The sequence below is a fragment of the Hydrogenibacillus sp. N12 genome (assembly GCF_019645935.1).
Taxonomy (GTDB): Bacteria; Bacillota; Bacilli; order Thermicanales; family DSM-22653; genus Hydrogenibacillus; species Hydrogenibacillus schlegelii.
The window spans coordinates 629,071-686,741 of sequence record NZ_CP080953.1 but is presented as its reverse complement, the minus strand read 5'-3'; the positions used below and the strand labels follow the sequence as shown (position 1 = coordinate 686,741).

General features: G+C 65.8%; 50 protein-coding genes and 3 pseudogenes (2 of these 53 only partly in view). 3 read left to right on the top strand and 50 right to left on the bottom strand.

Going from position 1 to position 57,671, the window contains the following annotated elements; translation table 11 throughout:
* From K2M58_RS03240 to istA, 6 genes and pseudogenes are all read right to left on the bottom strand, one after another.
* Positions 1–628: the beginning of an ABC transporter substrate-binding protein gene (locus K2M58_RS03240; protein WP_220678261.1), read on the bottom strand. It extends 734 nt beyond the left edge of the window; the window shows 628 of its 1,362 coding nt (coding positions 1–628); it begins with the start codon at positions 626–628; the stop codon falls past the left edge of the window.
* Between the two features lie 54 nt (positions 629–682).
* Positions 683–1,153: an extracellular solute-binding protein gene (locus tag K2M58_RS03235; protein WP_289628264.1), complete on the bottom strand. Its 471-nt coding sequence runs from the start codon at positions 1,151–1,153 to the stop codon at positions 683–685.
* Positions 1,097–1,619: pseudogene (locus K2M58_RS12930) on the bottom strand (extracellular solute-binding protein); the annotation flags it as partial. The pseudogene K2M58_RS12930 and the gene K2M58_RS03235, both read right to left, overlap by 57 nt.
* Before the next feature lie 233 nt (positions 1,620–1,852).
* Complete coding sequence (locus tag K2M58_RS03225) at positions 1,853–2,737, bottom strand: metallophosphoesterase family protein (RefSeq protein ID WP_220678259.1); 885 nt, start codon at positions 2,735–2,737, stop codon at positions 1,853–1,855.
* Between the two features lie 520 nt (positions 2,738–3,257).
* Positions 3,258–4,043, bottom strand: coding sequence for an IS21-like element helper ATPase IstB (istB, locus tag K2M58_RS03220; protein WP_220676869.1), 786 nt, complete (start codon positions 4,041–4,043; stop codon positions 3,258–3,260).
* Positions 4,040–5,317: an IS21 family transposase gene (gene istA, locus K2M58_RS03215; RefSeq protein WP_252393391.1), complete on the bottom strand. Its 1,278-nt coding sequence runs from the start codon at positions 5,315–5,317 to the stop codon at positions 4,040–4,042. The genes istB and istA overlap by 4 nt, the downstream gene beginning before the upstream one ends.
* Positions 5,318–5,419: 102 nt before the next feature.
* Here istA and K2M58_RS03210 point away from each other — a divergent pair, with 102 nt between their 5' ends.
* Positions 5,420–6,970, top strand: coding sequence for a purple acid phosphatase family protein (locus K2M58_RS03210; protein WP_220678258.1), 1,551 nt, complete (start codon positions 5,420–5,422; stop codon positions 6,968–6,970).
* Positions 6,971–7,042: 72 nt separating this feature from the next.
* Here K2M58_RS03210 and K2M58_RS03205 read toward each other — a convergent pair whose 3' ends face one another.
* From K2M58_RS03205 to K2M58_RS03195, 3 genes are all read right to left on the bottom strand, one after another.
* Positions 7,043–7,981, bottom strand: a complete 939-nt coding sequence (locus K2M58_RS03205; protein WP_220678257.1) for an aldo/keto reductase — start codon at positions 7,979–7,981, stop codon at positions 7,043–7,045.
* Positions 7,982–8,059: 78 nt separating this feature from the next.
* Positions 8,060–8,320, bottom strand: a complete 261-nt coding sequence (locus tag K2M58_RS03200; RefSeq protein WP_252393580.1) for an endo alpha-1,4 polygalactosaminidase — start codon at positions 8,318–8,320, stop codon at positions 8,060–8,062.
* Positions 8,307–8,888 (bottom strand): endo alpha-1,4 polygalactosaminidase, encoded by a 582-nt coding sequence (locus tag K2M58_RS03195; RefSeq protein ID WP_289628263.1) that lies wholly within the window; start codon positions 8,886–8,888, stop codon positions 8,307–8,309. The genes K2M58_RS03200 and K2M58_RS03195 overlap by 14 nt, the downstream gene beginning before the upstream one ends.
* Positions 8,889–9,148: 260 nt before the next feature.
* Between K2M58_RS03195 and K2M58_RS03190 the strand changes: the two genes are divergently transcribed.
* Positions 9,149–11,449, top strand: coding sequence for a choice-of-anchor P family protein (locus K2M58_RS03190; protein ID WP_220678255.1), 2,301 nt, complete (start codon positions 9,149–9,151; stop codon positions 11,447–11,449).
* Between the two features lie 94 nt (positions 11,450–11,543).
* Here the strand turns inward: K2M58_RS03190 and K2M58_RS03185 are convergent, their stop codons facing one another.
* From K2M58_RS03185 to K2M58_RS03100, 18 genes are all read right to left on the bottom strand, one after another.
* Entirely contained in the window at positions 11,544–12,257 is a 714-nt protein-coding gene (locus K2M58_RS03185; protein WP_220678254.1) for an ABC transporter ATP-binding protein, read from the bottom strand.
* A 67-nt stretch (positions 12,258–12,324) separates the two neighbouring features.
* A complete protein-coding gene (locus tag K2M58_RS03180) occupies positions 12,325–13,134 on the bottom strand; it encodes an ABC transporter ATP-binding protein (RefSeq protein WP_252393518.1) in 810 nt (269 codons plus the stop codon).
* A gap of 3 nt (positions 13,135–13,137) precedes the next feature.
* Positions 13,138–14,091, bottom strand: a complete 954-nt coding sequence (locus K2M58_RS03175; protein WP_220678253.1) for a branched-chain amino acid ABC transporter permease — start codon at positions 14,089–14,091, stop codon at positions 13,138–13,140.
* 183 nt (positions 14,092–14,274) lie between these two features.
* A complete protein-coding gene (locus K2M58_RS03170; protein WP_220678252.1) occupies positions 14,275–15,147 on the bottom strand; it encodes a branched-chain amino acid ABC transporter permease in 873 nt (290 codons plus the stop codon).
* A gap of 274 nt (positions 15,148–15,421) precedes the next feature.
* Entirely contained in the window at positions 15,422–16,684 is a 1,263-nt protein-coding gene (locus K2M58_RS03165) for an ABC transporter substrate-binding protein (RefSeq protein ID WP_220678251.1), read from the bottom strand.
* 177 nt (positions 16,685–16,861) lie between these two features.
* Entirely contained in the window at positions 16,862–17,614 is a 753-nt protein-coding gene (locus tag K2M58_RS03160) for an SDR family NAD(P)-dependent oxidoreductase (RefSeq protein WP_220678250.1), read from the bottom strand.
* Positions 17,615–17,771: 157 nt separating this feature from the next.
* Positions 17,772–18,878: a LysR family transcriptional regulator gene (locus K2M58_RS03155; RefSeq protein WP_220678249.1), complete on the bottom strand. Its 1,107-nt coding sequence runs from the start codon at positions 18,876–18,878 to the stop codon at positions 17,772–17,774.
* A gap of 33 nt (positions 18,879–18,911) precedes the next feature.
* On the bottom strand, positions 18,912–20,432 hold the full coding sequence (locus K2M58_RS03150; RefSeq protein ID WP_220678248.1) for a complex I subunit 4 family protein: 1,521 nt from the start codon (positions 20,430–20,432) through the stop codon (positions 18,912–18,914).
* A gap of 184 nt (positions 20,433–20,616) precedes the next feature.
* Positions 20,617–22,665, bottom strand: a complete 2,049-nt coding sequence (tkt, locus tag K2M58_RS03145) for a transketolase (protein ID WP_220678247.1) — start codon at positions 22,663–22,665, stop codon at positions 20,617–20,619.
* 55 nt (positions 22,666–22,720) lie between these two features.
* Positions 22,721–23,728, bottom strand: coding sequence for an NAD(P)/FAD-dependent oxidoreductase (locus tag K2M58_RS03140; protein ID WP_220678246.1), 1,008 nt, complete (start codon positions 23,726–23,728; stop codon positions 22,721–22,723).
* A 190-nt stretch (positions 23,729–23,918) separates the two neighbouring features.
* Positions 23,919–24,854, bottom strand: coding sequence for a CbbX protein (gene cbbX, locus K2M58_RS03135; protein ID WP_220678245.1), 936 nt, complete (start codon positions 24,852–24,854; stop codon positions 23,919–23,921).
* Positions 24,855–25,006: 152 nt separating this feature from the next.
* Positions 25,007–25,435 (bottom strand): ribulose bisphosphate carboxylase small subunit, encoded by a 429-nt coding sequence (locus K2M58_RS03130; protein WP_220678244.1) that lies wholly within the window; start codon positions 25,433–25,435, stop codon positions 25,007–25,009.
* 25 nt (positions 25,436–25,460) lie between these two features.
* Positions 25,461–26,915 (bottom strand): ribulose-bisphosphate carboxylase large subunit, encoded by a 1,455-nt coding sequence (locus K2M58_RS03125; RefSeq protein ID WP_220678243.1) that lies wholly within the window; start codon positions 26,913–26,915, stop codon positions 25,461–25,463.
* A gap of 200 nt (positions 26,916–27,115) precedes the next feature.
* A complete protein-coding gene (gene rpe / locus K2M58_RS03120) occupies positions 27,116–27,835 on the bottom strand; it encodes a ribulose-phosphate 3-epimerase (protein ID WP_220678242.1) in 720 nt (239 codons plus the stop codon).
* The gene (glpX, locus tag K2M58_RS03115) at positions 27,832–28,851 is read right to left on the bottom strand and encodes a class II fructose-bisphosphatase (protein WP_220678241.1); all 1,020 of its coding nucleotides are present in this window, start codon (positions 28,849–28,851) and stop codon (positions 27,832–27,834) included. Before glpX ends, rpe begins: the two co-directional genes overlap by 4 nt.
* Complete coding sequence (gene gap, locus K2M58_RS03110) at positions 28,848–29,903, bottom strand: type I glyceraldehyde-3-phosphate dehydrogenase (RefSeq protein WP_220678240.1); 1,056 nt, start codon at positions 29,901–29,903, stop codon at positions 28,848–28,850. The genes glpX and gap overlap by 4 nt, the downstream gene beginning before the upstream one ends.
* Before the next feature lie 59 nt (positions 29,904–29,962).
* The gene (locus K2M58_RS03105; protein ID WP_220678239.1) at positions 29,963–30,916 is read right to left on the bottom strand and encodes a phosphoribulokinase; all 954 of its coding nucleotides are present in this window, start codon (positions 30,914–30,916) and stop codon (positions 29,963–29,965) included.
* A gap of 164 nt (positions 30,917–31,080) precedes the next feature.
* Positions 31,081–31,791, bottom strand: coding sequence for a class II fructose-bisphosphate aldolase (locus K2M58_RS03100; protein WP_252393517.1), 711 nt, complete (start codon positions 31,789–31,791; stop codon positions 31,081–31,083).
* Between the two features lie 132 nt (positions 31,792–31,923).
* Between K2M58_RS03100 and K2M58_RS03095 the strand changes: the two genes are divergently transcribed.
* The gene (locus tag K2M58_RS03095; RefSeq protein ID WP_220676936.1) at positions 31,924–33,147 is read left to right on the top strand and encodes an IS256 family transposase; all 1,224 of its coding nucleotides are present in this window, start codon (positions 31,924–31,926) and stop codon (positions 33,145–33,147) included.
* On the opposite strand, the gene K2M58_RS12820 is transcribed toward K2M58_RS03095, so the two are convergent.
* The 23 genes and pseudogenes from K2M58_RS12820 to rpsB all read right to left on the bottom strand — a co-directional run.
* Entirely contained in the window at positions 33,060–33,353 is a 294-nt protein-coding gene (locus K2M58_RS12820; RefSeq protein WP_289628262.1) for a class II fructose-bisphosphate aldolase, read from the bottom strand. The two genes, K2M58_RS03095 and K2M58_RS12820, sit on opposite strands and share 88 nt — an antisense overlap.
* 270 nt (positions 33,354–33,623) lie before the next feature.
* On the bottom strand, positions 33,624–35,078 hold the full coding sequence (locus K2M58_RS03085; protein WP_220678238.1) for an NADH-quinone oxidoreductase subunit N: 1,455 nt from the start codon (positions 35,076–35,078) through the stop codon (positions 33,624–33,626).
* 91 nt (positions 35,079–35,169) lie between these two features.
* Positions 35,170–37,044: an NADH-quinone oxidoreductase subunit 5 family protein gene (locus K2M58_RS03080; protein WP_220678237.1), complete on the bottom strand. Its 1,875-nt coding sequence runs from the start codon at positions 37,042–37,044 to the stop codon at positions 35,170–35,172.
* A 152-nt stretch (positions 37,045–37,196) separates the two neighbouring features.
* Positions 37,197–37,538: an NADH-quinone oxidoreductase subunit NuoK gene (nuoK, locus tag K2M58_RS03075; protein WP_220678236.1), complete on the bottom strand. Its 342-nt coding sequence runs from the start codon at positions 37,536–37,538 to the stop codon at positions 37,197–37,199.
* The gene (locus tag K2M58_RS03070) at positions 37,535–38,068 is read right to left on the bottom strand and encodes an NADH-quinone oxidoreductase subunit J (protein WP_220678235.1); all 534 of its coding nucleotides are present in this window, start codon (positions 38,066–38,068) and stop codon (positions 37,535–37,537) included. Before K2M58_RS03070 ends, nuoK begins: the two co-directional genes overlap by 4 nt.
* Positions 38,041–38,490, bottom strand: a complete 450-nt coding sequence (gene nuoI, locus K2M58_RS03065) for an NADH-quinone oxidoreductase subunit NuoI (RefSeq protein WP_220678234.1) — start codon at positions 38,488–38,490, stop codon at positions 38,041–38,043. Before nuoI ends, K2M58_RS03070 begins: the two co-directional genes overlap by 28 nt.
* A gap of 55 nt (positions 38,491–38,545) precedes the next feature.
* Positions 38,546–39,499, bottom strand: coding sequence for an NADH-quinone oxidoreductase subunit NuoH (gene nuoH, locus K2M58_RS03060; RefSeq protein WP_220678767.1), 954 nt, complete (start codon positions 39,497–39,499; stop codon positions 38,546–38,548).
* 49 nt (positions 39,500–39,548) lie between these two features.
* Positions 39,549–40,661, bottom strand: a complete 1,113-nt coding sequence (locus K2M58_RS03055; protein ID WP_220678233.1) for an NADH-quinone oxidoreductase subunit D — start codon at positions 40,659–40,661, stop codon at positions 39,549–39,551.
* Positions 40,658–41,167 carry an NADH-quinone oxidoreductase subunit C gene (locus K2M58_RS03050; protein WP_220678232.1) on the bottom strand — a complete coding sequence of 170 codons (510 nt, stop codon included), beginning with the start codon at positions 41,165–41,167 and terminating at the stop codon, positions 40,658–40,660. Before K2M58_RS03050 ends, K2M58_RS03055 begins: the two co-directional genes overlap by 4 nt.
* Positions 41,130–41,681: a NuoB/complex I 20 kDa subunit family protein gene (locus tag K2M58_RS03045; protein WP_252393579.1), complete on the bottom strand. Its 552-nt coding sequence runs from the start codon at positions 41,679–41,681 to the stop codon at positions 41,130–41,132. Before K2M58_RS03045 ends, K2M58_RS03050 begins: the two co-directional genes overlap by 38 nt.
* Before the next feature lie 23 nt (positions 41,682–41,704).
* Positions 41,705–42,082 carry an NADH-quinone oxidoreductase subunit A gene (locus K2M58_RS03040; protein WP_220678231.1) on the bottom strand — a complete coding sequence of 126 codons (378 nt, stop codon included), beginning with the start codon at positions 42,080–42,082 and terminating at the stop codon, positions 41,705–41,707.
* Positions 42,082–42,570 carry a ribose 5-phosphate isomerase B gene (gene rpiB, locus K2M58_RS03035; RefSeq protein ID WP_220678230.1) on the bottom strand — a complete coding sequence of 163 codons (489 nt, stop codon included), beginning with the start codon at positions 42,568–42,570 and terminating at the stop codon, positions 42,082–42,084. Before rpiB ends, K2M58_RS03040 begins: the two co-directional genes overlap by 1 nt.
* A gap of 229 nt (positions 42,571–42,799) precedes the next feature.
* A complete protein-coding gene (locus tag K2M58_RS03030; RefSeq protein ID WP_220678229.1) occupies positions 42,800–47,143 on the bottom strand; it encodes a PolC-type DNA polymerase III in 4,344 nt (1,447 codons plus the stop codon).
* Positions 47,144–47,222: 79 nt separating this feature from the next.
* A complete protein-coding gene (locus tag K2M58_RS03025; RefSeq protein ID WP_220678228.1) occupies positions 47,223–48,935 on the bottom strand; it encodes a proline--tRNA ligase in 1,713 nt (570 codons plus the stop codon).
* A 186-nt stretch (positions 48,936–49,121) separates the two neighbouring features.
* A pseudogene (gene ispG / locus K2M58_RS03020) lies at positions 49,122–50,171 on the bottom strand (flavodoxin-dependent (E)-4-hydroxy-3-methylbut-2-enyl-diphosphate synthase); the annotation flags it as partial.
* Positions 50,172–50,231: 60 nt separating this feature from the next.
* Positions 50,232–51,686 (bottom strand): RIP metalloprotease RseP, encoded by a 1,455-nt coding sequence (gene rseP / locus K2M58_RS03015; RefSeq protein ID WP_220678226.1) that lies wholly within the window; start codon positions 51,684–51,686, stop codon positions 50,232–50,234.
* 38 nt (positions 51,687–51,724) lie between these two features.
* Positions 51,725–52,993, bottom strand: coding sequence for a 1-deoxy-D-xylulose-5-phosphate reductoisomerase (gene dxr / locus K2M58_RS03010; RefSeq protein ID WP_252393516.1), 1,269 nt, complete (start codon positions 52,991–52,993; stop codon positions 51,725–51,727).
* 118 nt (positions 52,994–53,111) lie between these two features.
* Entirely contained in the window at positions 53,112–53,915 is an 804-nt protein-coding gene (locus K2M58_RS03005) for a phosphatidate cytidylyltransferase (RefSeq protein ID WP_220678225.1), read from the bottom strand.
* Positions 53,916–53,928: 13 nt separating this feature from the next.
* Positions 53,929–54,645 carry an undecaprenyl pyrophosphate synthase gene (locus K2M58_RS03000; RefSeq protein ID WP_252393578.1) on the bottom strand — a complete coding sequence of 239 codons (717 nt, stop codon included), beginning with the start codon at positions 54,643–54,645 and terminating at the stop codon, positions 53,929–53,931.
* A gap of 199 nt (positions 54,646–54,844) precedes the next feature.
* The gene (frr, locus tag K2M58_RS02995) at positions 54,845–55,402 is read right to left on the bottom strand and encodes a ribosome recycling factor (protein ID WP_220678224.1); all 558 of its coding nucleotides are present in this window, start codon (positions 55,400–55,402) and stop codon (positions 54,845–54,847) included.
* Positions 55,403–55,409: 7 nt separating this feature from the next.
* Positions 55,410–56,126: pseudogene (gene pyrH / locus K2M58_RS02990) on the bottom strand (UMP kinase); the annotation flags it as partial.
* A gap of 19 nt (positions 56,127–56,145) precedes the next feature.
* Positions 56,146–56,796, bottom strand: coding sequence for a translation elongation factor Ts (gene tsf / locus K2M58_RS02985; protein WP_220678763.1), 651 nt, complete (start codon positions 56,794–56,796; stop codon positions 56,146–56,148).
* Positions 56,797–56,916: 120 nt separating this feature from the next.
* A protein-coding gene (gene rpsB, locus K2M58_RS02980; RefSeq protein WP_066200094.1) for a 30S ribosomal protein S2 crosses the window boundary here: on the bottom strand, positions 56,917–57,671 show its 3' portion. The gene runs 31 nt beyond the window's last position; the window shows 755 of its 786 coding nt (coding positions 32–786); its start codon lies off the right edge, out of view; it ends in the stop codon at positions 56,917–56,919.

The following is a 57,671-nucleotide window of genomic DNA, read 5'->3' as shown; positions in this document are numbered from 1 at the left end:
TTCGCGCCGCTTCCCGCACTTCCGCCCACGTCTTCGGCGGCTTTTCCGGATCGAGGCCCGCTTTTTGGAACAGGTCCGCGTTGTAGTACAGGATGGCGTTCGAAATCGAATACGGCATGCCTTCCAGCTTTCCGTCGACCCGACCGAGATCCAGGATGTTGGGCAGAAAATCAGCCAGAAACAACTGCCCCTCCGGATCGCGGGACGCCGCTTCTTCGATCGAAAGATGCGGGAAGTTTTCCACCGCGTAGCGCAGGAAGTTGTAGCCGATCTGCGCGACCGCCGGCGGTTGACCCGCGGCCAAAGCGGTCTGAAGGTTTTGCATGAGTCCAAGATACATGTTCGGCTGGAACTTTTCGACGACCTGGATGTCGTCGTGTTCCCGATTGAACCGTTCGACCAGCTCCCGAACCGCCGGACCCCCGAAATTTTCGGAGTTGACATGCCAGTATTCGATGACGACTTTTTCTTTCCCCGAAGGAGCGTTCCCCTTCTGAGGCGTGTCTTTCGCTGCATCTGCCGAAGACATCGTCTGCGAGGGGGTCTCCGCTGTCGGACGGCCGCACGCCGCCCCCAGACCGCCCACGATCAACCACAGCGCCAACAGCAAAACAAGGCGTCGTTTCATGGTTCGGGTCTCCTCGTTTTAAAACTCGTTTGAACATATTTGGCGGTCATCCGACTACGGCTGCAGGCGACGAATTTTTTCGCTGGCCTCTTCCAGGGCGGTGGACGGCGATTTTTTGCCGCTTAGGATGGCCTCTGTGGCCTCGATCCGAATCTGTTCCGCCTCCAGGCTGTGGCCGCCGGAAAAGCTCGGCCAGGGAACGACGTCCGCCAGCTGCTGCCGGGCGAGCTTCAACACCGGTCGCTCCTCCAGGATCGATCGAAGCGCCGGGGAATCCGCCCAATCGTCCCGATGGGGCAAGTATCCCGTCTCTTCCACCCGGATCGCCAGGGCTTCCGGTGAATTCAAAAAGCGGATCCATTCCCAAGCCGCCGCTTGTTCGTTCGGATTTTGCGTCAATACCATCAGCACGTTTCCGCCTGCGGGAACCTTGCGGGGTTTGCCGTCGAAGACGGGAAAGAGCGTCGTTCGATAAGACCATCGCGTCGATCGCCCAGTTGGCGACGTCTTCGACGAAAAGTCCATACTGGCCGGTTTTTTGTTTGATCTCCCGGGAAAGCGTCCGAACTTCAGACCAGGTTCGGGGAGGACGGTCGGGATCCAGGCCGGCGCGCGAAAAAAGATCGGCGTTGTAATAGAGGACGGGCACGCTGATGGAATATGGAAATCCTGCCAGCGTCCCCTGACGACGCCCCAAATTGAGGACGGAAGCCGGAAATGACCGCAAAAATGTTTCGCTGCCCGGATCGCGCTTCAGCACTTCTTCCACCGGAACGAAGGGCACGTTTTCCACTACATAGTCGAGGTAGTTAAAACCGATCTGGGCAACCGCCGGCGGAGTTCCTGCGGCGATCGAGGCTTGAATTCTTTGCATCAATCCTTGATACGATCCCGGTTGAAAGACGGCCTCTACGGTGATGTCGGGATGGCGCCCGTGAAAGGCGCGCACCAGTTTTTCGATCGCCGGGCCGCCAAAATTTTCGCTGTTCACGTGCCAATATTCGATGCGAACCGGCTCGGCCTCCCCGGCTTCCGCCTTTGGCCGATGCCCCGTTTCCGGGTTCGTGGAAGCGCGGGGCGGGATGAGCTCCTAGACCCCGGTTCGGAGGTGCAGGCCGAACCCAAGCCCAGCAGGAGCAACAGCGCAAGGTGGCCCACCCATCTCCGGTAAAGAGGCGCGAATCGCGACACGCCCTCACCCCTTTCCCGCGGCTTTCTCCCCGCTTACCGTTCGCCCTGCCCCAGCCGCTCCGCCGCCGCTTCCGCCGCCGCTTCCGGCACCACGGGAAGGTCCGCCGCCCGATCGGCCTCCGTCCCTTCCGGCGCCGGATAGGGCGTAAAGCCGGGCATCAGGCGGTGGAAGCGGGCGATCGCCGCCCGAAGATCATGATCGTCGATCGGGCGGAAGGTCACCCGAACCCGCCCCGTCTCGACGTCGATCACCCGGTAGCCCGGCGCATCGAGCATGGCTGCCGTCTGCACGAAGGCGATCCCGTCCTTCCGGACGATGGAGTGGACGTGGTTGTGACCGGTGAAGACGACCACCGGCGCCTTGGCCGCCGCCAGAAGCTCGACGAAGGGGATCGACGGATCGAGGTGCATCTTCTCCTCCGTCGAGCGGGCGGTCGTCCCGTACGGCGGGTGATGGACGAAGACGAGGAAGGGCCGCCGATCCCCTTCCTCCCGCTCCGCCAGGCGATCGGCCAGCCAGGCCCGCTGTTCGTCGTCGAGCGTCCCGCTCCAGTCCCGAAGCGACCGGTCCCGGGCGGTGTCGAGGACGACGAGCGTCGCCTCCTCCCGCTCGATCGCCCGGAAGCGGGGCTGTCCCGTCTCCGCCTCGATCTCGTTTTTCGGCAAAAGGAGCGCGTCGTGGTTCCCAAGGACGTAGACGAACCGCTCGCCCGCCGGGTCAAACAGCTCCCGAACCGCGGCAAATTCTTCCGGCCGACCGAGATTCGTCACGTCGCCGATCCCGACGACGTAGTCGGCCGGCTCCGCAAGGACGGCCTCGACGATCTTCCGGTACGCCCGGTCCCGGGCGTCCCGGACGGCTTCGTCGGCGCAGTCCAGCCACGGAAAATGAAAATCGCCAAACAGCACGATGCGCACGACGGACTCCCCCTTCCTTGTCTGCCCACCTGGGCCCGTACCGCAAAAGGCGGCAAGGCGTCGTGGGCGACCGGTTCCGGCACGTCCATCGTACGATGCCGACGTTAACGCTCGGTAAAGAAACGACAAAGATTTGATAAAGAAACGCTAAAGATGTGATGAAGAGACGCTGAAGCTCGTGAAACTCGCCTCTTTATTTACAAAAATTTAATATAATTTTTAGCCCGTCTTTACGTCCTGTTTACGGAAACTTCATTTGGCGGCGGTAAGCTAGACGTGTCCGAGTCGACGATAAAGAGGCGACGGTATTGTCGGCCACCATCGATCAAGGAGGATCCTTGATGGCGCATCCCCCCTCGGAAGAACGGGCGACAGGGGCGCCCGCGGGCGCTCCCATCACCCGGCGGACGTTGTCAATAGCGGATTAAAACTCCCCAAAAAAATCGCGTTCGATTCCCCACAAACAGCGGATTCAGTTCCCCAAAATCATCGCGCATCATTCCCCAGACGTATGTTCGATCTACGCGGTCACCTCCTCCTTCAGCGCATGGGTCACCCCGGCGCGCAGCTTGTCCTTCATCCGGTAGCTGTTGCCGCGGATGTTGATGGTGGTGGCGTGGTGCAGGAGCCGGTCGAGCAAGGCAGAGGCCAGCACCTGGTCACCGAAGAGTGTCCCCCAGTTGGTGAAGCTGGTGTTGGACGTGATGATCAGGGAGCCATGCTCGTAGCGCTCCGACACGAGCCGGAAGAAGTTCGCGGCGTCCAAGGCGTCAAGCGGCAAGTAGCCGACTTCGTCGCAGATCAGCAGCTTCGGCTGGGTGTAGATGCGCAGGCGCTTGTCCAGCCGTCCCTCTTGGTACGCCCGTCGCAAGTCAGCGACCAGCTTCTGCATGGTCACGAAGTAGACGCTCATGCGCTGTCGAATCGCCTCCATCCCCAGGGCCACCGCAAGGTGGGTCTTGCCCACCCCCGGCGGTCCCAGGAAGATGACGTTGCTGCCCTCCCGGATGAACGTCAAGCCGGCCAGTTCGCGTATTTGTCGCTCATCGACGGACGGCTGGAACGAGAAATCGAAATCTGCAAGGGTCTTGTGATACGGGAAGTTGGCCATGCGGAGTCTGGCGTGCATGTAACGGCTGTATCGCTCCTCCTGCTCAGCATCCAGCAGTCTGTGCAGGAACTCCGCATAGGTCGCCTGGTGCCCCGCTGCCCACTCCACGCACGCCGGCAGCACCGCCGCGGCGCGCTTCAATCCCAGCTCCAGCAGCTGCTCCTCGGCCTTGGCCAAAACCAACGCCTCACTCATTGCCCCTGACCTCCCATCGCGATCTGCTCATAGACGGACAGCTCCCGCTGCTCCACGTCCGGCCCGATTTGCAACCCTGGCACCTTGCCTCGATCCGGATGAGGCGTCCCAGCCGGGATGCCCTTGAAGTGCTCAGGGTCGGTTGAGACCTGGTGCCTGCCTGTGAGCACGCGGTGTTCGGCAATGACCTGCCCGCCGTACTCGATCTGCAGGCGGCCTGACTCAAACTCCCGGACCAGCACGGTGTGCCCCACATACCGCCATGGAACGGTGTACATGTTCGTGTTCCAGGAGATGCGACAATCGCTCATGACCTTGCGCATATCGGCGTACGCCAGCGTGTACCGGCTCTTAGGCAGGGGCTTAAGCGTCTCGGCCTGAAACCGCACCACCGGCTGCTCCCGCGTCGTGCCGTGGATGCGCACATTAGCCACCGTATCCCGCCAGATGGCACCTTGCCGGTTCAGGTCGTCATGGTCCACGAACGAAACCGGCCAGAAGCTGGACCGGATATACCCGATGGGCCGTTCAATCTTCCCTTTGGTGCGACTTCGGTAGGGCTTACAGGCCTTGGGCACGAATCCGTAGTACTTGGCGAAGTCCATGTACGCCGGCTGCCAGTCGACGTGTCCATGACCGTCGTTGGCCACGACCAGCGGGGAGCAGTTGTCGCTGAGCATGACCTTTGGAACCCCGCCGAAGAACTCCAGCGCGTTCCGGAGCGCCTGGAGGATATGCCGTTGGTCCGCCGCTCTGATAAACTCCAGGTAGAGCATGCGGGAGTAGGCGAGGACCATGGCAAAGCACCATACCTTGCGCCGATGGCCCTGCGGATCCAGGTAGGGGAATGCGCCCAGGTCGATTTGCGCTTGTTCCCCCGGAGCCGTCTCAAACCGCACGGTTGCCTTGGCAGAGACAACCGGGCGGAGAGGGTGCATGAACTCGCGCAGTACGGTAATTCCGCCGGTATATCCCTGCTCCCGGATCTCGCGAAAGATTCGCTCCGCATTGAGGACGCCGATACGCATGCGCTGCTCCACATAGGCCTTGTACGGCTCCAGCTTGTGGCCTTTCACCCTACGGCTGCGCGACTTCACCCTCCCCTCCTCCTGCTGCCTCGGCTCACTCACAGCCTTGCGGATGGTTTTGCGGTCATGGCCGTATCTTCTGGCCAGTTCCGAGATGCTGACGCCCTCCTCATACAGCTTCCTGATCTCCATCTTCTCACTCTCCCTCATCACCGGCACCTCCCCAAAAGTGATGGCAGGTGCCATAGTTCGACACAGGGGTGGGGAATTCATCCCGATGATTTTGAGGAAATCATGCCGGTGATTTTGGGGAATCTTTATCCGCTGCTATTGGGGATTTTACATCCGATGTTGACAACGTTTCTTCGCGGCCTCGTCGGCCTCGCCGGCGCCGCGGCCTTGGAACCGTGGCTCCTCGGCGCCCGGGTCTGGGCGGCCGACGGGGGAAGCGTTCTTTCGCCCGAGGCGCCGCCCGGCGAAGGACCGGAGGGAGCGGAGGTAGGAGCGGCGGGCGCCCTCTGGAACGAAGAGCTCGTCACCGTCGGCGCCGACCGGATGGCCGTCAGCTGGGTGACGGACGCCCCGGGAGAGACGGCCCTCTGGCTCGGCGAACGGCCGGAGGAAATGCGGCGATACGCCTGGGGCGATCGGACGCGTCACCATCTCGCCGAGGTCGAAGGACTCGCCCCCGACACCCGATACGTCTACCGCGTCGAGACGGACGGGACGTTCGGGCCGCTCAATTCGTTCCGCACGCTGCCGAAACCGCCGGGAACGCGCCGCCTGCGCCTCGGCTGGATCGCCGACAGCCACCTCGCCGCGGGCAGCGGAGCAGGGGATCTCAACCAGCGCTATCTCGGCAAACTGACCGACGCGGCGCCGACGCTCCTCGAGCGGGCGCTCAACGACCTCATGCAAAAAGGCGTGGACGCCGTCGTCCACGCCGGAGATCTCACCGACACCGCCCATCCGGACGAATATCACGCTTTCCAGGCGATCGTCGCGCCGTATGCGGCCCGCGTGCCATATGCCGCCGTCCCCGGAAACCACGACAAATATCGGCGCAAGACCGGAGGGATCGGCGAGGCGGGCTTTCGGGAAGCGATCGGCGATACGCTCCCCCGCCTTCTCGATCTCGGCGCCGCAACCGTCATCCTCCTCGATTCGGCCCGCCCCGACGACGACTGGGGCTGGATCCCGACGGCAAGCCTCACCTGGCTGAACCGAACGCTGAACGAGACCGCCGGACGGCCGACCTTCATCGTGCTCCATCACCCGGCCAACGGCATGGATCTTTGGTTCGGGACGACGAATTTTTTTGCCCTTCAGGCGGTGATCGCGAAGCATCCCCATGTCGTCGGCGTTTTGAGCGGGCACATGCACCGCAATTTCATCAGCCTCGCCCGACACGGCGACAGAACGCTCCCGTACATCGAACTTCCCGCCACGGTCCAGTTTCCAAACGGCTACGGCCTCATCGATCTCTACGACGGCGGATACGTCTACACGTCCCACAAAATCAGCGCCATCGACCTGTCGGAGCGCTCCCGGGAAGCCGTGTTAAAAGGTTTGAACGACGCCTACGTCCTCTACACCCTCGGCGGACCGGGCGACCGCAACTTGAGCTACGACGCCGGCCGGAGGACGGTGATCCGGCAGTCGGGATTCGCCGTCGTCGCCGTCGTCGAACTGACCCGGCTCTTTACGCTGCTCAAAGAGCGGAGCGGCGCGGCCTTTTCCGTGGCGGCGGCCGATGCGGCGAACCTCCGGCGCCTCGTCTTCGGCCGCTTCGCCACCCGGGAAGAGGCGGAGCGGCGCCGGGCCGAACTCGCCGCCGTCCTGCCGTTTCCGCTGGCCGTAAGGGAAGAAGCCGCCGGAGCCCTCCCCCGCTCCTTTTGAACCGGGTGCGCCGCGCCGGCTCCCCGTTCGCGCTTCACCTCGACGGAGCTACCCGTTCACGCCTTGCCCTTCCTAGCCCCTGACGGTATAGTCGTCGACCCGGGTGAGGTTCCGGATGCGCGCCACCGCCTCCGGCGGAAGCGGCGGCAGATCAAGGACGCCTGCCGCTTCCTCGAACTGGACCACCGTCCGGGCGCCGATGAGGGCGACGGCGACCGCCCCCTCGGCGAGGACGAAGCGGTAGGCGAGACGGGCGACCGACCCTTCCGGATCGCCCGTCTCCCGGGCGATGGCCTCGAGCTGCCGGTAAAGTTCCAGCAAGGCTTCCCGCGGATATCCGTGGGCGCCTGCCGCCTCCAGGGCGGCGATCCGCTGCGGCCCGTCCCGGCCCAATAATCCTTTGGCGAGCACTCCCCGCGCGATGAGGGAGGCGCCGCGGGCGCGGACGCACGGCAAGATTTCCCGTTCCGGTCGCCGGTCGAGCGGCCCGTAGGCGCTCATGACGGCGACAAAGCGCCCCCGCTCGAGGGCCCGGCAGACGACCGCCGGGCGGATCGACGACAGGCCGTAATGCCGGATCGTCCCTTCTCGGACGAGCCCTTCCAGCCCCTCGACGAGCGCATCGATCGGGTCGGCCAGCGTCCCTCCGTGCAAAAGATACAGATCTATGGTCTCGACGCCGAGGCGCCGGGCGCTCGCCCGGGCGGCCTCCCGGATGTACGCCGGATCCGGCGTCCACGTCCAGCCCTCCTCGCCCGGCGTAAAGCGGTTGCCGCCTTTCGTCACGACGACGACGCGGCGCCGCTCCTCCGGCGCAAGCGCTTTGAGCACCCGGCCGATCCACGTCTCGCTTCGGCCGTAAAAATACAGATCGGCCGTATCCCAGAGGACGATCCCCCGCTCGAGGGCCGCCGCAAGCACGCGGCGGCTTTCCGCTTCCGCCGGATCGAGCCGCATCAGCCCGAGGCCGAGGGGCGGCACGACGAGATCGCTCGTCCCGATCTGACGCATCGATTTCACCTTCTTTTACAAAATTTACTCAGGGAATCCACGATGGGGAAACTGGATCCATCATTGGCGGCCAACAGATTAACGACCGGGAAGGTGCCAGGCGTCCAGTTCCCGCCGTTTGATCTGAGCGCTCAGGCCGTAGCGCCGGGCGTCGTCGCACACCGTCTCCGGCGTCGCCCCGAGCTCGGCATACTCGAGGGCCAGCACCGGTTTGCCGGCATCCCGAAAAGGGCGCGTGAGAGGGCACCAGCCCTCCAGGACGCAACTTTCAACCAGGATCCAGTCGAAGTCGGGGACGAGCGCTTCCGCCTGTTCGGGGTCGTTTTTAAGACCGACGATCAGGCCGCGACGATGCGCTTCCTAAGCGACCCAGCGATTGAAGCGGAGCTGATCTTCTGCGGAGAGGGGAAATCCGGTGTCGTTTTGATACGTTTAGATTGTCGGGATCGAGGCCGTGAAAGCCTTTGGCAAGACAGAGATCGAAGCGATCCTGCAAGATGGGACCGAGGAGATCCAGGCGCCGGATGTCGATCCAGCGTTCCCCGGGCCAGTCCGCGACGTCCTTTCCCAGGACCGTTTTGGGATAGCGATCGGCATCCGGGCGCCAGTCCTCCCAGGCGCCGGCGTTGAGATAGCCGATCACGCGTTTTCCCTCGCGTTTGAGCCGCGCCACCGTAGAGGCGTCGGTTTCAAAAAGATCGAGCATGACCCGTTCCGCGTCCCGGGGAACGGAAAGGGCACCGGTAAACTGAATATGCCGGCGGAGCGGGCTCCGCGAATGCCTCTTTTCCGTCTTCACCCTTCCCCGGTTCCACGGTTCAGCCCCGCAGGTTGAATCCCGAGGCCCGCAGTGAGGATGAAAATCGCCGAGAAGGAAGCGATCAGGACGATGCTCCCCAAAAGGCATCGCTCCGAAACGCCAGGAGCTGACCTCGGGATTCCGTTTATTCATCGACCGAAGCTCTGGTTTTTTTTCGCCCCCGGCTTAAATTGTATCCTTAACTTAGCAGATCAAGAGCGCCGATGAGTCGGTTTCGTTGAATCATTTCATAAGCAAATCACAATGATTTTTTCGACAAAAATCAACACCATTCTTTACTTGTTTTTAATAAAATTGAGATGATAGTTTGAAAAACAGAAAACATAAAAAGGATAGGGGGTATACGTATGAGACGTATTTTTCCGGCGATCCTGTCCCTTCTCATTGCCTCGATCGCCTTCTTCGCCCAGCCGGAGCCGCCCCGCATCGAAGCCGCACCGCCGAAAGCGCCGCCGTTTTCCGGCCATGCTCGAACGCAGTCGCTTGAAATCAGCGCGCTCTCGGGACTGGGCATCTTGAAGGTCGTCGCCGGTTTAAGCGAAGCGCGCCTGGACAACCAAAGTCAGCCGCCGGCGCAAGCCAGCGGCGTCCCGGTAGAACTCACCCTCTTGAACGGAAAGCTTCCCCTTTTGGCCTCTCAATCGTCCGCTCCTCCCGACACCTCCGACGATCAGGAGCGATCTTCCGCATCGGAATCCGGCGTGACGGTCGGATTGTTCACCGCTCGCTCCTCTGCCCAATGGGAGAAACGCGATCCGGCCGCCGCGGCCAGTACGTCGACAGCTAACCTCGGCATTGCCGGACTCATCAACCTCGGTGCAATCGAAAATTCCACCACCGTCAAGACCTCAACCGACGGCTCTCTGTCCTCTACCGCCCGCGTTCACCTCGCCGATCTGTCGCTGCTCGCTGGGGCCATCAAAATTGAAGCTGTAGACATCACCGCGACCGCCATCGCCAACGGAAAACCGGGGGGCGCACAGGCGAAAGTCGATCACGCGGTGGCCCGGCTTCGTGTCCTCGGCATCCCCTACACGATTCGAGGCGGCCAGGTGCTCAACATCCCCGGCGTCGCCAAGATCGCCCTTTCCGACGGGCAGACCACCACCGCCCCCGATGGGACATCCGCCTCGGCAACGGGTAGCGGTCTCACCATCCAGCTTCTCGGCATTCTGTTTAACGGCGTCACCGTCCAAATCGGTCTCGCCGAGGTCTCGGCAACTGTCCCGAAAGGCGGCATCCCGTTTACCCCACCTTCGGCCGAACCGCCCTACGCCTTGGAGAAAAAAGCGCTGACCGCATCGCCGCTTCCGGATGAAACCTTCGACTATGCGATCACTTACCGCATTCTGGCCGACGTCGAAGACGTGATCCTTCGAGATCCGCTGCCGAAAGACGTCCAATTTGTCGCGGCAAGCGGAGGCGGGCGATACGACGTAACCGAGCACGCGGTCATCTGGTCGCTCGGTTCACTCAAAAAAGGCGCTTCCGGCACGCTGACGACGACCGTTCGGGTCAACCCGAAAGCGGAGCCGGGAACGATTCTTGAAAACGTCGCCACGTTGTCCGCCGCAAATCAAAAATCCGTGACGACGCCGCCGGTGCGCCTTCGGATCGCTTCGCCGGCGCCCTACCAGATTTCGAAGATGGCAGCTCATGCGACGGTAGAAGTCGGGGGCATCGCCGAATTCCGCATCGCATACCGGATGCTGGAAGAGGCGAGCGCGGTCGAAATCATCGATTCCCTGCCGCCGAACACAACGCTGGTCAGCGCAAGCGGCGGCGGCCAGTACGATCCGCTTCAAAATGCCGTCATCTGGAAGCTCGGCGATCAACTCCAGGGAGCCGGCGACGTGTTCGTCGTTCGGCTGAAAGTCGATCCGCGCACCCCTTCGGGAACGACGCTCCGAAACGCCGCCATCATCTCCGCCAAAAACCGCAAGCCGCTCCGCTCATCCGAGGCCGTCGTCACCGTCGGTACGAAAGTCTATCTTCCGTTTGTGACCGGCTATCCGGATCAAACCTTTCGCCCTTACCGGTTGGTGACGCGGGCTGAACTGGCTTCAATGGTCGCCCACATCATGAAGCTTGAAGCGTACACCGGACACCCCGTCTCCTACCGGGACGTCCCCGTTTATCATTGGGCCCGGAAAGCCGTCGCCGCGGTAACAGCCAAAAGCCTGTTCCCCGTGCTGGCCGACAATGTCTTTGAGCCGGATCGGCCGGCGACCCGGGCCGAAATCGCCTACGTGATGGTCCGGATGTACGATCTCGATCTGATCGAATTCGCCAACCGGACGACGACAACCGCTCCGACCTTCACCGACGTTCCCAAGACCCACTGGGCATATAACGCCATCGAAACAGCCGTGCGACTCGGCTTTTTGAGCGGCGATCCCGACGGCCGTTTTCGTTCGAACGATGCGGTGACCCGGGCCGAAACCGTCGTGCTCCTGAGCCGCGCCCTTGGACGGGGGCCGCTGGTTGACGGGAACGTCCCCGTGCGAAGCCATTATCGCGACGTGAATCGTAGCGACTGGTATTTTGGTTGGATCGAAGGCGCCTCTCGGGTTGCCTATCGAGCGGTGCACGTAGAAGGAAAAGGAGATGTGCTCGAAGCGTATTTGGACGATCAGCCGATCTGGTGATCGCAGTAAAGACTGATGTCGCCACAAAAAATCGGCCGGAAATATCCGGCCGATTTTTTGTGGATAAAGAAGCGCTTGAAGGCAAAAAACGGTCTCATCCCGCCCGGCCGCCGAGGTACGCCGCCTGGATCGCCGGATCGGAGCGAAGTTCCGCCGCCGGCCCTTCTCGGACGATCGCCCCGTGCTCGAGGACGTAAGCGTAATCGGCGAAGCGAAGCACCTGCCGAACGTTCTGTTCGACGATCAGGATCGTCGTCCCGGCGGCGTTGATCGCCTGAATCGTGCGGAAGATGTCCTGGACGACGAGCGGTGCCAGCCCCATCGACGGCTCGTCGAGGAGAAGGAGCTTCGGCCGGGCCATGAGCGCCCGGGCGATGGCGAGCATCTGCTGCTGGCCGCCGGAAAGCGTCCCGCCGAGCTGCCGCTCCCGCTCTTTGAGCACCGGAAAAAGAGCGTACACCCGCTCAAAGTCCGCCTCGACCTCCGCCCGATCCCGGCGGAAAAAGGCGCCCATCTCCAGGTTTTCCCGCACCGTCATCCGGGCGAGGATCTGCCGCCCTTCCGGCACGAGGGAGATCCCGAGCCGGGCGATCCGGTAGGGCTTGAGGCCGTCGATCCGCTCACCCCGGAAAAGGATCCGGCCGGCGACGGGCCGGAGAAGGCCGGCGATCGTCCGCATCGTCGTCGTCTTGCCGGCGCCGTTCGCGCCGATCAGGGCGACGATCTTCCCCTCCGGCACCCGAAGCGTGACGTCCCGCACGGCGCGGATCGGCCCGTAGGCGGCGCTGATGCCCTCGAGGAAGAGCATCTCCGATCGTTTCCCCCTTTCCGGCGATCGGACCGCGGTTCGGCCCGAAGCCGCCTTTTGCGGATGGTCAGGCGCCGCCCCCTTCGGACGGGCGGGCTTCCCCGCTTTCGTCGTCGTCCTTTCCGAGGTACGCCTCGATCACCGCCGGGTCGTTCTGCACCGCCTCCGGTGGCCCTTCGGCGATCTTCGCCCCGAAGTTGAGGACGACCACCCGGTCCGAAATCCCCATCACCAGGCCCATATCGTGCTCGACGACGAGCTCGGTGATTCCCTGCCGGCGGATGTTTTGCAAAAGCTCCGCCAGATCCGCCGTCTCTGCCTCGTTCATCCCGGCAGCCGGTTCGTCGAGGAGAAGCAGCTTCGGCTCCAAGGCGAGCGCCCGGGCGATCTCCAGGCGCCGCTGCGCGCCGTACGGCAGGGCTCCGGCGGGAAGGTCCGCCGCTTTTTCCAGGCCGACGAAGCGAAGGAGCTCCCGCGCCCGCGCTTCCGTCTCCCGCTCTTCCGCCCGCTCCCGCCGCGTCCGGAGCACCCCCGCCAGCGCTCCTGCCCGGGTGCGGCTGTGGCGGCCCACTTTCACGTTGTCGAGGACCGACATCGACCGGAACAGGCGGATGTTCTGAAACGTCCGGGCGATCCCGAGGGCGGCGATCCGATGCGGCGGAAGGCCGGAGATCGTTTGCCCCTCGAAGCGGATTTCCCCGGCCGACGGCGGAAAGAGGCCGGTGATCACGTTAAAGAGCGTCGTCTTCCCGGCGCCGTTTGGCCCGATGACGGCGACGATCTCGCCGGGAGCGACGCTGAAGCTTACGCCGTTTAACGCCAGAAGGCCACCAAAGCGCCGCGAGACGCCGTCGACGACGAGCATCGCCTCCGGCATGCCTCATCCCTCCAGCGCCCGGCCGCCGGCGGAAAGCCGCCGTCGGCGGAACCGGAGCAAAAGATCTTCCGTGATGAGCCCCCGCGGCCGGACGATCATTACGACGAGCATCGCCACCCCGTAAAACATCATCTTGTAGTCCTGAAGCGCCCGAAGAAGCTCGGGCAGCGCCGTCAAAAGAAGGGCGCCGACCAGCGGTCCCCAAAGCACCTCCGCCCCGCCGATCACGGCGAAGGAAAGCATCTCCACCACGCGGTGGTAATTGAAATCATCCGGCGTGATCGCCGTCGTCAGGTGAGCGTACAGCCCGCCGCCGAAGCCGGCGAGCATCGCTCCGAGGACGAAGGCGAGGAGCTTGTACGCCCGGAGGTCGATCCCCATCGCCTCGGCCGCCACCTCATCCGCCCGGATGGCCGAAAACGCCCGGCCGACCCGGGAGCGCATGAGGCGGGCGAGGAGAACGACGACGACGACGAGGAGGAGGAACAAAAACACCGCCACCGACAGAGCCTTCAGCTGGGCCGGCGTAAGCCCGACCCGCTCCGTCGTAAGGCCCAGGGCCTGCTCCAGCCGGTAGAGCTCCCCGCCGAGAGACGGCAGTCCCTTCAGTCCGAGGGCGCCTCCCGTCACCTCGAGGTTCAGCATCACCACCCGGACGACCTCGCCGAAGCCAAGGGTCGCGATGGCGAGATAGAGGCCGTGCAGCCGAAGCGTCGGCCCGCCGATGATCAGGGCCACCGCCCCGGCGAGGACGGCGCCGGCGGGCACCGCGACGATCATCGGCATCCCGGCGTATCCGGTCAGGATCGCTGCCGTATAGGCGCCGATGCTCATAAATCCCGCCTGGCCGAGGGAGAGCTGCCCCGTCGCCAGCGTGAGAAAAACGCTCAGCGCCAACATGCCGTTTAAAAAAACAAACGATAAGACCTGCAGCTGATACGGATTGAGCCAGTCCATCGTTCCGGCGCCCTCTTTCGTCCTTTGTCCCTCGATCTCTCCTGTCCGTCTTACGACGCCCGCCGGTCCGTCGTTTGTGCCCCGCCGACCGGTTTTTCTTCTCCCGACCGGCGGGGTCAAGCGGGTCGTTCGGAACGGCTGCCGGGCCGCCCGACTCCTTTTCCCCGGCGGGAGGCGGCGCGGTCACCGCTGGACGGGTTTTTCGCCAAAAAGCCCCTGCGGCCGGACGAGAAACACGAGGATGATCATCAAAAACGCGATTGCATCCCGGTACGTCGAACTTCCGTAGGCGACCGCCAGCACCTCGACCACGCCGAGCAAAAGCCCGCCCAGCATGGCCCCCGGCAGGCTCCCGAGCCCGCCGAGGACGAGGACCGCCAGTCCCTTGAATCCGAGCCCGACGCCCATCGACGGCGCAACCGCCCCGTAGCTCAACCCGAGCAAAAGCCCCGCGACGCCGCCCAGCCCCGAGGCGAGGACGACCGTCGTGAGGATCACCCGGTCGGTCGGGATGCCGAGGATGGCCGCCGTTTCGGGGCTTTCCGAAGTCGCCCGGATCGCCTTCCCGAACGGCGTTTTCTGGATCCAGAGATGCAAGACGGCCATCAGTCCTAAAGCCGCGGCCAAGATCGCGAGGTCGACCGCCCGGACGTCCACGCCGCCCACGGAAAACGAGCCGCCGAGCCTTCCGGGGACGACCCGGGAGTCGGCCCCGAAAAGCTTGATCATCGCGTCGTCGAGGATCGTGGCAAAGCCGATCGTGCTGATGAGCGGTGCAAGGTGCGGCACGTCTTTTTTTCGGAGCGGCCGGAAGGCGACGGCTTCCAGGAGCGCCCCGAGGGCCGCCGCGCAGGCGACGGAGACGAAAAAGGCCGGAAGAAGCGGCCAGCCGAACGCCGACATCGTCACGATCGCCGTGAGGGCGGCGAAGATGAAAATCTGCCCGTGGGCCATGTTGATCATGCCCAAGACGCCGAAGATGAGCGTATAACCGACGGCGATGAGGGCATACGTGCTGCCGACGGTGATGCCGTTTAAAAGCTGCTCGAACAACATGCCCGAACGCCCGCCTCCCGTCCCGCCGCCGAGCGGCCGGATCCCCGTATCGCGAACCCGAATGCGGCTCCTGACCGATTTCCTTCGCCTCCACGCCGGAAGAAAAGGGCGGGACCGCCTCCCGCCCTGTCCGTCCGGCGCCTCCTGACGCGAAATACCGGCGACCCGGTCCGGCGCTCATTTCTGCTTTACCGCTTCGGCCGTATCCCACGGTCCTTCAGTTGCTTCCCTTTCCTTCAGTCGATGGGCATCTCTTCCGTCGCTTACCGTTTCTTCAGTCGCTGACCGACTCCAGCGGCACGTACTTTCCGCCCTTGGCCACGACGACGACCGCCTCGCCGATCGGGTTCCGGCGCTCGTCGAACGAAAGCTTCCCGGAGACGCCCTCGAAGTCTTTGAGCTCCGCCAACTGATCCCGAAGCAGCTTCCGGTCGGCCTTGCCGGCCTTAAGGAGCGACTCGGCGATGATCACGAGCCCGTCGTACGCCTGCGCGGCAAACTGGTCGGGCTTCTTCCCGTAGCGGGCTTCATACGCCTTGACGAACGCCTGAACCTTCGGATCGTCCTTTTCCGGGCTGAAAGGCGTCGCCACGATCAGCCCTTCGGCGGCGTCGCCGGCAATCTCGAACACCTTCGGGTTGTTGAACCCGTTCCCGCCGAGGATCCGCGCCCTGAGGCCCATCTCCCGGGCCTTTTTCACGACCAGGGATCCCTCTTTGTACAGCGCCGAGATGAGCAGGACGTCCGGATCGGCCTTTTTGATGTTCGTCAGCTGCGCCGAAAAATCGACATCCCCGACGGCGAAGCTCTCCTCGGCGACGATCTGGAGGCCGAGCTCCTCCGCCGTCTTCTTCATCGTCTTGTAGCCGGAGACGGAAAAGTCGTCGTTGTTGGCGTAGATGAGGGCGGCCGTCTTGAAATGGTACCGGTTTTGCGCCGCCTTCATCGCCGTCGGGATGGCGATCGACTCCGGAAGCGAGTTCCGGAAGACGTACGGCCCGATATCGTTGATCCCTTCCGCGGTGTTGGAGATGCCGAAGATCGGCGTCTCGTTTTCGTTTGCCACCGGGCCGGCGGCAAACATCTCCGCCGACAGCGTCGGGCCGATGATGGCGACGACCCGATCTTCGTTGATCAGCTTGTTGACGGCGTTGATGGCGCTCTCTTTCTTGCCGCCGGTGTCTTCGTAAACGATGTCGAGCTTGAGCTTTCCGGCGTATTTTTCGTTCAGCTCATCCTTCGCCATCTCGAGGCCGCTCCGCTGCGCCTCGCCGTAAGCGGCAGCGCCGCCGGAGAGGATGAGCACCGCGCCGATCTTCGCTTCGATCGGCCCGGCCGCCTCGCCGCCGCTTCCCTGCCCTTCCGTCGCCGGACCGGACGCGGGGCTTCCGCTCGACTCCTTCGCGCCGCCCCCGCCGCAGGCTGAAAGCGAAAGCCCGAGGACGAACACCGCCGCGAGGACAAAAATCGCCCCCCGCCGCCAGCGTCCGCCGGCTTGCCTCCCCGCCGCTCGCTGGATCGCTCGCTCTTGCTCCATGCCGGCTCCCCCTTCTCTGATTCCGTTCGTCTTTCCGAACCTCCGATGAACCGGCCATCGCCCGGCCGCGCCCATCGGGCCCCGTTGTGCGAAAGGAGCGACCTTTCGCCCGACGATGTTCTAAGGATGCCACAGGAACCGGCAAAAGTCAACGGAAATCTTATGCACATATGCACATTAAAACATCTTTGACTGGCCCCCGTCGACGACGACCGTCGTCCCGACGATCCACGACGCCCGGGGAGAGGCGAGAAAGACGACCGCGGCGGCCACTTCTTCCGCCGTCCCGAAGCGACCGGCGGGGATGTTCGCCGCGACGAACGCCCGCATCCCTTCCGGATCCTCCTGAACCCTCCGATCCCAGCTTCCGCCGGGGTGGCGGATCGACCCCGGCGCGACGCCGACGACCCGGACGCCCCGCCGGATCGCCGCATCGCCGAGCGCCTTCGTAAAGCTGATGAGGGCCGCCTTCGCCGCGTTGTAGGGCGCCTTGCCGCCGGCCTCCCGCCCCCAGATCGAGCTTACGTTGACGATGGTGCCGCCGACCGCCTCGAGGTGGGGAAGCGCCCGAAGCGACAGATCGACGGCGGCAAAAAAATTGATCTCCATCGCCCGGCGGTAGTCCTCGAGCGGCGTCGACGCCGCATCGGCGCCGTAACTGGCCCCGGCGTTGTTCACGAGGACGTCCAGGCGTCCGAAATGGCGGACGACCGCCTCGACGAGCTCCGCCCGAGAATCGGCGGCAAAAGCGTCGAAAGAAAATCCCTTTGCCCCCGGAAGTGCCGCCTCCACCGCCCGCAGGCCTTCATCGCCCCGGGCGGCCACCGCGACCCGGGCTCCCTCGGTGAAAAACGCTTCGGCGATCGCCCGGCCGATTCCCCGGGTGCCGCCGGTGATGAGCACGACCTTGTCCTTGAGGCCGAGGTCCATCTTTTCCCTGGTTCGTAAAACCCCCTGAATCGTGATCAGGCAGGGCCTCCTCCGAACCAGGTCGTCACCTCCTTTTTAAGTCAATGACACGGCGATTCGGCCTTCTCGGCAACCGGATTTCGGCGCCGCCGGCCTTCAGCGATTCAGCGCCGACGACCTACAACGATTCGCCTGACGGCGACTCATCCGCCAGCCGATCCCCGGCCGGCCCCCCGCCCGCCGGCCTCTCCTCCCGCGCCGGCGCCTCCTCAGGCGGCGCCGGGCGGCCCCGCCGGCCGTCGTCCCGCTTTTCCCGCTTGCCGCCGGCCTTCCCCGCCGCCGGCTCGGCGACGAGCCGCTCGACGGCGCTTTCAAATGCCCCGTACGCCCGCCCCTGTTCCAAAAGGAGCTGACGAAACGCCAGCGCCAGCGGCGAAAGGGGCTGCTGCGCCGGATGGACGACGTACCACTGCCGCACGATCGGAAACCCCTCCACATCGAGGACGGCGATGAGTCCGACCCGCCGCTCCAGCCGGATCGCCACCTCCGAGACGACCGAAATGCCGATCCCGGCAGCGACCGCCTCCTTGATCGCGGCGATGCTGCCGAGCTCCATCCGGACGTTGGGAAACACCCCGTTTTCCTGGAAAAAGCGCTCCGTCGTGCTCCGGGTGCCGGATCCCCGCTCCCGGAGCAAAAACGGCTCCTTCTCCAGCCGCCGGAGCGGGATGTTCCGCTCGCCGGCCAGCGGATGATCCGCCGGCGCGATGACGACGAGGCGATTGTCGAGAAAGGGCTCCGCTTCGAGATACGGCGACTGCTTCGGATAGCCCATCACCGCCAGATCCGTCTCCGCCCGAAAAAGCCGCTGCAGCACCGCGCTCCGGTTCGCCACTTCGAGCTTCAGCGCCACCTGGGGATGCTCCCGATGAAACAAGCCGAGAAACGGCGGCACGACGTACGCCCCGGCAGACGTGTCGGCGGTAATCGTGAGCGTTCCGACGCGATTCGTCCGGATGTCCTTGATCGTCTGCTGCACTTCTTCCAGCTGGCGGAACAGCCGGTCTGCCGCGTCCTTCAGGTAGGCGCCGGCCTCCGTCAGGACGAGCTGCTTTCCGGCCTGCTCGAAAAGCTTCACGCCGAAGTACTCCTCCAGCTGGCGGATGTGCTGCGAGACAGCCGGCTGGCTCAAGTAGAGCTCCTCTGCCGCCCGGGAAAAGTTCATGTGCCGGACGACCGTCCGGAAGATGTTGAGTCGCCGCAAATTGAGATACTCCACCGCCATCCCCCCGCTCGAGGCCGCGTCATCCGTGGCCGCTTACAAGCGGGCGACGAGCGCCCCGATCGACGCCTTCATCGCCTCGTCGAGGAAGAACGGATACACCCCGATCCAAAGAATCGCCGCCACCAGGAGGAGCATCGGCACGACTTCCACCGGCCGGGCGTCGGTAAGCGCTTTGGCCCGCTCAGGCACCGGGCCCCAGCCGGCGGTAAGCGCCCCCCGGAGGAGGTAAGCGGCGCTCAAGACGAGGCCGAAGGCGCCCAGGACAGCGATCACCCCCTGGCCGCTCTTAAAGAGGCCGAGGTAAGTCAGAAGCTCCGCCACAAAGCCGGAAAACGCCGGGAGCCCCAGGGACGCGAGCGCCCCGACGAGAAGCGCCCCGCTCGCAAGCGGCATCGGCTGCCAGAGCCCGCCGAGCTCTGCCAAGCGGGCCGTCCCCGTCCGCTCGGCGATCACGCCGGCGACGAGAAAGAGGAGCGCCGAGATGAAGCCGTGGGAAACCATCTGAAAGACCGCCCCGCTCAGCCCCTCCTCGTTGGCGGCCGCAAGGCCAAAGAGGACGAGGCCCATGTGGCTTATGCTCGAGTACGCGATCAACCGCTTGAGCTCCCCTTCCTGGAGCGCCAGAAACGCCCCGTAGAGGAGGTTGATGAGGCCGAGGACGGCGAGAAGCGGCGCCCACCGCCGGACTTCTTCCGGGAAAAAGCCGACGCCGAAGCGAATGAGGCCGTAGCCGCCGATTTTAAGCAGCACGCCGGAGAGGATCATCGACATCGGCGCCGACGCGACCGGGTGAACGTTCAGCACCCACGTGTGGAAGGGCACGATCGGAAGCTTGATCCCGAAGGCGACGACGAGGGCCAAAAACGTCCCCGTCACGAGCCACCCGGGAAGCGCCCGCTCCCCCAGCCGCTCCGCCACCGCCGAGACGTCGAACGACCCCGTGAGATGAAAGAGGAGCAAAAACACCGCCAGCATGATCAGCGAACCGAGCCCGTTGTAGAGGAGAAGCTGATACGCCGCCCGCTCCCGGGCCTCCCCGCCCCAGATGCCGACAAGGAAAAAGAGCGCCACCAGCGTGAGCTCAAAGAACACGAAAAAAAGGAGCAAATTCGTCGCCACGAAGGCGCCGTTCATCCCGGCGTTAAGGAGCAGCACGAACACCCAGTACGCCTTCGGCCGGTGCGTCACCGTCCACGAGGCCAGGGCCGCCATGAAGCCGACAAACGTCGCCATGAAAAGAAGCGGGAGCGATAGCCCGTCGACGGCGAGCGTCCCGTCGATCGGAAGCGGCACGAGCTGCCACCCGTGGCTTACGACATCAAACGACGGCATCCAGAGGGTAAACCACCGGGCGCCCTCTCGAAACTGCCAGCCGCCTCCGGTGAGATCAAAACGGGTGAGCGCATAGAAGGCGAGCCCGGCCGGCGCCGCCGATCCCAAAAGCCCGAGCGTTCGGATCGCCCCGACCGACCGGGCCGGCACCGCGGCGAGGACGATGAGAAACGCGAGCGGAAGCGCAACGATGAGCCCGAGCACCGGAAACGACGACGGCATCTTCTCCCCGCCTTTCATCCTTTTGTGAAAAAGAACGGCCTTTGTTCTATTCGGACACAAAACCCGAAAACGGTTCGGCGCCAGACGCCCTGAGGCGTCTGGCGCCCGCTTCCCTTCCACCGGCGTCGCCGCCGGCAAACGGCCAACATCCCGCGCGCACGGAAAAACGATTGTGAACGGCCGCTCAAGCGCCGCGGCCGTCTCCGGCTGGCGTCCCGGCGAAGGCGCCCGTCCGCCGGAGCGCCTCCCGGGCCGCCGCCACGAGCCGCTCGGCGGTAAAGCCGAATCGCTCGACGAGCACCTCGCCCGGCGCCGACGCGCCGAAGCGTTCGATGCCGACGATCACGCCGGCCTCGCCGGCGTACCGCTCCCAGCCGAACGGCGACGCCATCTCCACCGTCACCCGAGCCCGGACCTCCGGCGGGAGCACCGCCCGGCGGTAGTCGTCCGGCTGCGCTTCGAAAAGCTCCCAGCACGGAAGGCTCACGACCCGGACGCCGACCCCTTCGCCAAAGAGCCGCTCCGCCGCCTGCCGGGCGAGGGCCACCTCGGAACCGGTGGCGATGAAGATCACCCGCGGCCGATCCGGGTAAAAGCCGGCCTCGTACAGGACGTAACCGCCCCGGCGGACCCCCTCCATCGCCCGCTCCGCCGTCTCGGGCAGAACCGGCAGGCCCTGGCGGGAAAGGACGAGGGCGGACGGCGTCTTCGGCGCCGCGAGGGCCGCGGCGTAGGCGGCCGCCGTCTCGTTGGCGTCCGCCGGCCGGAAGACGAGGAGGTTCGGCATCGCCCGGAGCGACGCCAGATGCTCGATCGGCTGGTGCGTCGGCCCGTCCTCGCCGACGGCAATGCTGTCGTGGGTGAGCACGTAGAGGACCGGAACCCCCATCAAGGCCGAAAGCCGCATCGCCGGCCGGAGGTAATCGGAGAAGACGAAAAACGTCCCGCCGTAGACGACGAGACCGCCGTGGAGGGCCATCCCGTTTAAGATCGCCCCCATGGCGTGTTCCCGGACGCCGAACCAGATGTTCCGGCCGGCGTAATCCGGCGGCCCGAAATCCGCCTCCCCCTTGAGCGTCGTTTTGTTCGACGAGGCGAGGTCCGCCGATCCGCCGATCAAGGTCGGGATCGCCTGCGCCAGGGCGTTCAGCACCGTCCCGGAAGCGTCCCGGGTGGCGATCTTCTTCTCCCCCGGCGCAAACGTTGGGAGCGCCGCCGCGAGGTCATCGGGCAGCTTCCGTTCGAGGGCCGCCAGGAAAGCGTCGGCGAGCGCCGGGTGCTCTGCCCGGTACCGCTCGAAAAGGCCCCGCCACTTGGCCTCCGCCGCTTCGCCCCGGCGGGCGACCTCGGCGAAGTGCGCCCGGACGTCGTCCGGCACGTCAAACGGCGGATGGGACCAGCCGTACGCCGCCTTCGCCCGGGCGGCGTCCTCCGGCCCGAGGGGCGCCCCGTGGACGGCGCTCGTCCCGGCCTTCGCGCTTCCGTAGCCGATGACGGTCCGGACGATGATGAGGCTCGGCCGCTCGGCCTCCGCCTTGGCCGCCGCGATCGCCCGGTCGATCGCCTCGAGGTCGTGGCCGTCGTCGACGCGGAGCACCTGCCAGCCGTACGCCTGAAACCGGAGGGCGACGTCCTCCGTAAAGGCCTTGTCGGTGCTCCCGTCGAGGGAGACGTCGTTCGAGTCGTAAAGGGCGATCAGCCGGCCGAGCTTGAGGTGGCCGGCGAGGGACGCCGCCTCCGCCGCCACCCCTTCCATGAGGTCGCCGTCGCCGACGAGGGTGTAGGTATAATGGTCGACGATCGGAAAACCTGGCCGGTTGAAGCGGGCGGCGAGGTGCCGCTCCGCCATCGCCATGCCGACCGCCATGGCAATCCCCTGGCCGAGGGGGCCCGTCGTCGCTTCCACCCCCGGCGTGTGGCCGTACTCCGGATGCCCCGGCGTCTTCGATCCCCACTGCCGAAACGCCTTCAGATCGTCGAGGCTGACGTCGTAGCCGGTGAGGTGGAGGAGGGCATAGAGGAGCATCGACCCGTGGCCGGCGGAGAGGATGAAGCGGTCGCGGTCGGGCCAGGCCGGGTTTTTCGGGTTGTGCACAAGATGCCTCGTCCAAAGAACGTAGGCCATCGGCGCCGCCCCCATCGGGAGGCCCGGGTGTCCCGACTGCGCCCGTTCGATGGCGTCGATGGCCAGGGCCCGGATGGCGGCGATGGCACGCGCCTCAGCTTCCCCCACCGATCGTCCGCTCCTTTCTCGGCGACTCCGTTTGGCGTCGGCCGGACCGGGACGATCAGGCCCGGCCGACGGGGATGTCCGTCCGATCGCTCGAGTGGATCGTCGCCAGCTTCGCCGTCGGATCGATGTATGTCTTCGCGTTCGAAACCGCGATCGGCGCCTCGCCGAGGCCGACGGCGATGAGCTTCACCTTGCCCGGATACGTGTTGATGTCGCCGATCGCGTAGACGCCCGGGATGTTCGTCTCCATCTTCGTGTTGACGACGATACTGTTTCCTTCGATCTCCAGGCCCCAGTTTTTGATCGGGCCGAGGGAAGCGACGAACCCGAGGCCGCTTACGACGGCGTCGACGGCGATCTCGTCCGTCTCCTTCGTCTGGTTGTGGATGACCGTCACCGCCTCCACCTTGCCGTCGCCCTTTACGTCCAGAAGTTCGGTAAACGTCCGCACCTCGACCGACGACTCGAAGAGTTGCTTGACGCTATGTTCGTGAGCCCGGAACTGATCCCGTCGATGGATGAGGATGACCTTTTCCGCCACCGGCTCCAGCATGAGGGCGTAGTCGACCGCCGAATCGCCGCCGCCGACGACGAGCACCCGCTTGCCGCGAAACGGCTCCGCCGACGGAAGAAAATAATGGACGCCCTTCCCTTCATACGCTTCGGCGCTCTTGGCCGGAAGCTTCCGGGGCGTAAACGTGCCGACGCCGCCGGCGATGATCACCGCCCGGCTCCGGCGAACGGCCTTCGTCGTTTCGAGGACGAACAGCCCGTCTTCGGTCTTCGTCAGGCCGGTGACCTGCTCTTCGAGAAAGACGGCCGGAGAAAACTGCATGGCTTGGGCTTTAAGCTGCTCGATCAGGTCCTTGGCCCGGATTTTCGGAAACCCGCCGACGTCGTAGATGTACTTTTCCGGATACAGGGCCGTGAGCTGCCCACCCAGCTCCGGCAGGCTGTCAATGATCTGGCAGGAGAGGTCCCGCATGCCGCAGTAAAACGCGGCAAACAGCCCCGCCGGGCCGCCGCCGATGACGGTGACGTCAAACACTTGTTCGATCGACACGTCCGCATCCCTCCTGACTCTTCGTTCCCCGGCTCCGAGCGTTCGGCCCGCGGACCCGCGCAAAAAGAAGATGAGGCAAAAAGATGCAAGGAGCACCAGCGACGGGCCTCCTTGCTATTGTAAACGATGTCGGCCGCCGGCGGAAGACCGCCGGCGGCCCGGTCATCCGAGCGGGCCGGTCGACGCCGCCTCAGCCTTCCTGAAACACGCGGCTTTGCAGGATGTCGTCGGCATCGATCGTCACGAGGTCGGCGACGGTGCACGCGCCGCGGGCGAAGAGCCGGTTCGCCTGCCTGAGCCGCGCCCGGTCGAGGGCGTTCCGGACGCTGCGGGCGTTGGCGAAATGAGGCATTTGCATCCGTCGCTCCAGGTAACGGCGGAAGGCCTCTTCCGCCGCCGGCGTGAAGCGATACCCCTGCTCCCGCAGCATGAGGCGGGCGATGTCGAGGAGCTCATCGAGAGTGTAGTCCGGAAAATCGATGTGGTGGGCGATTCGGGAGCGCATGCCGGGGTTCGAACGGAAGAACTGGTCCATTTTTTCCTTATAGCCGGCGAGGATGACGACGAGATCGTCCCGGTTGTTCTCCATCACCTGAAGCAGGATCTCGATCGCTTCCTGGCCATAGTCCCGTTCGTTTTCCGGCCGGTACAGATAGTACGCCTCGTCGATGAACAGCACCCCGCCCATCGCCCGCTTGAGCACTTCCTTCGTCTTCGGAGCCGTGTGGCCGATGTACTGCCCGACGAGGTCGTCCCGGGTGACGGCGACGAGGTGCCCCTTCCGGACGTAGCCCAGCCGGTGCAGGATCTGGGCCATCCGGAGGGCGACGGTCGTTTTGCCGGTGCCGGGGTTGCCGGTAAAGGACATGTGCAACGTCGGCGGCGGCGTCTTCAGGCCGACGCTCCGCCGGAGGCGGTCGACGAGGAGGAGGGCGGCGATCTCCCGGATCTTCATCTTCACCGGTTTCAGTCCAACGAGCTCCCGGTCCAGCTGATCGAGCACCTCATCGATCGCCGTCTCCCGGACGAAGGCCTTGAGGTCCGCCGAACGGGCGAGTTCCTCCGGCGTGAGCGCCTCGATCGCCTTCGGCGCCTCCGCCGCCTCCACTTCCGGACGCAGGGTCATGCGCTCTCCTCCTTTCCCGGGCCGCTCCTCGGCCTCGTCGCCCCGTTCCGTTGTTCGCGCTCCGCCTCTTTTCGTCCTCCCCCTCGTTCGGGGTTCGGTCGGTCGCCAGACCGCGCTCGATCGACGGTCCGCGATCGCCCGACAGTCCGCGGTCAGTCGACGTACCGCTCCCCTTTCGGCCGGTCGGTGGCATAGCTGTGGAGGGTGTAGCGGATCTGCCGGTCCCGAACTTCCTGACGGATGACGTGGAAGCCGGGCTCGTGCTTCGGCCGGTGGACGATAAACTGCAGCGCAATCGTCTGGCGGCCGTAGCTCCGATCGTAGGCGCTCACCCGGATGTAGTGGTTCGGGTACGCCTCACGGCACTTTTGAATCTCATACAGGACCGCCGACGGGTCCTGAAGGTCGAACATCGGAAGTCCCCACATGTCCCAGTAGACGTTCCGCGGGTGCGGGTCGTCCGTGAATTCGATGTTGATCGCCCACCCGCGATCGAGGGCGTACTGCACCTGCTTGGCGATCTCTTCATCGGTCAAATCGGGAAGGTAGGAAAACGTCCCCTGCGTCAGGCGAAACGACATCGCCATCCCTCCTCGCTTGCTCATCTTAAAACGTCGGCGTCACCGTCACGTCCGGGGTGTCGGTCGAGGCAAAATCGAACGTGACGTCCTTCCAGACGTCGAGCGCCGCCCGAAGCGCCGGCGAGAAGCGGGCCGCCCGCTCGAGAATCTCCGGCCCCTCGTTCAGGATGTCCCGGCCTTCGTTCCGGGCTTTGACCATCGCCTCGACAGCGACGCGGTTGGCCGTCGCGCCGGCGGCGATCCCCATCGGATGGCCGATCGTTCCACCGCCAAACTGAAGCACGACGTCGTCGCCGAAGAGGTGCAAAAGCTGGTGAACCTGACCGGCGTGGATGCCGCCGGAGGCGACGGGCATGACGCCCGGCATCGAGCCCCAGTCCTGGGCGAAGTAGAGCCCCATGGTCGGATCGGCCTCAACCTTGAGTTCCCGGAGCGTCTTGTAGTAGCCGCGGGTGATGTTCGGATCGCCCTCGAGCTTGCCGACGACGGTCCCGGCGTGCAGGTGGTCGACGCCGGCCATCCGCATCCACTTGGCGATGACCCGGAAGCTGATGCCGTGGGTCTTCTGCCGCGTGAAGGTGCTGTGCATGGCCCGGTGGAGGTGGAGGATCATGCTGTTTTTCCGGGCCCACTTGGCCATCGACTGGATGGCGGAAAAGCCGACGGTGAGGTCGATCATGATGATGACGCTCCCGAGCTCCTTGGCGAACTCCGCCCGCTCGTAGATGTCTTCCATCGTCGCGGCGGTGACGTTCAGATAATGGCCCTTGATCTCGCCGGTCTCGGCCATCGCCTTGTGGACCGCCTCCATGACGTAGAGGTACCGGTCGCGCCAGCGTTGAAACGGCTGGGAGTTCGTGTTCTCGTCGTCCTTCGTAAAGTCGAGGCCGCCCCGGAGCGCTTCGTAGACGACGCGGCCGTAGTTCCGGGCCGTAAGGCCAAGTTTCGGCTTCACCGTCGCCCCGAGGAGCGGCCGACCGTACTTGTTGAGGAGCTCTCGTTCCATGACGATGCCGTGGGCCGGCCCCTGGAACGTCTTGATGTAGTGAAGCGGGATGCGGAGGTCTTCGAGGCGGAGGCTCTTTAACGCCTTGAAGCCGAACACGTTCCCGACGATCGACGAGGCCATGTTGGCGATGGAGCCTTCTTCGAAAAGGTCGATGTCGTAGGCGATGTAGGCGATGTACTGGTCGGTCCCCGGCACCGGGACGACGCGGAACGCCTTCGCCTGGTAGTTTTCATACGTCGTCAGCCGGTCGGTCCACACGACCGTCCACGTCGCCGTCGACGACTCGCCGGCGATCGCCGCCGCCGCCTCCTCCGGCTCGATGCCCTCTTGCGGCACAAAGCGGAAGGCGGCGATGACGTCGGTCTCCTTCACTTCATAGTCCGGCACCCAGTACCCCATCTCCTTGTAAGGGATGACGCCGGACGCCCAGCGGCTTCGCGCCTTTTCCTTCTCGGACTCCTTCAGGGTCATCGCCGTCGCTCCTTTCTGCATCCGATCTTCCGGGGCGCCGCCCCATCTTCAGCGTAATGCCGAATGACGGAAAAGTAAAATAGCGATTTGCTTGGCCTATGATAAGAAATTCCTTATACTATAAGTTTTTTCTTATCGATGAGGCCGGCCCGATCGGGAGGCCCCCGCATCGCGTCGCTTCCCGCATCGTTCCGCTTTCCTCATCGTTCTGCCGCTCCCCCGGCTGCCTTCACCGCCTCCTCCCCGGCCGATCGGAGGGTGCCGATCGCAGCTCGCCGGTCTCGAGCGCCGAAGACCGCCGTCCCGGCGACGAGCACCCGGGCGCCGGCGGCGACGATCGCCGGCACCGTCTCGGCGTCGATACCGCCGTCGACCTCGATCGCCACGTCCGGCCGGCCGGCCGCATCGAGCATCGCCCGGAGCGTTCGGACTTTGTCCACCATCTGGGGGATGAACGCCTGGCCGCCGAAGCCGGGGTTCACCGTCATGACGAGGACCATGTCCAGGTCGCGAATGAGGTGCCGGACGGCTTCCGCCGGCGTCTGGGGCGTGATCGCCACCGCCGCCCGGGCGCCGGCGGCGCGAATCATCTGCAGCGCCCGGTGGGCATGGGGCGTCGCTTCGAGGTGAAACGAGACAATGTCCGCTCCGGCGGCGACGAACTCGGCGAGATAGCGCTCCGGCTCGACGATCATGAGGTGGACGTCGAGGGGGAGGCGCGTCACCGGCCGGATCGCCCGGACGACCGGGAGGCCGATGGTGATGTTCGGCACAAACCGGCCGTCCATCACGTCGATGTGGATGAGGTCCGCGCCGCCGGCCTCGACGTCCCGGATCTCATCGGCAAGGTGGCCGAAGTCTGCCGACAGGATCGACGGCGCGATCCGGACCGCCTCCCCGCCGAAGGAGCGTCCGCTCATCCGCTTCCCTCCCCGGCCAACCGCCGGACCGCCTCCGGCTTCGTCGCCAGGTGGTGCCGCCCGTGGATGAAGCGGACGGTCCGGGTCTTGGCCCGGGCGACGAGGGTGACGGTGTGGGCGACACCACCCGGTAAAAATCGCACTCCCGGCAGAAGCGGGCCGTCGGTGACGCCGGTGGCGGAGAAGACCGCGTCGTCGCTTTTCACGAGGTCGTCCAGCGTAAAGAGGCGCGTCGGCTCGTTCACCCCCATCGCCACCAGGCGGGCGATCTCTTCATCGTTTTGCGGCACGAGGCGCCCCTGAAAGTCACCGCCGAGGCTTTTCATCGCCACCGCCGTGACGACGCCTTCCGGCGCCCCGCCGATGCCCATCATCATGTCGATGCCGGTCTCTTCAAAGCAGGTGGCGAGGGCCGGGCTGATGTCGCCGTCGGAGATGAGTCGGGCCCGAGCGCCGACGGCCCGGATCGCGTCGAGGATGTATTGATTCCGCGGCCGGTCGAGGAGGACGACGACGACGTCTTCGACCCGCTTGCCGAGGGCGTCGGCAACGGCCCGGATGTTCTCTTCGACCGGCCGATCGAGGGAGACGCGGCCGCGGGCCTTCGGCCCGACGGCGATCTTTTCCATGTACATGTCCGGCGCCCCGAGGAGCGCCCCTTTCGGCGCGATCGCCAATACGGCGATGGAACCGGGAGCGCCGGTCGCCAGCAGGTTCGTCCCTTCCAGGGGGTCGACGGCGATGTCGACCGCCGGCCCGTCGCCGGTCCCGACCCGCTCGCCGATGTAGAGCATCGGCGCCTCGTCCAGTTCCCCCTCGCCGATGACGACCGTCCCGTCGATGGCGATCTGGCCGAGGACGGCCCGCATCGCCTGCGTCGCCGCGTCGTCCGCCTGCCATTTGTCGCCCCGGCCCATCCACCGGGCGGCGGAGAGGGCCGCCGCCTCGGTGACGCGGGCCATCTCAAGCGTAAGGAGCCGCAGGCTGGCCGACTTTGCCCCGATCTCCGCGCTCATCCGTGATGCGCCTCCCCGGCGCCGGCGGAGGCAAAATCTTGGACGGCGCCGAGCCGGGCGCCGACGTAGCGGAGGAGATCCGCCATTCGGTGGGCAAAGCCCATCTCGTTGTCATACCATCCGAGGACTTTCACCGTTCGCTCGCCGATGACCATCGTCGAGAGGGCGTCGATGACACAGGAGTGGGGGTTGCCGATGTAGTCGGCGGAGACCAGCGGCTCTTCCGATAGGTCGAGGATGCCCCGGAGGCGCCCGGCGGCGGCTTCAGCGAAGGCCTCGTTCAGCGCCTCGACCGTCGCCGGCCGCTCGACAGTGACGACAAGGTCGACGAGGGAGACGGTCGGCGTCGGGACGCGGATCGCAAGGCCGTTCAGACGCCCTTGAAGCTCGGGGAAGATCTTCCCGATCGCCCGGGCGGCGCCGGTCGTCGTCGGGACGATCGACTGGCTCGCCGCCCGCGCCCGACGGAGGTCTTTGTGGGGGTTGTCGAGGCTCCGCTGGTCATTCGTGAAGCTGTGGACGGTCGTCATCGCCCCTTCGACGATGCCGAACCGCTCGTGGAGGACGGCGACGATCGGCGCGAGGCAGTTCGTCGTGCACGACGAGCTGGAGATGACGTGGTGGCGGGCCGGGTCGTACTGCTCATGGTTGACGCCGTAGACGATCATGAGGTCGTCGGACTTGGCGGCGGTCGTGATGATGACCTTTTTCGCCCCGGCGGTCAGATGCGCCGCTGCCGCCTCCCGGGTGGTGAACTTGCCGGTCGCCTCGAGGACGACGTCGACGCCGAGGTCGCCCCACGGGAGCCGCGCCGGGTCCCGGTCGGAGACGACCCGGATCCGCCGGCCGTCGATGACGAGGTCGTCGCCGTCGACGTCGATTTCGGCCCCCCAGCGCCCCTGAACCGAGTCGTACTTGAGGAGATGGGCGAGCGTCCGGGCGTCGGTCGTGGCGTTGACGGCGACGACGTCGATGGCCGGATCGCCCCACGCCGCCCGAAGCGTGAGCCGCCCGATGCGGCCCATGCCGCTGATGCCGACTTTTGCTCCCATACTCTCCCTCCTATCTTCGCCTTTTGACCCTTTCGACATCCCGCCGTCGGGGCTCCGCCTCAGTTCGCCTGTGCCGTTTTCGGCGCGCCGGCGGACGGATACAATTGCAGGTCGCGGCCGTAGGCGAGCTCGATGATCATGCTGGCGATTAGATATTGAGTGACTTTAATCGGGGTATAATGCGTTTCATTCATTTTTTCTTTCAGATGATGGTTGTCGCTGATCATCTCCAAGAGCGCCAGCATCGATTCCATCGGCGTCCGGCCGCCGATGTCGGCGATCTCCATCGCTTCGCCGACGATCTTGTCGTGATAGTGGACCGCTTCGATGAGACCGAAGCGGGCGCCGAGGGACAACCACTTGACGAGCCGCCGTTTGTCGCCGTTGAGCCGTTCGGCGATGCGCACCTTGATCGGCTCCGGATCGTCCGGCGTCGGCGGGCGGTCGTCGTCCGGGATGTACTGAACGACCAGGTCGGCATACGCCTTCTGCGGCTCAATGTAATTCTGGACGTCGGGCTTCCGCCGCTCGATCTCTTCGAGCACTTCCGCCTCCGTGTACCCCCGGGTCGATGCGTCCCGCCGGACCTTCCAGCGAACCCGGAGCCGGATGTCGGTGTCGAAGTAGATCTTGAGATCCAGCGCCTCCCGGAGCTTTTCGAGGTAGAGGATGTGAAGCCCCTCGAGGAGGACGATGTCTCGCGGAACGACGATCTCCGGCCCTTTGATGCGGCCGTCGCTGTGGTCATAGATCGGTTTTTCGATCGCCCGGCCGGCCTTGAGCTGCCAGACGTGCTCGATGAGGAGGCCGAGGTTATTTGCCTTCCACGGATGGAGCGCCGTCACGCCGATCCGGTTTCGCTCGAAGCGGTCGAGGGAGTGATAGTCGTCGATGCTGATCGTCGTCACGCGCTCCTCGCCGATGAGCGCCCGAAGCTCGGCGACGAAGGTCGACTTGCCGGCGCCGCTGTCGCCGGCGATGCCGATGACGGTCACCTTTCGCCTGGCTGTCATGCGCGCGTCACTCCTTTCGGCGGAAGATCGCCGGGGCCGCCGGACGGGCCATGGGAAGGCCCCCGCCGGCAAAACTTGGACCGCCAGCGAACGACGCCGCCTGTTCTGCGGTAGCGGCGCCCCGACGGTTTTCGACGGAAGTCCTCCGGCGGCCCGATTCGGCGTCAGAAGCGGTTGTGTGAACCGAACAGGCGAATCTTCGCCCGAATGATCTCCTTGATCGCCTCCCGGGCGGGGCCGAGGTACTTGCGGGAGTCGTACAGGTCCGGCTTTTCTTCGAGCGTCTTCCGGACGACGCGGCTGAATTCGACCTGGCTTTCGGTGTTAACGTTGATCTTGCCGACGCCGAGAGCGATCGCCCGCCGGATATCCTCTTCCGGCACGCCGGAGCCGCCGTGGAGGACGACCGGAAGGCCGGTCCGCTTGTGAATCGCCTCGAGCCGGTCGAAGGCGATCTCCGGCCGGCCCTTGTACATGCCGTGGGCCGTCCCGAGCGCCGGCGCAATGGCGTCGATGCCCGTCTCCCGGGCAAAACGCTCGGCCTCATCGACCCGGGCGAGCATCGCCTCCCGCTCGTCGACGCTCACCTCGTCTTCCGTCCCGCCGATCCGGCCGATCTCCCCTTCGACGGAGACGCCGGCGGCGTGGGCCGCTTCGACGACGCGGCGGGTCGTGGCGATGTTCTCTTCCAGCGGATGTTCGGAGCCGTCGTACATGACCGAGTCGAACCCGGCGCGGATCGCCTTCATGACGAAGTCGAAATCCGGGCCGTGGTCGAGGTGCAGGATGATCGGCACCCGCGCCCTGAGCTTGGCCGCATTGGCCAGGGCGATGAGGTAGTCGAAGCCGATGTACTTCGTCGAGCTGACGCTCACCCCAAGAATGACCAGTCGTGTCCGGTATCATGTGTAAAAACGGATGGTCCAGGTAACATAAAATGAGCCATCCGGCCCTCTTTGGTAGAATGTGAGGCGGAGAAGAAACCACTTCACCAGGAGGGATACCGGATGGCTCAGTACCAGATTACCGTGGACGACGAGATTTTGGAAGGCCTCTTTCAGCGGGATGGAGGCGTGGCAAAGCTGGTGGAGAGTGTGGTCAACCAGATCCTCCAAGCGCAAGTGCAGGAGCATCTGAAAGCGGCGCCATACGAGCGCACGAAAGAACGCCAAGGCTATCGCAACGGAACAGTCACCCGCACCCTGACAACCCGTGTGGGGCGGCTGGTGTTGCGGGTTCCGAGGGTCCGGAATGGCCAGTTCTCCACAGAGCTGTTTGCTCGGTACCAGCGCAGCGAACAAGCGTTCATCATCGCCCTGATGGAGATGGTTGTGAACGGCGTGTCCACCCGGGACGTGGCGAAAGTCACCGAGCAGTTGTGCGGCACGACGTTCTCGAAGTCCACGGTCTCCGAGCTGTGCAAGCGCCTTGATCCCATCGTTCAGGGATGGAATAATCGCAGCCTTGCTGAGCATCGTTATCCGTTCCTGCTGGTGGACGCTTTGGTACTCCGGATTCGGGAGGAAGGGCGTGTTCGCTCTCGAGCGGCCATGATCGCTGTTGGCATCAACGAAGAAGGGTACCGTGAGATTCTTGGCTTGATGTTGGGCGACAGCGAATCGGAGGCCAGCTGGCGGGAGTTCTTTGCCTGGCTGAAGAACCGGGGTCTCCGCGGCGTTGACGTTGTGGTGTCTGACAGTCATGGCGGGCTGGTGAAGGCACTGCAGACGGAGTTTCAGGGATGCACCTGGCAACGGTGCCAGACCCACTTCATGCGCAATATCTTGGACGCCACACCCAAGGCGTTGCAGAAGGAGGTCTACAAGCGTGTACGAGCCATTCTTGATGCGCCCGACCTCAAGACGGCCCGACTGCTCATGAATGAATTTGTGGAGGAGTACGCTGAGAAGGCACCCAAGGCCGTCAAGGTGCTAGAGGAGGGCTTTGACGACGTCACGGCCGTGCTGGTCTTGCCGGATCGCTATCGGCGGCGCTTGCGTACCACGAACGGCGTGGAACGACTCAACGAGGAGATTCGCCGCCGTGAAAGAGTCATCCGCATCTTTCCCAACCGGGAATCCGTGATACGGTTGCTTGGAGCGCTACTCATGGAGATAGACGAGACGTGGACCACTGGGCACCGCTACCTGAATATGGATGAGTATTGGCAGTGGAAGAAGGAACAACAGAAATCCACTGAGCCGGCCATGCTGCACGTTGTGAATGCCTGAGTGACCTGTCCTTTCATTCGCCGAAGAGGGCAATTTACACATGATACTGGACTTGATCGAATGACCGGCGAGCGCTCTTCTTCCGCCACCTCGACGATCGCCTGGAGATACTCGAGGCCGTTCAGGTTGAACTGGCCGACGGCGTAACCGTTTTTCACCGCGTCCTTGAGCACTTCGGCGTATGACGCTTTCGGTGGCACATACACGGCGGTTTCCCTCCTGTCCTCCTCTGTTTTTTCTCTTTCCCTCTGTTTCACTATCTGTTATTTAGTTTCACAGAGGGAGATACCGAGTTCCGCTTAGCGAAATCACCGGATTGGCTCGATCATACCAGACGGGACGGCGATGTGTCAAATTAGCATCTCTCAATACGTGAATAGCCCTCCGCTTATGGACGGAGGGCCGAAGGCCAGCGGACGAGACTGAAAAACGAGCGCCGTGAGGCCGGCCCCCGTGCCGGCCTTGTCGCCGGGCCGCTAAAACGCGAGCCGCATCGCGCCGAGGAGCGGACCGAAGAAGAGGGCGCCGGCCAGCGTTCCGAAGACGCCGACGTAGAAGACGATCGCCGGTCCGGCGGCGAGCCGAAGCGGCCGCTCCGTCGGACCCGGCCGCATGAACGCCTGCCAGACGAGGCTGAAGTAATACGCGTAGGAGATGACGGTCGCGACGATGAAGATCGCGGCGAGGCCCAAACGGCCGCCGCCTAAGGCGCCGAGGAGGATGTACCACTTGCCGAAAAAGCCGGCGGTGAGCGGGATGCCGGCGAAGGAGAGCATGAGGATGAAAAGCCCCAGCGCCGCCCCCGGCGACCGGTGGTACAGGCCGGCAAATGCCCGCACGTCGTACGTTCCCCGGTCCCGAGCGACGGCCTCGACGAGGGCGAAGGCCCCGAGGGTCATGAAGAGGTAAGCGACGAGGTAATAGAGGATCTGCTCGACCGCCATCGGCGTCGCCGCCGCCAGGGGGACGAGGAGATAGCCGGCGTGGGCGATGGACGAGTACGCGAGCAGCCGTTTGGCGTCCGACTGCCAGAGGGCGACGGCATTGCCGATCAGCATGCTGAGCGCCGCGACGAGGGCGACCGTCGCCCCGACGCCAAAGCCCTCTCCCCCCGGCAGGCGGTAAAACACGCTCGCCGTCAGCCGGACGGCGGCGGCAAGGCCGGCGGCCTTTGAAACGACGGCGAGAAAGCCGGTGACCGCCGTCGCCGCCCCCTGATAGACGTCCGGCGTCCAGAGATAAAACGGCGGGCTCGAGATCTTAAACGTCAGGGCGCCGAAAAGGGCAAAAAAGCCGAGGTAGACGAACAGCCGATAAGGCGCCATCCGCGGGTCGGCGAGCCGTTCCGCCAGCGTGGCAAAATCGGTCGCCCCGGTGAGACCGACGAGGAAAGCGGCGCCGAAGGCAAAGAAGGCCGTCGCCGCGGCGCCGGTCAGGACGTATTTGAGGGCCGCCTCCAGCGAGGCGACGGAGCGCTTTTTAAGCCCGACGAGGGCGTACGAGGCAATCGACAGCGTCTCGACGGCGACGAAAAGGAGCGCCACATCCGCCGCCGAGGCCATCGCCATCGCCCCGACGAGGGCGATGAGCATGAGCCCGAGGGCATCGGACTCCCCGTCCCGCCACGCCGAGTCCCGCTCGTCGGCGGCGAGGAAGAGGACAAGGACCGTTCCTGCGAGGAGGAGAAGCTTCACCACCAGGGCAAAGCCGTCGACGATGAAGACGCCGGCCAAATCCCCCTTGGCGGGAAAGAGGAGGAGCGTCACGCCGGCGGCGATAAAAAGCCCGGCAAAAGCCGCCGGATAGAGCGCCCGGCGCTGGACGGCGGGCGGGAGCACCCACGCCGCCGCAAGGAGGACGAGGGCGGTTAAAAGGACGATCGCTTCCGGACTGAGTAAGGCCCACGGCAGGGCGAGCATCGCATCCGACATCAAACGGTCTCCTCTCCGGCATACGCCCGCATCTTCAAGCGGCGCGGGGCGACGGGCGCGAGGCGGCGGCAGAACCCGCCGCCTTTCCCCGTCAGCCGCTCACGGCCCAGACGACGAGGAAGAACAGAAGAATGAGAACGGCGATCAGGTTGTACCGCTGCACCCGGCCGTCGGCCAGGCGGGAGGCGAAAAAGCCCAAGCCGCGGGCGACGGCAGCGACCAAGGCGACGATCCCTTCAAAAAGCCCCCGGTCGACGGCGGCGAGCGCCCGGCCCACGGCCATGGCGCCGCCGCCGATGCCCCGGACGATGAGGGCATCGACGCCGAAGCCCGCCTGAACCGCCCGGGAAAACCCGCCGAACGACGCGCCGTCCGCCGCCGCTTCCGTCCGTCCGACCGCCGCCAGGCGCCGCCGGACCCATGTGGCACCGAGGATGAGGCCGAACAGGCCGAGGGCGGTAGACAGTGCGGCGAAAAACGCCGGCGCCTCCGACGGCGGCGGTGCGCCGATCATCCGGGCGAAGGCGCCGAACCGCTCGCTTTCGAGGCCGCCGGCGAAGACGGCGAAGAGCGCAAGCGCCGCAACGGCGATCGCCATCGTCGCCGGAAGGGGCGGAAGCGGAGCCGGCGTCGGCGTCCGCGCCGGACTGAAGAAGGCCAGCGTGAGGAGGCGGCCCACGTAGAGCGCCGTGATGAACGTCGTCCCGAGAAGCAGCCCGGCGCCCCCGCTTCCGGCGGTCCAGGACGCGGCGAGGATGCGCTCTTTGGAGAAAAAGCCCGAAAGCGGCGGCAGGCCGACGAGGGCCAGCGCCCCGACGGCAAAAACGGCCGTCGTAAACGGCATCTTCCGGCCGAGCCCGCCCAGCCGGGTGAGGTCATACGTCCCGACGGCGTGATACACCGCCCCGGCGCCGAGGAAAAGGAGCGCCTTAAAAAAGGCGTGCGTCGACAGGTGAAAAAGCGCCGCGTAGACGCTTCCGACCCCGAGGGCGTGCATCATGAAGCCGAGCTGGCTGACCGTCGAATAGGCGAGCACCCGCTTCATGTCCGTCTGGGCGACGGCGACGACCGCGGCGTACAGGGCCGTCCACGCGCCGACCCCGGCGACGACGGCCTGCGCCACCGGAGACGCCGAAAAAACCGGCTCCATGACCGCGACGAGATAGACGCCGGCGGCGACCATCGTCGCGGCATGGATGAGGGCGCTCACCGGCGTCGGCCCTTCCATGGCGTCCGGCAGCCAGACGTGGAGCGGAAACTGACCCGACTTCCCCATCGCGCCGAGAAAGAGGAGGAGCGCCAGCGCCGTCAAAAGCGGAGGCGAAAGGGCGCCGGCTTCGACGGCCTGAAACAGGTCGTCGAAGCGGAAGCTGCCGACGCGGACGTAAACGATCCAGAGGGCGATGAACAGGCCGATGTCGCCGAAACGCGTCACCAAAAACGCCTTCATCGCTGCCCGTCGGGCGGCCGGGCGATGGACGTCAAAGCCGATCAGAAGAAACGACGCCAGACCGACGAGCTCCCAGAAGACATAAAACTGAAGCAAATTGCCGGATAAAACGAGTCCCTGCATCGCCGCCGTAAAGAAGGAAAGATGCTGAAAGTAGACGGCCTGCCGGGGATCGCCCTCCATGTAGCCGAGCGAATACAGATGAACGAAAAAGGCGACGATGCCGACGAGGACGGCCATCCAGAGGCCGAGGCCGCCGGCCTGAAGGCCGAAGGCGATCACTCCGCCGGCCGGCGCCAGCCATGGGAACACCGGCGTCGCCAGAACTTCGCCGCTCCGCAGGAACATCCCGGCGGCCCAGAACGCCCCGGCGGCCGAAACGAGCGCCCCGACCGTCGCCACGCCGCCGGCGAGCGCCCCCAGCCGGCGGCCGGCGACGAGGAGAATCCCGAAGGCGACGGCCGGCCCGCCGAAGATTGCCCCGAGCGCCGCAGCCCCGTATGCCGATTCGAACACCTGCGCCACCCTTTCTGGAGCCCGTTCCGCCATCCCGAACGGGCCCCGCTTCAGCCTCTCATGTAACTTTCTGCGTCCGATCGTCCCCGCCCGAACCCGTCCGGAGCCCGCTCCGCCGGACAACGCCGTTCGAGAACGTCGGGGGCGGCCGGTCAGTGCTTGAGCGTATCGTGTTCATCGACGTTCGCCGTCGCCTTCAGGCGATAGAGGGCGATGAGGATGGCGAGGCCGACCGCCACCTCCGCCGCTGCAACGGCGATAATGAAAAGCGCCAGCGCGTGCTCCCGGGCCACGGCCGCCTCATCCGCCGTCAGCCAACCGAACGCCGGGGAACCGAAGCGGCCGAAGGCGACGAGCACCACGAGCGCCGCCGCCATCATGAGCTCGACCGAAAGCAGCACGATGACCGCGTTCCGGCGCGTGAGCGCCGCGTACAGGCCGAGGGAAAAGAGGAGCCCCGCCAGGAGCACATACTGAGAAAGATGGACGATCACCGGCCTTCCTCCTCTCGGTCCGCTTCCGGCGCCTCTTCCCGGGCGACGGTGACGGCGCCGATGAGGGCCGCGAGCAGCATCACCCCGACGAGCTCAAAGGCGAGGATGAACTCGGGCGAAAACAGCGCTTCCCCGATCGCCCCGATGCTGACCACCGGCGGGCCCCCGGCGCCATCCGGTTCAAGGGGCGATCGAAACAGAAGATAAAAGAGGAACAAAAACCCGCCGGCGGCGACGATCCCCGCCAGCGCCCGCTGCACCGCTCCCCGGGCCGTCTGCACGTCGACCGCATCGTGCCGGGTCAGCATGATGCCGAAGACGGCGAGCACCGTCACCGCGCCGGTGTAGACGATGATCTGCATCACGCCGAGGAATTCGGCGCCAAGGAGAAAAAACACCCCGGCCACGCTCAAAAACGAAAGCGCCACGGCCAGCGCCATGTGGAGCACCCGTCTGAGGGAAAGCATCGTCACCCCCCCGAACAGGGCCAGCGCGGCCACGGTCAGGAAGACGACGACGTTGCTTTCCATGGAAGATTCAGCTCCCGGATGTTCGTGTTGTTCGCTTCCAGCCACCGCATGTCCTTGTGGAGCGCATCGCGGCGGTATTCGGCGAGCTCGACGTTCGACGTCATGACGATCGCTTCCGTCGGGCAGACCTCTGTGCACAAATCACACAGAATGCAAATTTCAAAATTAATGTCGAACGCCTCAAGCTCTTTCTTCTTTTGCTTCGGATCGGCCTTCGGCTTTTCTTTGATCGTGATGCACTGGGTCGGGCAGATATGAGCACACTGATAACAAACAATGCATTTATCCACGTAAAGTTTCTGAATCCCCCGGAACCGGTTGGGAAGCTCGTACGGCTCGTCGGGGTATTTCGTCGTGACCTTCGGCTTCCACATCTCTTTAAACGTCACGCCGAGGCCCTTCAAAAGACCGGTGCCGACCACGGCCGTTCCTCCTTTCTCCGCCGGCCCTAAGACGCCGGCCTTCAGGCGCCGGCCCTCAGACGACGCCGGCCGTCTTCAGCGCCGCCGTGAGGACGATGTTCACGAGGGCCAGCGGCATGAGCCCCTTCCAGGCAAACGTCATCAGCTGATCGACCCGCACCCGCGGAAAGGTCGCCTGCAGCCAGAACGGGAAGTACGCGAAAAAAAGCGTCTTCAGCGCCATCCAGACGCCGCCCGGGATGAACGAAAGCGCCGGATGGGGCGGGAGCCAACCGCCGAAGTAGAGGAGGGAAATGAGCGCCCCCATCGCGAAAAGATACACGTACTCGGCGAGCATGAAAAACGCGAAGCGAAAACCGGAGTACTCGACGTGATAGCCGGCGATGAGCTCCGATTCGGCTTCCGTCAGGTCAAAGGGCGTCCGGTTGAGCTCGGCGAGGGCCGCGATGAGGAAGACGAGAAAACCGATGAACTGCGGCACGACGTTCCAGACGGTCTCCTGCGAGGCGACGATCGCCGTGAGGTTGAGGCTCCCGGCCCGCATGACGACGCCGAGGGCGGCCAGAACCAGCGGGATCTCGTAGGCGATCATCATCGCCACCGCCCGCATCGCGCCGATGAGCGACCACTTGTTGTTCGACGCCCAGCCGCCCATGAGGATGCCCAGGGTCGAAAGCGACGCGACGCCGATGTAAAAGAGAAGCCCGACGCCGATGTCGGAAAAGGCGATCCGGTCCGTAAGCGGCAGAACGGCGAAGACGACGAACGCCGGCGCGAAGGCGACGATCGGCGCGAGGAGAAAGAGCGGTCGATCGACGTGGCTTGGAATGAAGCTTTCCTTGGTGAGGAGTTTCAGCACGTCGGCGATCGTCTGCAGAAGGCCGTACGGGCCGACGCGGTTTGGCCCGACGCGGCTTTGCATCCAGCCGAGGAGCTTCCGCTGGATGTAAATCGCATAGGTGACGAGAAACAGCACGACGTTCAAGAGCCCGAAGATGAGAAGCGCCATCCCGGCAAACCGCCCGAGCGTGAGCGGCTCATACAGCCAATCTCGCACCTTATGCGTCGACCTCCCCGAGGACGATGTCGATGGAGCCGAGGATGGCGACCATGTTGGCGATGTTTTGCCCGACGAGAAGCTTCGGGAGAAGCTGGAGGTTCACAAACGATGGCCGCCGGAAGTGGATCCGGTACGGCTGCGGTTTCCCCTCGCTCACGATGTAGACGCCGAGCTCTCCCCGGGGCGACTCGACGCTCGTGTACACCTCCCCCGCCGGCGGCCGGATGAGCTTCGGCATCCTGGCCATGATCTCGCCGCCGGACGGAAATTGCCGCACCGCCTGCTTGACGATCCGCCGGGACTGCTCCATCTCTTCCATACGGAGCAGATAGCGCGCCCACAAATCGCCCTCGGTCCGGACCGGCACCTCAAACTCGAACCGGTCGTAGATCGAATACGGCTTCGCCTTTCGAACGTCGTACGCCACCCCCGTCGAGCGGAGGTTCACCCCGGTGAGGCCGTAGGCGATCGCCGTCTCCTGGTCGTACCGGCCGACCCCCTTAAGGCGCGCCTGGACGATCTCGTTCCCGGTGACGAGGGCGTGGAAGTCTTCGAGCGCCCGCTCGAAGTCGTCGACGAAGCGCTCCACCCGGCCGAGCCAGCCGTCGTCCGGCACGTCCCACTTCACGCCGCCGATCCGCATGTAGCTGAATGTCATCCGGGCGCCGGAAAGCTCCGCCAGGAGGGTGAGGATCTTCTCCCGCTCCCGGAAGGCGTAGAGAAACGGCGTGAGGGCCCCGATGTCGAGCAGATACGTCCCGAACCAGACGAGGTGGCTGGCGATGCGGTTCAGTTCCATCGCGATGACCCGGAGGTACTCCGCCCGCTCGGGGATCTCGAGCCCCATGAGCGTCTCGACGGCGTGGACGAGGGCGTAGTTGCCGATCATCGCCGAGAGGTAGTCCATCCGGTCGGTGTAGGGGATGATCTGCGTGTAGGTGAGGTCCTCGGCGAGCTTTTCCGTCCCCCGGTGGAGGTAGCCGATGACCGGCGTCGCCTCGACGATCGTCTCGCCGTCGAGCTTCAGGATCACCCGGAAGACGCCGTGGGTCGACGGGTGCTGGGGCCCGACGTTCAGGATCATCTCTTCCGTCCGGAGCGCCACCGTCATCCCCCCTCGTCGTAGGGCGCGTAATCTTTGAGCATCGGATGGCCGACCCAGTCGTCGGGGAGGAGGATCCGCCGGAGGTTCGGGTGCCCCTCGAAGCGAATGCCGAAGAGGTCGTACGCTTCCCGCTCGTGCCAGTCCGCCGTCGGGTAGAGGGGGACAAGGGACGGCACGCTCCCGCCGGGCCGGTCGGTCTTCACCCGCAGGCCGAGCATCCGGCCGGTCCGGTGGGACTGAAGCACGTAAAGCACCTCCAGGTGCGTCTTCCGGTCGACGGCGTGGAGGTCGTTCAAAAAATCCATCCCGTAATCCGGCGCCTCTTTCAGCCAGCGGACGACGTCGACGAGCCGTTCCCGGGGCACGGTGAGGATGGGTAGCTCGGGCTGATGAGGTGGCAGGGTCGCCTCTTCGACGACGCCCGCGCCGAAGGCGTCTTGGAGCCGATCGACGAGTTCGGAGAGGGACGCCGTGTCATACGGCCGAATCGGCGGCACGGAGCGGGCGCTCATCGTCCATCACCCGCCTTCCCGTTCGGGCTTCGGTGCGGATTTTCGCCTGCAGCTTCTGGATCCCGTAGATGAGGGCGACCGGCGTCGGCGGGCAGCCGGGAATGTAGACGTCGACCGGGACGATCTGGTCGACGCCCTTGACGACGCTGTACGCCCGGACATACGGCCCGCCGGCGGTGGCGCAGCTCCCCATGGCGATCACCCACCGGGGCTCCGCCATCTGGTCGTACAGACGCCTCAGGATCGGCGCCATCTTCTTCGTCACCGTGCCGGAGACGATCATCACGTCCGCCTGCCGGGGCGACGCCCGGAAGAAGACGCCGAAGCGGTCGGCGTCGTAGTGGCTGCCGCTCGTGCCCATCATCTCGATGGCGCAGCAGGCGAGGCCGAAGGTGAGCGGCCAGAGGGAGTTCGACCGGGCCCACGCCTTGAGCTCCTCGAGGCGGGAGAAAAGCACATTCCGCTTCAAAAGCTCCGCCTCCTCCGCCGCCACGCCCTCGAGGCCGAGGTCGATCGCCTCCGGCCGGAGGCCGACGGTCATTTCCATTCGAGGACCCCCTTTCGCCAGGCGTAGACGAGACCGAAAACGAGCAGAAAGAGGAAGACGGCCATCTCGGCGACGGCAAACCATCCGAGGCGGTCGTAGACGACGGCCCACGGGTAGAGAAAGAGCGTCTCCACGTCGAAGAGGACAAAAAGCAGCGCAAACAGGTAATACTTCACCCGGAAGCGGACCCAGCTCGTGCCGAGGGGCTGGGTGCCGCTTTCGTACGTCTCGCCTTTTTCCCGGTAGAAATGGTGCGGCCGAAGGAGCCGGCTCATGGTGAAGGCGACGACCGGGAGCGCCACCGCCAGGACGAGGAAGACGGCGATGAAGATCAGGCTGTTCGTGTACGCGACCGCCTCCGCCGGCATCAGGCGCCACCGCCTTCGCCGTCCCGACGGACCCGGAGGGCGGCCTCCCGTCCGGCGATTTTTTCCAGTCGGCGGGCGTGCCGGCCGCCTTCAAAGGGCGTGGCGAGCCAGACCCGCACGATCTCCCGAGCGAGCTCCGGGCCGATGATCCGGCCGCCCAGCGTGAGGACGTTCGCGTCGTTGTGCGCCCGGGACATGCGGGCCGAATACAGATCGTGGGCGAGGGACGCCCGGATGCCCGGCACTTTGTTCGCGGCGATCATCATGCCGATCCCGGTGCCGCAGATGAGGATGCCGCGGTCCGCCACCCCGCGAGCGACTTGATCCGCGACGGGGAAGGCGAAATCCGGGTAGTCCACGGACGCTCCCGCGCCGCACGAAAGGCAGCCGACGTCGTCGACCGCATGGCCGAGTTCACCGGCGATGAACGCTTTGAGGACCTCTTTGAGTTCGACGCCGCCGTGATCGGCGCCGATGGCGACGCGCATCCGCCTTCCCCCCTTTCGGCGTGATGTCCCTCATTATAGCGCTTTTTTGGCGGAATTGTACAAATCATTTGTTAAAGAATCTTGAACTTTTTCGTCTTGCTCGAAAGCTTTGTGCGATCCTTCACGACCGGCGATCCGCCGCCGAAGCCAAAAAAACCGCCCGGCCGCAGGGCCGGGCGATCGGGGTGCCCGAATCGGTTGTGCCAAAAAGCGCGATCCGGGAATGCCCCTAAAAGAGCGTCATCTGGTTCGTCTCGGGCAGGTGGGCGAAGGCGCCCAGCGCTCGAAGGGCGTCGACGACCGTCTTCGACACCCGCGTCCGGGCGTGGAAGTCTTCGACGGAGAGAAACGGCCCGTCTTCCCGGGCCCGGACGATGCTCTCCGCCGCCGCTTCGCCGAGACCGTCGACGGCGGTAAACGGCACGAGGAGCCCGTCGCCCTCCGGGATAAAGCGAAAAGCGTCGGACCGCTCGAGGTCGAGCGGAAGGAAACGAAAGCCCCGCCGGAGCATTTCGTACGCCACCTCGAGGACGGTGAGCAGGTTTTTCTCCTTCGCCGACGCTTCTGACCCTTTTTGCATGAGCTCGGCGATCTTCTCCCGGACGGCCGCCTCACCGGCAAGGACAAGGGCGAGGTCGAATTCGTCGGCCCGGATGGAAAAATACGTCGCGTAAAAGGCGAGCGGGTGGTAGACCTTGAAGTAGGCGATCCGGACGGCCATGAGGACGTAGGCGACGGCGTGGGCCTTCGGGAACATGTACTTGATCTTCTGGCACGAGTCGATGTACCACGCCGGCACGCCGTGGGCCCGCATCGCCTCCTGGTCGTCCGGCGGGACGCCCTTCCCTTTCCGGACGCTTTCCATGATGCGAAACGCCTGCTGCGGCTCGAGCCCCTTCCCGATGAGGTAGAGCATGATGTCGTCGCGGCAGCCGATGACGTCCTTGAGCTCGGCGACGCCGCTTCGGATGAGCTCCTGGGCGTTCCCGACCCAGACGTCGGTGCCGTGGGAGAGGCCCGAGATCTGAACGAGCTCGGCAAACGTCGTCGGCCGCGTCTCTTCGAGCATCCCCCGGACGAAGCGGGTGCCGAACTCCGGAAGCCCGAGGGTGCCGACCCGGACGTCGATCGCCTCGAGGCCGACGTCCGGCCCGAGGGGCTCGGTGCCGCTGAAAAGCGCCATCACCGTCGGATCGGTCGGCGGCACCGTCCGCGGGTCGATCCCGGTGAGGTCGTTGAGCATGCGGAGGACCGTCGGGTCGTCGTGGCCGAGAAGGTCGAGCTTCAAAAGCCGGTCCGAGAGGGCGTGGTAGTCGAAGTGGGTCGTGATCGTCTCCGACGCCGGGTCGTCCGCCGGCCGCTGGAGCGGCGTAAAGCGGTGGACGTCTTCTCCCCGGGGCACGACGATGAGCCCGCCGGGGTGCTGCCCCGTCGTCCGCTTGACGCCGGCCGTCCCCCGCGCGAGCCAGTCGATCTCCGCCTTGCGGCGGTTTTCGCCCCGCTCTTCAAGGTATTTTCGGACGAAACCGTAGGCGGTCTTTTCCGCCACCGTCGAGATCGTGCCGGCGCGGAAGACGTTCGTCCGGCCGAGGATCGCCTCGGCGTGCCGGTGGGCCTCCGCCTGGTATTCGCCGGAAAAGTTGAGGTCGATGTCCGGCACCTTGTCGCCTTTGAAGCCCATAAACGTTTCAAAGGGGATGTCATGGCCGTCCCGGTGAAGCGGCGTCCCGCAGACGGGGCACGCCTGCTCCGGCAGGTCGTAGCCGTCTTTGACCGATCCGTCTTCGACGAAGGCGCTGTAGTGGCAGCTCGGGCAGACGTAATGGGGCGGGAGGGGATTGACCTCGGTGATGCCGAGCATCGTCGCGACGAGGGACGAGCCGACGGAGCCGCGGGAGCCGACGAGGTACCCGTCTTCGAGGGATTTTTTCACGAGCTTTTGCGCGATGAGGTAGACGACGGCGAAGCCGCCGTCGATGATGCTCCGAAGCTCCCGCTCGAGCCGCTCGGCGACGATCGCCGGAAGCGGATCGCCGTAGACGGCCCGCGCCCGCTCGGTGGCGAGGCGGCGGATTTCGTCTTCGGCGCCGTCGATCACCGGCGTAAAGAGGCCGTCGGGAAAGGGCTTCATCGACGGAATGGCTTCGGCGATGGCGGTCGGTTGGTGGATGACGATCTCCTCCGCCTTCTCCCGGCCGAGGAAGGCGAACGCCTCGAGCATCTCTTCCGTCGTCCGGTAAGGCTGCGGCCGGATGCGATTCGGGTCCCGGGTCCGGGGGCCGTTCTGGTTGGCGAGGAGGATGCGCCGGAAGACGACGTCTTCCGGGTCGAGGTGATGGACGTTGCCGGTGGCGACGACCGGCTTTCCGGCGACCTCGGCGGCGGCGATGAGACGCTCGATCGCCTGGCGGATGATGGGAAGCGCCTCGGCTTCGGGAAGGTCCATCCGGGCGAGGTAGACGTCCGGCGGCATGACCTCGACGACGTCGTAGAAGCTCATCCGGCGGAGGAGGCTGTCGAAGTCCTCGTTCATCGCCGCGTCGAACAGTTCCCCTTCGTCGCAGCCGCTCCCGACGAGGAGGCCCTCCCGGTGCGCTTCGAGGTCCCGCTTGGTGATCCGGGGGACGCGGTGAAACGTCTCGAGGTGGGACTTCGTCACCAGCCGGTAGAGGTTCTGAAGGCCCGCTTCGCTCGTCGCCCAGAGGGTGGCGTGCTTCGGCCGGACCTTGGCGTACGCCTCCGGGTCTTTTTCCGCCGCCAGCGCGCCCTGGGTGGTGATGCCGCGGCCGGCAAGCTCCTGGAGGAGCTTGAGGAAGATCTCCGCCGTCGCTCGGGCGTCGTCGACGGCCCGGTGGTGCCGCTCGAGGGCGACGCCGAAGTGCTCGGCGAGGGTGTCGAGGCGGTGGTTTTTCAAATCCGGCAAAAGGAGCCGCGCCAGCCCCAGGGTGTCGATCGCCGGACCGGAAAACGGATGAAGTCCCGCCCGCTTCAGGCCGGCCCGCAAAAAGCCGAGGTCGAAGCGGGCGTTGTGGGCGACGAGGGTCGCCCCGTCGATGAAGGCGCGAAACCGCGCCAGCGCCTCCTCCGGCGTCGGCGCCCCCCGGAGCATGGCGTCGGTGATGCCGGTGAGCTCGACGATCTTCGCCGGAAGCGGTCGGCCGGGATCGACAAAGGTGTGGAACGCCCCGACCTCCCGGCCGCCTTCAATCTTCACGGCGCCGATCTCGATGATCGTATCCCGCTCACTGGAAAGCCCCGTCGTCTCCACGTCGAAGACGACGTACGTGTCGTCCGAAAGGCGCCGCTCCGGGTCCGGGTCGAAGACGATCTCCGTCTCGTCGTCGACAAGGTACGCTTCGAGGCCGTAGAGGATCTTGACGCCGTATTGTTCCCCGGCCGCGTACGCCTCCGGATAGGCCTGCACGACGCCGTGATCGGTGATCGCCACGGCGGCGTGGCCGTATTCCGCCGCCCGTCGGACGGCCGCCGCCACCGGAAGCGGCGCGTCCATGGCGCTCATCGCCGTGTGGAGGTGAAGCTCGACGCGCTTTTTCGGCGCCCGGTCTTCCCGCCGCCGGTCGGGAAGCCGAACGACATCGTCCGCCGTGAGGACGAGATCGCGCTCGTACGGATCGAAGGCGACGCGGCCGCGGAAGCGGGCCCGGACGCCTTCCTGAAGCGCCGCCGCCCGGACGGCGTCGTCGCTTTTCCGAAGAAAGAGCTTCACCGCCAGGGCGCTCTCGCCGTCGGCGATCTTGAGGAGGAGGACGGCCCCCGTCCGGGTCGGCCGTTCTTCCCGGGCAAAGACGACGCCTTCGACGGCGACGTCCTCCCCTTCGGCGACGCTTCGGAGGGCGACCGGCCGGGCGGCGATCGGCCGGCCGAAGAGAACCGTCTCCACCGCCTCCGTCCCTTCGGCGGCCGCTTCGGCGGCGCCGTTTCCGTTCTGCCGCGGGCCGGCGGGGGGCCGTCCTTCTCCGTCGGACGGAGACGTCCGCTCTGCGACGGAGGCGATCGCGGCCTCTTCGGCGGCGGCCAGGCGCTCCCGCCGGGCGGCGGCCCGGGCGGCGTCGTCCGGCGCCGGCAGGACGACGACTTCCGGCGTCCGGCCGACGTATTGGGCGAAAAAGCGCCGGAGGGTCTTTAAGGCGCCGTTTTGGAAGGCCGGAAGCGCCGCCGGCTCGACGTAAAGCACGGCCCGCCCGTCGCCGGCCGCCTCGAAAGCGACGTCGACGACGGCGGCGGCGAGGAGCGGGTGTCGGGCCGCGAGGTAGCCGAGGAGGGCGTCCCCGTACCCCCGGGCGACGGCCTGAAAGGGCGGCGGCGGCTCGATGCGCACCCAAAGCTCGACGTCCGCCACGTCCCGGAAGGCGGCCCCGAGCGCCGCTTCCCAGGCGATGAGGGGCGCGGCCGGGAGCAGGGCCGGCGCGGTGATCTGGACGACCCACCGCCGGGCGTCGGGGTAGACGACAAGCCGCTCGAGCCGGGCGGCCTGGAGCGCCTCGGACAGCTTGTCCTCCGGCGGCACGCGCGCCATCAGCCCGCCCAAGGCGGGGTCGATCACGCCCTTCACCTCCCGTTCCTCGTGCTCCGGTCCGACCGCCGGCGGTTCGACCGCCGTCTCGGCGGGATCGGGCGGTCGGCATCCGCCTTCACTCGAGTTCGGAGCGCACCGCGCGGATCGTCTCGAGGGCCTCCGGCAGGGGGACCCGGCGCTTTTCTTTCGTCCGGCGGATTTTGAGCTCGATCTCGCCGTCCTTGACGCTGCTTCCGACGATCACCTGGAGCGGGATGCCGATGAGGTCGGCGTCCTTGAACTTCACCCCGGCCCGCTCCGGCCGGTCGTCGTAGAGGACGTCGATGCCGCCCGAGGTGAGGGCATCGTACAGCCCCTCCGCCACCGTCCGCTGATCGGCGTCGGCGGCGTTGACGACGAGGAGGTGGAGGTCGAACGGGGCGAGGGCCGGCGGCCAGATGATGCCGTCTTCGTCGTGGGACTGTTCGACGGCGGCCTGGATCACCCGGGAGACGCCGATGCCGTAACTCCCCATGAGCATCTCCCGCTGCCGGCCGTCTTCGTCGAGGTAGACGGCCCCGAGCGCCGCCGAGTATTTCGTGCCGAGCTTGAAGACGTGGCCGACCTCAATCCCCCGGGCGAAGGCGAGCGGCGCGCCGCAGCGGGGGCAGGCGTCCCCTTCCTGAGCGACCCGGAAGTCCCCGTACGCCTCCACCTGAAAATCTCGGCCGGGGTTGACGCCGACGTAGTGCCAGTCGTCTTCGTTGGCGCCGGTGGAGGCGTTCCGGAGGTGCCGGACGGCATGGTCGGCGAGGATGCGGACGTCCCGGGCGCCGATCGGGCCGACGAAGCCGGGGCCGGCGCCGAAGAGCCGCCGGATCGTCGCCTCGTCGGCCATCTCGAGGAACCGGGCGCCGAGGAAGTTTTTCACCTTGACCTCATTCACCTGGTGATCGCCCCGGACGAGGACGACGACCGGAGCGCCGTCGGCGAGGTAGACGACGTTTTTGATGATCTTCTCGAGGGGAAGGCCCAGGATCGCCGCCTGCTCGGCGACGGTCCGGATCCCCGGCGTCTTCGCCCGTTCGAGGGGCCGCATGGGCTCGTCCGGCGCCGAAGCCGGATCCGGCGGCGGCACTTCCGCCCGCTCGACGTTGGCGGCGTAGTCGCACGCCGTGCAATAGGCGATCGTGTCTTCGCCGACGTCGGCGAGGACCATGAACTCGTGGTTGTACGAGCCGCCGATGGCGCCGGCGTCCGCCTCGACCGCCCGGAACTTGAGGCCCATCCGCTCGAAGATGCGGACGTACGCCCGGTACATCGCCCGGTAGCTCGCCTCGAGCCCCGCCTCGTCCCGGTCGAACGAGTAGGCGTCCTTCATGATGAACTCCCGGCCCCGAAGGAGGCCGAAGCGGGGCCGGTACTCATCCCGAAACTTCGTCTGGATCTGGTACAGGATGAGGGGGAGCCGGCGGTACGACTTCACCTCGTCCCGGACGAGGGCGGTGATGACCTCTTCGTGGGTCGGGCCGAGGGCAAACGGCCGTTCGTGCCGGTCGACGAGCCGCATCATGAGGGGACCGTAGTCGTCCCAGCGGCCGGTCGCCTGCCAGAGCTCCGCCGGCTGGAGCGCCGGCATGAGGATTTCCTGCCCGCCGGCGGCGTCCATCTCCTCCCGGATGATCGCCATCGCCTTTTTGAGCACCCGCCAGGCGAGGGGGAGGTAGGTGTAGACGCCGGAGGCGACCTGCCGTATGTATCCGGCCCGGAGGAGGAGGCGGTGGCTCGCCACCTCCGCCTCCGCCGGCACGTCCCGCATCGTCGGAATGAACGCCCGCGACTGACGCATCGCTTCGCCTCACTTTCCGCGTGGTTCGCCGCCGGAGGTCCCGGAAGGCACCAAAGCGGCTCCGTCCGCGCCGCCTCCGGCGCCTTCGAAGGCGCCGCCGGCCTTAAGCGCATCGCCGTCCTTAGGCGTGTCGCCGGCCGGCGCGGCAGGGCCGGACCCCGCTTCCCGGGCCTCGGCTTCCCGCTCCATCTGTTCGAGTTCGGCCATGAGGGCGTCGAACAGCTCTTCTTCTTTGACCTTGCGGATGATCTTCCCGCCCCGGAAGATGAGCCCTTCGCCGCGGCCGCCGGCGACGCCGATGTCCGCCTCCCGGGCCTCCCCGGGACCGTTCACCGCGCAGCCCATGACGGCGATCTTCCACGGCCGCTTCTTCGTCGCCACCGCCTGCTCGATCCTTTCGGCGAGGCCGATGACGTCGATCGCCACCCGGCCGCACGTCGGGCAGGCGACGACGACCGGCTCCGACGCGGCGAGGTTGAGGCTCTTTAAGATCTGCTTCGCGACCTTGATCTCTTCCACCGGATCGGCGGCGAGCGACACCCGGATCGTATCGCCAAGACCTAAGGCGAGTACCGTCCCGATGCCGACGGCCGATTTGATGGCGCCGCTCCAGGCGGTTCCCGCCTCCGTCACGCCGACGTGGAGCGGGTACGGCCGCACCTCGGCCATCTTCCGATACGCCGCGATCATCGTCGGGACGTCGGTAGACTTGAGCGAGACGACGATGTCGGTGAACTCGAGGTCTTCGAGAATCTCAATGTGGCCGAGGGCGCTTTCCACGAGGGCATCGGCGGTCGGCGAGCCGTATTTTTCCAGAAGGTGCCGCTCGACGGAGCCGGAGTTGACGCCGATCCGGATCGGCACGCCTCGCTCTTTGGCCGCCCGGACGACCGCCTTCACCCGCTCCCGGGAGCCGATGTTCCCCGGGTTGATCCGCACCTTGTCGACCCCGGCATCGATCGCCTTCAAGGCCAGCCGGTAGTCGAAGTGGATGTCGGCGACGATCGGAAGCGGCGAGCGGCGCTTGATCTCCCGGAGGGCCTCCGCCGCCCGTTCGTCGACGACGGCGAGGCGGACGATCTGGCAGCCGGCCGCATGGAGCGCTTCGATTTGCCGGAGCGTCCCGTCGACGTCCCGGGTGTCGGTCGTCGTCATCGACTGGATGACGACCGACGGCTGGCCGCCGATCTGAACCCGTCCGACCCGGACGGGCTTCGTCTGTTCGCGGGTGTACACGCCCGTGCCTCCTTCCGGCGGTCTGGCCGCCCCTCGGCCGGGGAGCGCCTGGTCCGCGCCTCAGCCGAGGAAGAGCTTCTGGATGTCGTTCCAGGTGACGAGGACGATGAAGAGGAGGAGGAGCGCAAAGCCGATGAGGTGGACGAGGCCCTCTTTGGCCTGGTCGATCGGCCGGCCCCGGACGGCCTCGATCGCGAGGAAGAGGAGCCGGCCGCCGTCTAAGGCCGGAATCGGGAGCAGATTGAACACGCCGAGGTTGATCGAAAGAAGCGCCGTCCAGAAAAGGAGCGTCGAGAAGCCCCGCTGGGCCGCATCGCCGGTGAGCTTGAAGATCGCCACCGGCCCGCCGAGCTGGTCGAGGGGGTGATGACTCTGAAAGAGGGCGCCGAGGGAGGCGAAGATGCGACCGATCCAGAGGACCGTCTCCTTCGGGCCGTCGACGAGGGCGGCCCAGACGGAAAACGTCCGCTCCTGATAGATGCCGATGATCCGCCGCTCGCCGAGGGTGAGGCGGTACTTCCCGAGGTCGTATGAAACGTCGACCGGTCGGCCGTCCCGGAGGACGGTAAGGCGGACCGGCCGGCCCGCGGCCGCCTCGAGGAGGGCCTCCGCCTGGGTGACGCTCTCGAGGGGCGTCCCGTCGATCGCCGTCACCTCATCCCCCGGGAGGAGTTCGATCTGGGCGGTGTTCGTCATCTGAGCGATGAAAAACTGCCGCTTCGGCCGGACGACCGCCCGAAAGTCCCGGCCGTCCCGCTCGACGTCGACGGCGAGGGCATCGGCGGTGCTTTCGCCGATCGCCCGCTGCAGGTCGTCCCACGAGGCGACCGGCTGCCCGTCCACCGCCCGGATGACGTCCCCGGCCCGAAGGCCGGCCGCCTCCGCCGGGGTTCCCGGTCCGACCTTGCCGACGACCGGCGCCGGGTTCGGCACGCCGTTTAAAAGCGCCAGAAGCGAAAAGAGCACCGCCGCGAGGAGCAGGTTAAAAAGCGGCCCGGCGACGAGGACCCAAAACCGGTCGAGGAGCGATTTCGAGCCGAATTGCCGGTCCCACGGGGCGATCTGGATCGCTTCTCCCCCCGAGACGATCTCGGCGTCCCGGGCGACCGGATAGGTGCGCTCTTCTCCGCCCTCCTCGACGGTCAGGCGAAGCCCCCGTTCGAGATCCGAGCGGACGACGACGGCGCCCGCCCCTTCCGGCGCGTCGAGGTGGATGCGCCGGACGACGTCGCCGTCCCGCTCGAGGCGGACCCGCTGACCCGGCTTGAGCGGCTCCCCTTCGACGTCCTCGCCGGCCATGCGGACGTAGCCGCCGAGGGGGAGAAGCCGCACCGACCAGAGGGTCTCGCCCGGTTTAAAGCTAAAAAGCTTCGGACCGAAGCCGATGGCAAACTCCCGCGCCAAAATCCCGGCCCGCCGGGCCAGGAGGAAATGGCCGAGCTCGTGAACGAAGACCAAAAGCCCGAACACCGCCACGATGGCGAGGGCGGTGCCGAGAAAACCGAGGCTCGGCATCGTTTCGCCTCCTTCCGATGGTCGCCGGAGGCGTCCGGTCAGCCGCTCCGGGCCAGCACTTCGGCCCGGGCCCGTTCCCGGGCCCACCGGTCGGCCGCCTCGATCGTCTCGAGGTCGGTCGCCGGCACCGGCGCATGGGCGGCGAGCACCGCCTCGACGACGGCCTCGATGGCCGCAAAGGGGAGCCTTCCGTCCAAAAAGGCCGCCACCGCCACCTCGTTGGCGGCCGAAAGCACCGCCGGCGCCGTGCCGCCGGCGCGGGCGGCGGCGTAGGCCAGGCCGAGGGCCGGGTAGCGCGCCGGATCGACCGGCCGGAAGTGAAGCGCCCCGATCCGGGCGAGGTCGAGGCGCTCGCCCAGAGCCGGCGGGCTTTCGGGGTCGAAGAGCGCCTGCTGGATCGGCAGGCGCATGTCCCGGGGGCCGAGGACGGCGACGAACGTCCCGTCCTTTAATTCTACCATAGCGTGCACGAGGCTTTCATCATGGAGGACGACGTCGATCCGCTCGAGGGGAAGACCGAAAAGGACGTGGGCTTCGATCACCTCGAGCCCTTTGTTCATGAGCGTCGCCGAATCGACGGTGAGTTTTTTCCCCATCCGCCACGTCGGGTGCCGGAGGGCGTCCCGGACGGTGACGTCTGCGAGGGCGGCGCGGTCAAGATGGCGAAACGCCCCGCCGGAGGCGGTGAGGACGAGGCGTAAGACGGCTTCCGGCGGCTGGCCGCGGAGGGCGATCCGGGCGGCGGCGTGCTCGCTGTCGACCGGGACGATCCGACCGCCGCCGGACGCTTCCGCCGCCCGCACGACAGAACCGGCGGCGACGAGGGTTTCTTTGTTGGCGAGGAGGACCGTCTTTCCGGCCTGGAGGGCGGCGAGGGTCGGCCGGACGCCGGCAAAGCCGACGAGGGCGCTCATCACGCGGACGGCCTCCGGATGGACGGCGCACCGGGCAATCGCTTCGGGGCCGAAGCCGATCTCCCGCGGGCGCCGGGGCTCGGGGAGGGCGTGGAGTTTGAGAAGAAGGCGCTGAAGCGACGCCTCGTCTTTCACCGCGACGCAGTCGGGGCGAAATTCCCGGATCTGGTCATAAAGGAGCGTATCGTTCGTCCCGGCGACGAGGCCGACGACGCGGAAGCGCTCCGGGTGCCGCCGGACGACGTCGAGCGTCTGGGTGCCGATCGATCCCGTCGAGCCGAGGACGACGAGGCCCTCCGGACGACCGCTTCGGGATCCGGCCCCCGTTTCCGTCCGGTGCGTATCCATCATCCACCGTCCCCACACCGTTTTTCCACATCGCCGACGTTTCATCCGCCCGCTCAGTTTTCACCCGCTCGCCATAATTTTCATCCGCGGTCCGTCGCGGAGCGGCGGGGCGACTTTTGCCTCGGGAAAGAAGCGTCGCCTTCGGCTTGCCGGCCCGGCGCGCCTACGGCCAGAGGAACGGCGCCAGCATCCGGGCGGCCCAGACGAAGGTCGGAAAGGCGACGATCAGGCTGTCGAACCGGTCAAAAAGCCCCCCGTGGCCCGGGAGGAGGCTCCCGGAGTCCTTGACGCCGAGGCTCCGCTTGATCGCCGATTCGATGAGGTCGCCGACCTGACCGCCGATGGAGACGAGCGCCGCCGTCGCGAAGAGCGGGAGCGTCCGGTACGGAAGGTCGAGGACCTCGGCGGCGATGAGGGCGGCGGCCATGCCGGCGACGAGGCCGCCGACGGCCCCTTCCCACGTCTTCTTCGGGCTGATCGACGGCCAGAGGAGATGCCGGCCAACGGCGCGGCCGACGAAATACGCCGCCGTGTCGGTCGTCCAGACGACGGCAAGGACCCAGAGCGTGAGCGAAAGACCCCGCTCGACGTTGCGGACGGCATGAAAGTAATGAAGGCCGAGGCCGATGTAGACGGCGCCGACGAGGATATAGCTGAGCCGCCGCAGGGAGACGCGGTTCTGGGTGGCGACGGCGATAAAGAGAAGCAGAAACGTAACCGCCCAAAGCAGGTCGAGTTTGAGCCGGTCCCGGATCTCGCCGAGGGTAAAAAAAATAAGGACAAACGTCAGCGCAAAGCCGAGCAGCGCGTGCGGCGCGGTCGGCCGGTCGCCGTGCATGCGGACGTACTCGTAAAACATCCCCAGTCCGATGGCGGCGATCAGGCCGGCAAAGGCCCCCCCTCCCCACACCGTCAGCCAGAGAAACACGCCCCCGCCGATGACGCCGGTCGCGATGCGCTTCGCCACCCGCGCTCACTCCTCACCCCAAGCCGCCAAACCGCCTGTCGCGCCGGCGATACGCTTCCACGGCGGCCTCCAGATCTTCACGGCGAAAATCGGGCCACAGCTTGTCGACGAACCAAAGCTCCGTATAGGCGAGCTCAAACAGCATGAAGTTCGACAGACGCATCTCGCCGCTCGTCCGGATGAGGAGATCCGGATCCGGCAGCCCGGCGGTCGAAAGCGCCGCCGCCACCGCCGCCTCGTCGATCGTCTCCGGCCGGATCTCGCCGGCGACGGCCGACTCCGCCAGCTTCCGGGCGGCGCGGGCGATGTCCATCCTTCCCCCATAATTTAAAGCAAAGTTCAGGATGAGTCCAGTGTTTGCCGCCGTCCGCCGCACCGCTTCCTCGACCGCCGCCCGGGTGTGGGGCGGGAGCGGGTTCGGGTCTCCCATCACCCGAACGCGGACGTTGTTCTGGATCAGGCTCTCCAGCTCGGTTTGTAAAAATTCTTGCGGCAGGGCCATCAAAAAGTCGACTTCGTCCCTCGGCCGTTTCCAGTTTTCCGTGGAAAAGGCGTACAGCGTCAGCACCTCGATGCCGAGCCTGTGGGCAGCCAGCGTCACTTCCCGGACGGCTTTCATCCCTTCCCGGTGCCCCATCACCCGGGGTAGCCCCCGGGCCCGGGCCCAGCGGCCGTTGCCGTCCATGATGATGGCCACGTGCCGCGGCACCGGCAGGCGGGATCCGTTCAGCCGCTCTCGCTCGTCCGGCGACGTCCGGACGAGCGGCCCTTCCCGCCCGCCCGGCGCCACGCCGCCGTCCGGCGCCGGACGCCTCCGCCGCCAAAAGCGCCAAGCCGCCAACGCGTTCCCCCGCTTTCTCCTCGCCGGCCGCCGATCGGAACAGACGAGCCCCCTCGCGGCGGGAGGGGGCGCGTGCAGGTGGCGGCGCTCAAATTTCGAGGATCTCCGCTTCCTTGGCTTCGACGATCTCGTCGACCTTTTTGACGTAGGCGTCGGTCGTCTTCTGCAGCTCGTCCTGCAGCCGCCGGGCGGTGTCCTCGGGGAGCTCGCCGTCTTTTTCCGCCTTTTTGAGCACCTCCAGGGCGTCCCGGCGGACGTTCCGGATGGCGACTTTGGCCTCTTCCCCGTACTTTTTGACGAGCTTGACGAGCTCCCGCCGGCGCTCTTCCGTAAGCGGCGGCAGGACGATGCGGACGACCTTGCCGTCGTTCGTCGGGTTTAAGCCGAGGTCGGATTTTTGGATCGCCCGCTCGATTTCGCCGAGGACGCTTCCGTCCCACGGCGTGATGACGAGGAGCCGCGGCTCCGGCGCCGTGATCGTCGCCACCTGATTCAGGGGGACGTCCGCGCCGTAGTAGCTCACCGTCACCTTTTCCAGCATCGCCGGGTTGGCCCGGCCGGCCCGGACGGAGACGAGCTCCCCCTTAAGCACGCTCACGGCTTTTTCCATTTTGTTGCGGGCTTCTTCGATCACCGGATGGCTCACCGGACTCACCCCCTATGTACGTGCCGATCGGCTCGCCGAGAACGACCCGGCGGATATTGTCCGGCTCGTGGATGGAAAAGACGATGATCGGGATGTTGTTGTCCATGCAAAGGGACGAAGCCGTCGCGTCCATGACGCCGAGGCCGAGGTTGAGGAGGTCGAGGTACGACAGGCGGTCGAACTTCCGGGCGCTCGGGTCCTTGAGGGGATCAGCGGAGTAGACGCCGTTGACTTTGTTTTTCGCCATCAGGATGACTTCCGCCTCGATCTCCGCCGCCCGGAGGGCCGCCGTCGTGTCGGTCGAAAAAAACGGGTTGCCGGTGCCGGCGGCAAAGATGACGATCCGGCCCTTTTCCAGGTGGCGGATCGCCCGGCGGCGGATGTACGGCTCGGCGACCTGCCGCATCTCGATCGACGTCTGCACGCGGGTCGGGACGCCGATCTTCTCCAGCGCGTCCTGAAGCGCCAGCGCGTTCATCACCGTCGCCAGCATGCCCATATAGTCGGCGGTCGCCCGGTCGATCCCCTCCCGGGAACCGGCGATGCCCCGCCAGAGGTTGCCGCCGCCGACGACGACGGCGATCTGGACGCCGAGGGCGTGCACCGACTGGATCTGCCGGGCGACGGAGGCGAGGACTTCGGCGTCGAGGCCGAAGCCCCGCCCGCCGGCCAGCGCCTCACCGCTTAACTTCAGCACCACCCGGCGGTAGATCGGTCGCTCCATGCGCCTCCCCCCGCCGGCCTTACGCCTTCACCTGGCGCATCACTTCTTCGGCGAAGTCTTCCTTCTTGCGCTCGATCCCTTCTCCGAGCTCGAAGCGGACGAAGCGGCGGACGACGATCTTTTCCCCGATCTTCGCCACGAGTTCGTTCAAAAGCTCGCCGACGGTCTTGGACTCGTCCCGGATGTACGGTTGTTCAAGCAGGCACGCTTCCTTGTAAAAGTTTTTCATCCGCCCTTCGACGATCTTCTCGACGACCGCCTCGGGCTTCCCCTCGTTCAGCGCCTGCTGCCGGTAGATCTCCTTTTCCCGGGCGACGACGTCTTCCGGAACGTCCTCCTTCGAGACATACCGGGGGGCGTTGGCGGCGATCTGCATCGCCACTTCCCGGACGAACGCCCGGAAATCGTCGTTTTTCGCGACGAAGTCCGTCTCGCAGTTCACCTCGACGAGGACGCCGATGCGACCGCCGGCGTGGATGTAGCTTTCGACGAGCCCTTCGGCGGCGATGCGACCGGCTTTTTTCTGCGCCGCCGCCATCCCGCGCTCCCGCAGAATCTGGACGGCCCGCTCCATGTCGCCGCCGGCTTCCTCCAGCGCCTTTTTGCATTCCAGCATCCCGGCGCCGGTGCGCTCCCGAAGTTCTTTGACCATGCTCGCCGTGATGGCCATCGTGCAACCCTTCCCTTCGTCGATGCTCACGGGCCGCCTTCTCGCCCGTGGCCTGAAAAAAGGGTGGCGGGACGCTCCCTCCACCCTTCCGCCTGTCCTCCCGAAAAGCGGCGGCCGGCCTTACGCGCCGGTCGCGGCCTCGGCGTCTTCCGTCTCGTCGTCGCCGTCGCCAAGCTCGGCTTCCGGCGCTTCGTCCTCCGCTTCGTTCTCCGGGGCGACGTCCCGACCCTGGCGCCCCTCCAGGATGGCGTCGGCGATCTTCGACGTGATGAGCCGGACGGCCCGGATGGCATCGTCGTTCCCCGGGATGACGTAGTCGATCTCGTCCGGGTCGCAGTTCGTATCGACGATGGCGACGATCGGGATGCCGAGCTTCCGGGCTTCCTGGACGGCGATCCGCTCTTTGCGCGGATCGACGATGTAGACGGCGTCCGGAAGCCGCTTCATCTCCCGGATGCCACCGAGGTATTTCTCCAGGCGCTCTTTTTCTTTGCGCAGCCGGTTGACTTCCTTCTTCGGAAGGACGTCAAACGTGCCGTCCGTCTCCATCTTTTCCAGTTCCTTGAGGCGGCCTATCCGCTTCTGGATGGTGACGAAGTTCGTCAGCGTCCCGCCGAGCCAGCGGTGGTTGACGTAAAACATGCCGGCCCGCTGGGCCTCTTCCCGGATCGTCTCCTGCGCCTGCTTCTTCGTCCCGACGAACAGGACCGTGCCGCCTTCTTCGGCCAGCTGCCGGACGAAGCGGTAGGCTTCTTCCAGCTTGCGGACGGTCTTCTGGAGGTCGATGATGTAGATGCCGTTCCGCTCGGTGAAGATGTACTTCGCCATCTTCGGGTTCCAGCGGCGCGTCTGGTGCCCGAAGTGGACGCCGGACT

What these genes read in the sequence shown, in the direction of transcription:
- K2M58_RS03235 (WP_289628264.1), bottom strand. Translation starts at nt 1,153, where the DNA reads ATGGACTTTTCGTCGAAGACGTCGCCAACTGGGCGATCGACGCGATGG.
- istB (WP_220676869.1), bottom strand. Translation starts at nt 4,043, where the DNA reads ATGAGTGAGGCGTTGGTTTTGGCCAAGGCCGAGGAGCAGCTGCTGGAG.
- istA (WP_252393391.1), bottom strand. Translation starts at nt 5,317, where the DNA reads ATGGCACCTGCCATCACTTTTGGGGAGGTGCCGGTGATGAGGGAGAGT.
- K2M58_RS03210 (WP_220678258.1), top strand. Translation starts at nt 5,420, where the DNA reads ATGTTGACAACGTTTCTTCGCGGCCTCGTCGGCCTCGCCGGCGCCGCG.
- K2M58_RS03205 (WP_220678257.1), bottom strand. Translation starts at nt 7,981, where the DNA reads ATGCGTCAGATCGGGACGAGCGATCTCGTCGTGCCGCCCCTCGGCCTC.
- K2M58_RS03195 (WP_289628263.1), bottom strand. Translation starts at nt 8,888, where the DNA reads ATGCCTTTTGGGGAGCATCGTCCTGATCGCTTCCTTCTCGGCGATTTT.
- K2M58_RS03190 (WP_220678255.1), top strand. Translation starts at nt 9,149, where the DNA reads ATGAGACGTATTTTTCCGGCGATCCTGTCCCTTCTCATTGCCTCGATC.
- K2M58_RS03185 (WP_220678254.1), bottom strand. Translation starts at nt 12,257, where the DNA reads ATGCTCTTCCTCGAGGGCATCAGCGCCGCCTACGGGCCGATCCGCGCC.
- K2M58_RS03180 (WP_252393518.1), bottom strand. Translation starts at nt 13,134, where the DNA reads ATGCCGGAGGCGATGCTCGTCGTCGACGGCGTCTCGCGGCGCTTTGGT.
- K2M58_RS03175 (WP_220678253.1), bottom strand. Translation starts at nt 14,091, where the DNA reads ATGGACTGGCTCAATCCGTATCAGCTGCAGGTCTTATCGTTTGTTTTT.
- K2M58_RS03170 (WP_220678252.1), bottom strand. Translation starts at nt 15,147, where the DNA reads ATGTTGTTCGAGCAGCTTTTAAACGGCATCACCGTCGGCAGCACGTAT.
- K2M58_RS03165 (WP_220678251.1), bottom strand. Translation starts at nt 16,684, where the DNA reads ATGGAGCAAGAGCGAGCGATCCAGCGAGCGGCGGGGAGGCAAGCCGGC.
- K2M58_RS03160 (WP_220678250.1), bottom strand. Translation starts at nt 17,614, where the DNA reads ATGGACCTCGGCCTCAAGGACAAGGTCGTGCTCATCACCGGCGGCACC.
- K2M58_RS03155 (WP_220678249.1), bottom strand. Translation starts at nt 18,878, where the DNA reads ATGGCGGTGGAGTATCTCAATTTGCGGCGACTCAACATCTTCCGGACG.
- K2M58_RS03150 (WP_220678248.1), bottom strand. Translation starts at nt 20,432, where the DNA reads ATGCCGTCGTCGTTTCCGGTGCTCGGGCTCATCGTTGCGCTTCCGCTC.
- cbbX (WP_220678245.1), bottom strand. Translation starts at nt 24,854, where the DNA reads ATGACCCTGCGTCCGGAAGTGGAGGCGGCGGAGGCGCCGAAGGCGATC.
- K2M58_RS03130 (WP_220678244.1), bottom strand. Translation starts at nt 25,435, where the DNA reads ATGTCGTTTCGCCTGACGCAGGGGACGTTTTCCTACCTTCCCGATTTG.
- K2M58_RS03125 (WP_220678243.1), bottom strand. Translation starts at nt 26,915, where the DNA reads ATGACCCTGAAGGAGTCCGAGAAGGAAAAGGCGCGAAGCCGCTGGGCG.
- rpe (WP_220678242.1), bottom strand. Translation starts at nt 27,835, where the DNA reads ATGAGCGGACGCTCCTTCGGCGGGGAGGCGGTCCGGATCGCGCCGTCG.
- glpX (WP_220678241.1), bottom strand. Translation starts at nt 28,851, where the DNA reads ATGAGCGCGGAGATCGGGGCAAAGTCGGCCAGCCTGCGGCTCCTTACG.
- gap (WP_220678240.1), bottom strand. Translation starts at nt 29,903, where the DNA reads ATGGGAGCAAAAGTCGGCATCAGCGGCATGGGCCGCATCGGGCGGCTC.
- K2M58_RS03105 (WP_220678239.1), bottom strand. Translation starts at nt 30,916, where the DNA reads ATGACAGCCAGGCGAAAGGTGACCGTCATCGGCATCGCCGGCGACAGC.
- K2M58_RS03095 (WP_220676936.1), top strand. Translation starts at nt 31,924, where the DNA reads ATGGCTCAGTACCAGATTACCGTGGACGACGAGATTTTGGAAGGCCTC.
- K2M58_RS03085 (WP_220678238.1), bottom strand. Translation starts at nt 35,078, where the DNA reads ATGTCGGATGCGATGCTCGCCCTGCCGTGGGCCTTACTCAGTCCGGAA.
- K2M58_RS03070 (WP_220678235.1), bottom strand. Translation starts at nt 38,068, where the DNA reads ATGGAAAGCAACGTCGTCGTCTTCCTGACCGTGGCCGCGCTGGCCCTG.
- nuoH (WP_220678767.1), bottom strand. Translation starts at nt 39,499, where the DNA reads ATGGCGCTTCTCATCTTCGGGCTCTTGAACGTCGTGCTGTTTCTCGTC.
- K2M58_RS03055 (WP_220678233.1), bottom strand. Translation starts at nt 40,661, where the DNA reads ATGACGGTGGCGCTCCGGACGGAAGAGATGATCCTGAACGTCGGGCCC.
- K2M58_RS03050 (WP_220678232.1), bottom strand. Translation starts at nt 41,167, where the DNA reads ATGAGCGCCCGCTCCGTGCCGCCGATTCGGCCGTATGACACGGCGTCC.
- K2M58_RS03040 (WP_220678231.1), bottom strand. Translation starts at nt 42,082, where the DNA reads ATGCCGGCGGAGGCGGTCGCGTACACGAACAGCCTGATCTTCATCGCC.
- rpiB (WP_220678230.1), bottom strand. Translation starts at nt 42,570, where the DNA reads ATGCGCGTCGCCATCGGCGCCGATCACGGCGGCGTCGAACTCAAAGAG.
- K2M58_RS03025 (WP_220678228.1), bottom strand. Translation starts at nt 48,935, where the DNA reads ATGCGTCAGTCGCGGGCGTTCATTCCGACGATGCGGGACGTGCCGGCG.
- rseP (WP_220678226.1), bottom strand. Translation starts at nt 51,686, where the DNA reads ATGCCGAGCCTCGGTTTTCTCGGCACCGCCCTCGCCATCGTGGCGGTG.
- dxr (WP_252393516.1), bottom strand. Translation starts at nt 52,993, where the DNA reads ATGAAACGTCGGCGATGTGGAAAAACGGTGTGGGGACGGTGGATGATG.
- tsf (WP_220678763.1), bottom strand. Translation starts at nt 56,796, where the DNA reads ATGGCCATCACGGCGAGCATGGTCAAAGAACTTCGGGAGCGCACCGGC.